Source organism: Sphingobium trunci, from assembly GCF_022664535.1.
Lineage (GTDB): Bacteria > Pseudomonadota > Alphaproteobacteria > Sphingomonadales > Sphingomonadaceae > Sphingobium.
Genome location: NZ_JAKUJY010000017.1, coordinates 56,049 through 106,689, shown reverse-complemented (window position 1 = coordinate 106,689; position 50,641 = coordinate 56,049). Strand labels below are relative to the sequence as shown.

At 65.3% G+C, this 50,641-nt stretch carries 49 protein-coding genes (1 of these 49 running past the window's edge); 23 read left to right on the top strand and 26 right to left on the bottom strand.

Going from position 1 to position 50,641, the window contains the following annotated elements; all coding sequences use genetic code 11:
* Nucleotides 1–355 (top strand): ParB-like protein (locus MJ601_RS15240; RefSeq protein ID WP_281061343.1); only part of this gene is annotated, 355 nt, incomplete at its 5' end.
* A gap of 90 nt (nt 356–445) precedes the next feature.
* Here MJ601_RS15240 and putA read toward each other — a convergent pair.
* Nucleotides 446–4,054: a trifunctional transcriptional regulator/proline dehydrogenase/L-glutamate gamma-semialdehyde dehydrogenase gene (putA, locus tag MJ601_RS15235; protein WP_242127906.1), complete on the bottom strand. Its 3,609-nt coding sequence runs from the start codon at nt 4,052–4,054 to the stop codon at nt 446–448.
* Nucleotides 4,055–4,152: 98 nt separating this feature from the next.
* On the opposite strand from putA, the gene MJ601_RS15230 reads away from it, so the two are divergent.
* Complete coding sequence (locus MJ601_RS15230) at nt 4,153–4,647, top strand: Lrp/AsnC family transcriptional regulator (protein ID WP_242127904.1); 495 nt, start codon at nt 4,153–4,155, stop codon at nt 4,645–4,647.
* A gap of 70 nt (nt 4,648–4,717) precedes the next feature.
* Entirely contained in the window at nt 4,718–5,764 is a 1,047-nt protein-coding gene (locus MJ601_RS15225) for a LacI family DNA-binding transcriptional regulator (protein WP_242127902.1), read from the top strand.
* Nucleotides 5,765–5,888: 124 nt separating this feature from the next.
* Here MJ601_RS15225 and purB read toward each other — a convergent pair whose 3' ends face one another.
* Entirely contained in the window at nt 5,889–7,202 is a 1,314-nt protein-coding gene (gene purB, locus MJ601_RS15220) for an adenylosuccinate lyase (RefSeq protein WP_242127900.1), read from the bottom strand.
* A 261-nt stretch (nt 7,203–7,463) separates the two neighbouring features.
* On the opposite strand from purB, the gene MJ601_RS15215 reads away from it, so the two are divergent.
* Nucleotides 7,464–7,847, top strand: a complete 384-nt coding sequence (locus MJ601_RS15215) for an EF-hand domain-containing protein (protein ID WP_242127898.1) — start codon at nt 7,464–7,466, stop codon at nt 7,845–7,847.
* A 106-nt stretch (nt 7,848–7,953) separates the two neighbouring features.
* Here the strand turns inward: MJ601_RS15215 and MJ601_RS15210 are convergent, their stop codons facing one another.
* The 3 genes from MJ601_RS15210 to ku all read right to left on the bottom strand — a co-directional run bounded on the left by MJ601_RS15210 (nt 7,954) and on the right by ku (nt 11,563).
* Nucleotides 7,954–8,139 (bottom strand): hypothetical protein, encoded by a 186-nt coding sequence (locus tag MJ601_RS15210; RefSeq protein WP_242127896.1) that lies wholly within the window; start codon nt 8,137–8,139, stop codon nt 7,954–7,956.
* A gap of 64 nt (nt 8,140–8,203) precedes the next feature.
* Nucleotides 8,204–10,696: a DNA ligase D gene (ligD, locus tag MJ601_RS15205; protein ID WP_242127895.1), complete on the bottom strand. Its 2,493-nt coding sequence runs from the start codon at nt 10,694–10,696 to the stop codon at nt 8,204–8,206.
* A gap of 3 nt (nt 10,697–10,699) precedes the next feature.
* A complete protein-coding gene (ku, locus tag MJ601_RS15200; RefSeq protein WP_242127892.1) occupies nt 10,700–11,563 on the bottom strand; it encodes a non-homologous end joining protein Ku in 864 nt (287 codons plus the stop codon).
* A gap of 141 nt (nt 11,564–11,704) precedes the next feature.
* Between ku and MJ601_RS15195 the strand changes: the two genes are divergently transcribed.
* The 7 genes from MJ601_RS15195 to pyrF are packed head-to-tail and all read left to right on the top strand — an operon-like array spanning nt 11,705 to nt 17,835.
* A complete protein-coding gene (locus tag MJ601_RS15195; protein ID WP_242127890.1) occupies nt 11,705–12,850 on the top strand; it encodes a fumarylacetoacetate hydrolase family protein in 1,146 nt (381 codons plus the stop codon).
* A complete protein-coding gene (xylB, locus tag MJ601_RS15190; protein ID WP_242127888.1) occupies nt 12,847–13,605 on the top strand; it encodes a D-xylose 1-dehydrogenase in 759 nt (252 codons plus the stop codon). Before MJ601_RS15195 ends, xylB begins: the two co-directional genes overlap by 4 nt.
* On the top strand, nt 13,589–14,479 hold the full coding sequence (locus tag MJ601_RS15185) for an SMP-30/gluconolactonase/LRE family protein (RefSeq protein WP_242127886.1): 891 nt from the start codon (nt 13,589–13,591) through the stop codon (nt 14,477–14,479). The genes xylB and MJ601_RS15185 overlap by 17 nt, the downstream gene beginning before the upstream one ends.
* Before the next feature lie 24 nt (nt 14,480–14,503).
* Complete coding sequence (locus tag MJ601_RS15180; protein ID WP_242127884.1) at nt 14,504–15,916, top strand: sugar porter family MFS transporter; 1,413 nt, start codon at nt 14,504–14,506, stop codon at nt 15,914–15,916.
* Complete coding sequence (locus tag MJ601_RS15175) at nt 15,913–16,803, top strand: aldose 1-epimerase (RefSeq protein WP_245405811.1); 891 nt, start codon at nt 15,913–15,915, stop codon at nt 16,801–16,803. The genes MJ601_RS15180 and MJ601_RS15175 overlap by 4 nt, the downstream gene beginning before the upstream one ends.
* Before the next feature lie 31 nt (nt 16,804–16,834).
* Complete coding sequence (locus tag MJ601_RS15170) at nt 16,835–17,164, top strand: hypothetical protein (RefSeq protein ID WP_242127880.1); 330 nt, start codon at nt 16,835–16,837, stop codon at nt 17,162–17,164.
* A complete protein-coding gene (pyrF, locus tag MJ601_RS15165; protein WP_242127878.1) occupies nt 17,161–17,835 on the top strand; it encodes an orotidine-5'-phosphate decarboxylase in 675 nt (224 codons plus the stop codon). The genes MJ601_RS15170 and pyrF overlap by 4 nt, the downstream gene beginning before the upstream one ends.
* A 260-nt stretch (nt 17,836–18,095) precedes the next feature.
* On the opposite strand, the gene MJ601_RS15160 is transcribed toward pyrF, so the two are convergent.
* The 7 genes from MJ601_RS15160 to MJ601_RS15130 form a co-directional block, all read right to left on the bottom strand.
* Complete coding sequence (locus tag MJ601_RS15160; RefSeq protein ID WP_242127876.1) at nt 18,096–18,515, bottom strand: acyl-CoA thioesterase; 420 nt, start codon at nt 18,513–18,515, stop codon at nt 18,096–18,098.
* Between the two features lie 91 nt (nt 18,516–18,606).
* Nucleotides 18,607–19,260, bottom strand: a complete 654-nt coding sequence (locus MJ601_RS15155) for an outer membrane protein (RefSeq protein ID WP_242127874.1) — start codon at nt 19,258–19,260, stop codon at nt 18,607–18,609.
* A gap of 168 nt (nt 19,261–19,428) precedes the next feature.
* Nucleotides 19,429–20,823: an L-serine ammonia-lyase gene (locus MJ601_RS15150; RefSeq protein ID WP_242127872.1), complete on the bottom strand. Its 1,395-nt coding sequence runs from the start codon at nt 20,821–20,823 to the stop codon at nt 19,429–19,431.
* Nucleotides 20,824–20,825: 2 nt separating this feature from the next.
* Nucleotides 20,826–25,016 carry a translocation/assembly module TamB domain-containing protein gene (locus MJ601_RS15145; RefSeq protein ID WP_242127870.1) on the bottom strand — a complete coding sequence of 1,397 codons (4,191 nt, stop codon included), beginning with the start codon at nt 25,014–25,016 and terminating at the stop codon, nt 20,826–20,828.
* Complete coding sequence (locus MJ601_RS15140) at nt 25,016–27,097, bottom strand: autotransporter assembly complex protein TamA (RefSeq protein ID WP_242127868.1); 2,082 nt, start codon at nt 27,095–27,097, stop codon at nt 25,016–25,018. The genes MJ601_RS15145 and MJ601_RS15140 overlap by 1 nt, the downstream gene beginning before the upstream one ends.
* 165 nt (nt 27,098–27,262) lie before the next feature.
* The gene (locus tag MJ601_RS15135) at nt 27,263–27,733 is read right to left on the bottom strand and encodes a DUF1465 family protein (protein ID WP_242127866.1); all 471 of its coding nucleotides are present in this window, start codon (nt 27,731–27,733) and stop codon (nt 27,263–27,265) included.
* Nucleotides 27,734–27,899: 166 nt separating this feature from the next.
* Nucleotides 27,900–28,079 (bottom strand): YdcH family protein, encoded by a 180-nt coding sequence (locus MJ601_RS15130; RefSeq protein ID WP_242127863.1) that lies wholly within the window; start codon nt 28,077–28,079, stop codon nt 27,900–27,902.
* A 191-nt stretch (nt 28,080–28,270) separates the two neighbouring features.
* Here MJ601_RS15130 and MJ601_RS15125 point away from each other — a divergent pair, with 191 nt between their 5' ends.
* Nucleotides 28,271–28,429 carry a YdcH family protein gene (locus tag MJ601_RS15125; RefSeq protein WP_007684009.1) on the top strand — a complete coding sequence of 53 codons (159 nt, stop codon included), beginning with the start codon at nt 28,271–28,273 and terminating at the stop codon, nt 28,427–28,429.
* A 149-nt stretch (nt 28,430–28,578) separates the two neighbouring features.
* Here the strand turns inward: MJ601_RS15125 and MJ601_RS15120 are convergent, their stop codons facing one another.
* From MJ601_RS15120 to MJ601_RS15105, 4 genes are all read right to left on the bottom strand, one after another.
* Nucleotides 28,579–28,944, bottom strand: coding sequence for a PilZ domain-containing protein (locus MJ601_RS15120; RefSeq protein WP_242127861.1), 366 nt, complete (start codon nt 28,942–28,944; stop codon nt 28,579–28,581).
* Between the two features lie 65 nt (nt 28,945–29,009).
* Nucleotides 29,010–29,471, bottom strand: coding sequence for an RNA polymerase-binding protein DksA (dksA, locus tag MJ601_RS15115; RefSeq protein ID WP_192666515.1), 462 nt, complete (start codon nt 29,469–29,471; stop codon nt 29,010–29,012).
* A gap of 577 nt (nt 29,472–30,048) precedes the next feature.
* Nucleotides 30,049–30,654 carry a hypothetical protein gene (locus MJ601_RS15110; protein WP_242127859.1) on the bottom strand — a complete coding sequence of 202 codons (606 nt, stop codon included), beginning with the start codon at nt 30,652–30,654 and terminating at the stop codon, nt 30,049–30,051.
* Nucleotides 30,655–30,908: 254 nt separating this feature from the next.
* Complete coding sequence (locus MJ601_RS15105; protein ID WP_242127857.1) at nt 30,909–31,349, bottom strand: host attachment family protein; 441 nt, start codon at nt 31,347–31,349, stop codon at nt 30,909–30,911.
* A gap of 94 nt (nt 31,350–31,443) precedes the next feature.
* On the opposite strand from MJ601_RS15105, the gene serS reads away from it, so the two are divergent.
* The 4 genes from serS (at nt 31,444) to rimO (ending at nt 36,361) form a co-directional block, all read left to right on the top strand.
* Nucleotides 31,444–32,721, top strand: a complete 1,278-nt coding sequence (gene serS / locus MJ601_RS15100; protein WP_242127855.1) for a serine--tRNA ligase — start codon at nt 31,444–31,446, stop codon at nt 32,719–32,721.
* A gap of 137 nt (nt 32,722–32,858) precedes the next feature.
* Nucleotides 32,859–33,875 (top strand): M23 family metallopeptidase, encoded by a 1,017-nt coding sequence (locus tag MJ601_RS15095; protein ID WP_242127853.1) that lies wholly within the window; start codon nt 32,859–32,861, stop codon nt 33,873–33,875.
* Nucleotides 33,872–34,930, top strand: a complete 1,059-nt coding sequence (locus MJ601_RS15090; protein WP_242127851.1) for a potassium channel family protein — start codon at nt 33,872–33,874, stop codon at nt 34,928–34,930. Before MJ601_RS15095 ends, MJ601_RS15090 begins: the two co-directional genes overlap by 4 nt.
* A gap of 48 nt (nt 34,931–34,978) precedes the next feature.
* Nucleotides 34,979–36,361 (top strand): 30S ribosomal protein S12 methylthiotransferase RimO, encoded by a 1,383-nt coding sequence (gene rimO / locus MJ601_RS15085; protein WP_242127910.1) that lies wholly within the window; start codon nt 34,979–34,981, stop codon nt 36,359–36,361.
* A 6-nt stretch (nt 36,362–36,367) separates the two neighbouring features.
* On the opposite strand, the gene MJ601_RS15080 is transcribed toward rimO, so the two are convergent.
* Complete coding sequence (locus MJ601_RS15080) at nt 36,368–37,213, bottom strand: DUF4163 domain-containing protein (protein ID WP_242127849.1); 846 nt, start codon at nt 37,211–37,213, stop codon at nt 36,368–36,370.
* Entirely contained in the window at nt 37,213–37,416 is a 204-nt protein-coding gene (locus tag MJ601_RS15075; RefSeq protein ID WP_242127847.1) for a hypothetical protein, read from the bottom strand. The genes MJ601_RS15080 and MJ601_RS15075 overlap by 1 nt, the downstream gene beginning before the upstream one ends.
* Before the next feature lie 141 nt (nt 37,417–37,557).
* On the opposite strand from MJ601_RS15075, the gene MJ601_RS15070 reads away from it, so the two are divergent.
* The 4 genes from MJ601_RS15070 (at nt 37,558) to argC (ending at nt 41,234) form a co-directional block, all read left to right on the top strand.
* On the top strand, nt 37,558–38,955 hold the full coding sequence (locus tag MJ601_RS15070; RefSeq protein WP_242127845.1) for a leucyl aminopeptidase family protein: 1,398 nt from the start codon (nt 37,558–37,560) through the stop codon (nt 38,953–38,955).
* Between the two features lie 62 nt (nt 38,956–39,017).
* The gene (locus MJ601_RS15065; protein WP_242127842.1) at nt 39,018–39,425 is read left to right on the top strand and encodes a MarR family winged helix-turn-helix transcriptional regulator; all 408 of its coding nucleotides are present in this window, start codon (nt 39,018–39,020) and stop codon (nt 39,423–39,425) included.
* Nucleotides 39,385–40,293 (top strand): C40 family peptidase, encoded by a 909-nt coding sequence (locus tag MJ601_RS15060; RefSeq protein ID WP_242127840.1) that lies wholly within the window; start codon nt 39,385–39,387, stop codon nt 40,291–40,293. The genes MJ601_RS15065 and MJ601_RS15060 overlap by 41 nt, the downstream gene beginning before the upstream one ends.
* Nucleotides 40,290–41,234, top strand: a complete 945-nt coding sequence (gene argC, locus MJ601_RS15055) for an N-acetyl-gamma-glutamyl-phosphate reductase (protein WP_242127838.1) — start codon at nt 40,290–40,292, stop codon at nt 41,232–41,234. Before MJ601_RS15060 ends, argC begins: the two co-directional genes overlap by 4 nt.
* A gap of 32 nt (nt 41,235–41,266) precedes the next feature.
* On the opposite strand, the gene MJ601_RS15050 is transcribed toward argC, so the two are convergent.
* Nucleotides 41,267–41,476, bottom strand: coding sequence for a hypothetical protein (locus tag MJ601_RS15050; RefSeq protein WP_242127835.1), 210 nt, complete (start codon nt 41,474–41,476; stop codon nt 41,267–41,269).
* Nucleotides 41,477–41,694: 218 nt separating this feature from the next.
* Between MJ601_RS15050 and MJ601_RS15045 the strand changes: the two genes are divergently transcribed.
* Both MJ601_RS15045 and MJ601_RS15040 read left to right on the top strand, forming a co-directional pair.
* Nucleotides 41,695–41,865, top strand: coding sequence for a hypothetical protein (locus MJ601_RS15045; RefSeq protein WP_242127833.1), 171 nt, complete (start codon nt 41,695–41,697; stop codon nt 41,863–41,865).
* 60 nt (nt 41,866–41,925) lie between these two features.
* On the top strand, nt 41,926–43,254 hold the full coding sequence (locus tag MJ601_RS15040) for a PQQ-dependent sugar dehydrogenase (protein ID WP_242127831.1): 1,329 nt from the start codon (nt 41,926–41,928) through the stop codon (nt 43,252–43,254).
* 38 nt (nt 43,255–43,292) lie between these two features.
* Here MJ601_RS15040 and MJ601_RS15035 read toward each other — a convergent pair whose 3' ends face one another.
* Nucleotides 43,293–44,111 carry an ATP-binding protein gene (locus tag MJ601_RS15035; protein WP_242127828.1) on the bottom strand — a complete coding sequence of 273 codons (819 nt, stop codon included), beginning with the start codon at nt 44,109–44,111 and terminating at the stop codon, nt 43,293–43,295.
* Between the two features lie 109 nt (nt 44,112–44,220).
* Between MJ601_RS15035 and MJ601_RS15030 the strand changes: the two genes are divergently transcribed.
* On the top strand, nt 44,221–45,177 hold the full coding sequence (locus tag MJ601_RS15030) for an L-threonylcarbamoyladenylate synthase (RefSeq protein WP_242127827.1): 957 nt from the start codon (nt 44,221–44,223) through the stop codon (nt 45,175–45,177).
* Nucleotides 45,178–45,198: 21 nt separating this feature from the next.
* Here the strand turns inward: MJ601_RS15030 and MJ601_RS15025 are convergent, their stop codons facing one another.
* From MJ601_RS15025 to MJ601_RS15000, 6 genes are all read right to left on the bottom strand, one after another.
* Complete coding sequence (locus MJ601_RS15025; RefSeq protein ID WP_242127825.1) at nt 45,199–45,465, bottom strand: hypothetical protein; 267 nt, start codon at nt 45,463–45,465, stop codon at nt 45,199–45,201.
* A gap of 190 nt (nt 45,466–45,655) precedes the next feature.
* Nucleotides 45,656–46,189, bottom strand: coding sequence for a peptide-methionine (S)-S-oxide reductase MsrA (gene msrA / locus MJ601_RS15020; RefSeq protein WP_242127823.1), 534 nt, complete (start codon nt 46,187–46,189; stop codon nt 45,656–45,658).
* A 42-nt stretch (nt 46,190–46,231) separates the two neighbouring features.
* Nucleotides 46,232–47,938 carry a long-chain-fatty-acid--CoA ligase gene (locus tag MJ601_RS15015; RefSeq protein ID WP_242127821.1) on the bottom strand — a complete coding sequence of 569 codons (1,707 nt, stop codon included), beginning with the start codon at nt 47,936–47,938 and terminating at the stop codon, nt 46,232–46,234.
* A gap of 137 nt (nt 47,939–48,075) precedes the next feature.
* Nucleotides 48,076–48,759 (bottom strand): DUF1013 domain-containing protein, encoded by a 684-nt coding sequence (locus MJ601_RS15010; protein ID WP_242127908.1) that lies wholly within the window; start codon nt 48,757–48,759, stop codon nt 48,076–48,078.
* Between the two features lie 114 nt (nt 48,760–48,873).
* Entirely contained in the window at nt 48,874–49,902 is a 1,029-nt protein-coding gene (locus MJ601_RS15005; protein WP_242127819.1) for a glycosyltransferase family 4 protein, read from the bottom strand.
* Between the two features lie 4 nt (nt 49,903–49,906).
* A protein-coding gene (locus tag MJ601_RS15000) for a UDP-2,3-diacylglucosamine diphosphatase (RefSeq protein WP_242127817.1) crosses the window boundary here: on the bottom strand, nt 49,907–50,641 show its 3' portion. Its footprint extends 141 nt past the window's final position; only the last 735 of its 876 coding nucleotides appear in the window; the start codon falls outside the window, past its right edge; its stop codon occupies nt 49,907–49,909.

Genomic DNA, 50,641 nt, shown 5'->3' with positions numbered 1-50,641 from the left:
CCATCTCAACCGGCGGGCCTTCCTCACCTATATGGACAACCGCAACTGGCTGCATCCCTTTGACGAGGAGGGGCGGCGGCAGGATTATGACGCGCTGCCCAAACATATCGGCAAGCTCAGGGACGATCCCTACCGGTCCCTGGCCGGAGAGCTGCGGCGAGCGGGCGGCTATGCCAAGGCCGACATTCTCTACGCCGAGTTTCTCTGGGCCAATTTCCTTCGCCAGCGGATCAGGATCACCCGCCTGCTCGACGATTTCGACGGCTGCCTCCGGAAGGCACTGGTTTTGGCCCGTTCCCCCGAAGCGGCGCATCTTCCCGGCTGGGCCGGACCCAGCGAAAAGATCCTCGCGTGAATGCACGTCGCCAAGGAGCCGCCATCGACGGGACAATCGCCCTTCGCGGGGATTTTCCTGAAATCGTGCCAAAACGGCACAATTCCGGCTTCAGCCGATCATCATCAGGCTCGCATTGCCGCCCGCCGCCGTCGTGTTGATGGAGGTCGACACTTCCTCCAGCAGCCAGTCGAGATAATAGCCCCCGCCAGCCCCCTCCCGCAGCGCATGGACACTGACGATCGGCCCATCCATCGCGGCCGCCGCTTCCATGACCGCCCTGATCCGGCCCTCATCCCCCTCGACCAGCGCGGCGGCAAAGGGGCCGTCAGGCTCCTTCGGAAAGGCGGCCGCGATGCTGGCGGGCAGGCCTGAAGGCAAGGCCATGCCCGTCAGCACGCCGCGATTTCCCGTCGCCAGCACCGCCGCCATCTGCTGAAACAGCCCCATTCGCGTCGCAGGCTGCATCCAGATCAGCCCCCGCGGATGCAGCGCATAAAGGTTGCGTTCCCCCACCGGCCCCGGCAGCACCAGTTCCACGCCCAGCGCCGACGCATCGCCATGGCGCCGCGCCATCGCCGCCGCTTCGCCCTCCCCCTGCCCGTCCAGCCAGTCGGCAAAGTCGCCCAGCGGCGATTGCAGATGCCCGGCCCGCTCTGCGAAGACCGGCGGCGTCGCCACCAGCCGCCCCAGATAGAGCGGCCCGCCCGCCTTCGGCCCCGTCCCCGACAGGCCCCGCCCGCCAAAGGGCTGCACCCCGACGATCGCGCCGATCACATTGCGGTTCACATAGAGATTGCCCGCCCTCACCCGCGCCGTGACATGGGCGATGGTGTCGTCCAGCCGCGTATGCAGGCCAAAGGTCAGCCCATAGCCGGTCGCATTGATCGCATCGATCAACGGCCCCAGCCCGTCGCGGCGGTATCGGATCACGTGCAGCACCGGCCCGAACACCTCGCGCTTCAACCGGGCGATGTCGTCGATCTCGATGATGGTCGGCGGCACGAAGCTGCCATGCGCGGCCTCTTCCGGCAAAGCCTGCTGCTCCACCTGCAGGCCCAACGCGCGCATCGCCTCGATATGCGCCTCGATCCCGGCCTTCGCCTCGTCGGTGATGACCGGGCCGATATCGACCGCCAGCCGGTCCGTCCGGCCGATCCGCAATTCCCTCAGCGCGCCCCTCAGCATCGCCAGCGTCCGGTCGGCAATATCCTCCTGCAGGCAGAGGATACGCAGCGCCGAACAACGCTGCCCCGCACTATCGAAGGCGGAGGCGATGACATCGCCCACCACCTGCTCGGCCAGCGCGGAACTGTCGACGATCATCGCATTCTGGCCGCCCGTCTCGGCGATCAGCGGGATGGGCCTGCCCGCCGCCGAAAGCCGCGAAGCGAGTTGCCGCTGGATCAGCCGCGCCACTTCGGTCGATCCGGTGAACAGCACGCCCGCAATCTGCGGCGCACCCACCAGCGCCGCGCCCATCTCTCCCCCGCCGGGGATCAGTTGCAGCGCATCGCCCGGCACGCCTGCCTCATGCAGCAACCGCACCGCTTCGGCCGCGATCAGCGGCGTCTCTTCGGCGGGCTTGGCCAGCACCGGATTGCCCGCCACCAGCGCGGCGGCGACCTGTCCGGTGAAGATCGCCAGCGGAAAATTCCACGGGCTGATGCACAGCATCGGTCCCAGAGCCTGCTGCGCCGGACCGAAGGCCGATCGCGCCTGCGCCGCATAATAGCGCAGGAAATCGATCGCCTCCCGCACTTCGGCGATGGCATTGGGCAGCGACTTGCCCGCCTCCCGTACGATCAGCCCCAGCAGGACCGGCATGCGCGCCTGCATGGCTTCGGCCGCCTGCTCCAGCATGGCGGCCCGCTCCGCCACCGGAACCTGCCCCCATGCGCTGGCCTCCGCCCGGATGGCGGCGGCGCGGGCATGGCTGGGCGGCGCCTCCACCACCGTCCCGACCACGTCCCGGCGATCCGCCGGATTGAGCACGGGCCGCGCCTGCCCCTCGTTGCCTTCCGCCGCCGCCGTCCACACCATCGCCGCACTGGCCTGAAGCGCCTGCGTCAGATCCGCCAGCGCCATCTCATCGCTCAGGTCCAGCCCGTCCGAATTGCGCCGGTCGGGGTAAAGCGCCGAAGGCAGGGCAATATCGGGATGCCGCTCACCCGGCTGCGGCATCGCCCGCACCCGCTCGACCGGATCGGCGATCATCTCCTCGACCGGCACGGCCGGATCGGCGATGCGATGGACGAAGGAACTGTTGGCCCCATTTTCCAGCAGGCGCCGCACCAGATAGGCGAGCAAGGTCTCATGCGTCCCGACCGGCGCATAGATGCGGCAGGGCCGGTCGAGATGGCCCCGGCCCACCACCTGCTCGTAAAGCGGCTCGCCCATGCCGTGCAGGCACTGAAACTCATAGTCCCCGACCATGAAATCCGGCCCGGCCAGATGATGGAGGGTCGCCAGCGTCTGCGCATTATGCGTGGCGAATTGCGGGAACACATGGTCCCTCGCCGCCAGCAGCTTCCTCGCGCAGGCGATATACGCGACGTCCGTATGCAGCTTGCGGGTATAGACCGGGAAATCGGCCAGCCCGTCGACCTGCGCCCGCTTGATCTCCGCATCCCAATAGGCACCCTTGACCAGCCGCACCATGATCCGCCGCCCGGCCCGCCCGGCCAGATCGACGATCCAGTCGATGACGAAGGGACAGCGCTTGCCATAGGCCTGCACCACGAAGCCAAACCCGTTCCACCCCGCCAGTTCCGGATCGAGCGCCAGCCTCTCCAGCAGGTCCAGCGACAATTCCAGCCGGTCGGCCTCCTCCGCGTCGATATTGAGGCCGATGTCATAGGATTTGGCCAGCAGCGCCAGTTCCCGCACGCGGGGCAGCAACTCCCCCATCACCCGGTCGGCCTGGGCCCGCGAATAACGCGGATGAAGGGCGGACAGCTTGATCGAAATGCCCGGCCCTTCATAAACGCCGCGCCCGGCCGAAGCCCGGCCGATCGCATGAATGGCGCGCTCATAATCGGCATGATAACGCGCCGCGTCGGCAGCGGTCGTCGCCGCCTCCCCCAGCATGTCATAGCTATATTGGAAGCCCTTGGCCTCCTGCGCCTTCGCGCGCTTCAGCGCCTCCGCTATGGTTTCGCCGGTGACGAACTGCTCGCCCATCAGCCGCATGGCAAGGTCGACGCCGCGTCGGATCACCGGCTCCCCGACCCGCGCCACCAGCCGCGTCAGCGCCGCGCCCAGCCCGCGATCGTCGACGCTGCCGACCAGCTTGCCGGTCACCACCAGCCCCCAGGTCGCGGCATTGACGAACAGCGACTTGCCCCCGCCCAGATGCCCGCCCCAATCGCCGTCGGCGATCTTGTCGCGGATCAGGGCGTCGCGGGTGGCGTCGTCGGGAATGCGCAGCAGCGCTTCGGCCAGGCACATCAGCGCCACGCCTTCCTGGCTGGAGAGCGAATATTCCTGCACCAGCGCCTCGACCCCGCTGCCCTTGCCATGGGCGCGTAGCGCCGTCACCAGCCTGCGCGCCGTATCGCGAACCGGCCCCCTCAGCGCATCGGGCAAGGCGGCTGCTTCCAGCAGGGGCGCCATGCACAGGGCCTCGTCGCGGCGATAGGCGGCTGTAATGGCCCGGCGGAGCGGCGACTGCTCGCTGATGGCGGGGGCGAAGGCGGCAAAAGGCGTGGGGCTCGTCATGGCCCGATGATAAGCGAAGCGTGCCGTGCAATCCGACTTAAGATGGTCATTTTTCTGGCCATGATGACTTATTTCACGGCTCATGCTAGGAAAAACATATGCCAAACGCTTCCATTTCAGTCGATCTGGACGAATTCGACCGCAGGATCATCGCCGCCCTGGTCGAGGATGGCCGCATGACGGTCACCGATCTCGCCCAGACGGTCGGCCTGTCCAAGACACCCTGCCAGCAACGGATGCGGCGGCTGATCGAACTGGGCGTGATCCGGGGCTTCCGCGCCATTGTCGATCCGGCCAAGCTGGGCATGGACCATGTCGCCTTTGCCGAAGTGAAGCTGTCCGACACGCGGGAAAAGGCGCTCAATGAATTCAACGCCGCCGTCCGCCGCATTCCGGAGGTCGAGGAATGCCATATGATCGCCAGCAGCTTCGACTATCTGCTGAAGGTCAGGACGGCGGACATCCGCCGCTATCGCGCCGTGCTGGGCGAAAAGATCTCCAGCCTGCCCCATGTCGCCAGCACCTCCACCTACGTCGCGATGGAAACCGTGCTGGACGCCAGCGGCCATGCGCGCAGGGGAACGAAAGGGTAGAAGCCGGGCTTTAGCGCCGCCCAACGATATTTCACTTAGTATCTCGCGATGTTCCCGCTACCATCCCTGCATGGAAGCCAGAAGCTCGCGGCGGCAGCGCAATGCCCCCACCATCAACGACGTCGCCCAGCATGCGGGCGTGTCCCCCATGACCGTCTCGCGCGTCATCAACGGCGAACAGATCGTCCGTCCCGAAACGAAGGAAAAGGTCGAACAGGCGATCGCCGCGCTCAACTATTCGCCCAGTGCCGCCGCGCGCAGCCTGGCGGGCGGTGAGGAAATTCGGGTCGGCCTGCTCTACAGCAACCCGTCCGCCAACTATCTCAGCGAATTTCTGGTCGGCAGCCTGGACCAGGCCAGCCGCAGCGGCATCGACCTGATGGTCGAGAAGTGGGACGAGGAAAGCGCCGTCGATGCGGTGGTCGATCATCTGCTGCGCGGCCGGATCAACGGCGTCGTCCTCCCTCCGCCGCTCTGCGACCATCAGGGCGTGAAGGACGCCTTGGCCGCCGCGGGGATCACCGCCGTCGCGGTGGCGACGGGCGAAGCGCCGGACGACATGTCCGCCGTCCGCATCGACGACCATGCCGCCGCGCTGGCCATGACCCGCCACCTGATCGCGCTCGGCCACCGGCGCATCGGCTTCATCAAGGGGCATCCCAATCTCAGCGCCAGCGAACGCCGGCTGGAAGGCTATCGCGACGCCCTGGCCGAGGCGGGGATCGAACCGGACGAGACGCTGGTGGCGCAGGGCTATTTCACCTATCGCTCCGGGCTGGAGGCGGCGGAGACGATCCTGGCGCTGCCCCAGCCGCCCACGGCCATCTTCGCCAGCAATGACGACATGGCGGCGGCAACCGTGGCGATCGCGCATCGCGGCGGGCTGGACGTGCCGCGCGACCTCACTGTCTGCGGCTTCGACGACACTTCGCTCGCGACCACCATCTGGCCGGAACTGACGACGATCCGCCAGCCGATCAGCGCCATGTCGCGCGCGGCGGTGGAATTGCTGGTCCGGCAGATCAAGGCGCGCAAGGGCAAGGGCGCGGAAAAACCCGCCCATCTGCTGCTCGACTATGAACTGATCCGCCGCCAGTCCGACGCCCCGCCGCAATGACGATTTTGCTGTCCTACAGCATCGGAAGAGGATTAGGTTGGGGCCGGCTTTTTGAACTGTACGAAAATCAACCAAAAAGGGCGCATTTCTGCGCCCTTATCGTGTCACCTATGTCACCCTGATCCTATTCCCCGAACACGCGGGCGAAAATGGTGTCGACCTGCCTGAAGTGATAATCGAGGTTGAACTTCTCCTCGATCTGCTCGGCGGTCAGCGCGGCGGCGACATCCGGATCGGCCTTCAGCAATTCCATCAGGGAGAGCTGGCCGTCGGATTCCCAGACCTTCATCGCATTGCGCTGAACATAGCGATAGCTGTCCTCGCGGCTCACCCCCGCCTGGGTCAGCGCCAGCAGCACCCGCTGCGAATGGACAAGGCCGCCCATCTTGTCGAGATTCTTCATCATCCGCTCGGGATAGACCAGCAGCTTGTCGATCACCCCGGTCAGACGGCCCAGCGCGAAGTCGAGCGTGATGGTCGCGTCCGGACCGATATAGCGTTCAACCGAACTGTGCGAGATGTCGCGCTCATGCCAGAGCGCCACATTCTCCATCGCCGGCAGCGCATAGCTGCGCACCATGCGGGCGAGGCCGGTCAGATTCTCGGTCAGCACCGGATTGCGCTTGTGCGGCATGGCGCTGCTGCCCTTCTGGCCGGGCGAGAAATATTCCTCGGCCTCCAGCACTTCGGTGCGTTGAAGGTGGCGGACCTCGACGGCCAGGCGCTCGATCGAGGAAGCGATGACGCCCAGGGTCGCGAAGAACATGGCATGGCGATCGCGCGGAATGACCTGGGTGGAGACCGGTTCGACGGCGAGGCCCAGCTTCTCCGCGACATGCTCCTCGACGCGCGGGTCGATATTGGCGAAGGTGCCGACCGCGCCGGAAATGGCGCAGGTGGCGACCTCCTCGCGCGCCGCCACCAGACGGGCACGGCAACGGCTGAACTCGGCATAGGCTTCCGCCATCTTGAGGCCGAAGGTCACCGGCTCGGCATGGATGCCGTGGCTGCGCCCGATGGTCGGGGTCAGCTTATGCTCATAGGCGCGGCGCTTGATAACCTCGAGCAGCTTGTCGAGATCCTCGATCAGAATGTCGGCGGCGCGGCTCAACTGCACCGCAAGGCAGGTGTCCAGGACGTCGGAACTGGTCATGCCCTGATGCATGAAACGCGCTTCGTCACCGACCTGTTCGGCCACCCAGGTCAGGAAGGCGATGACGTCATGCTTGGTGACGGCCTCGATCGCATCGATGGCGGGCACGTCGATCGCCGGATGGGTGGCCCACCAGTCCCACAGCGCCTTGGCGGCGGACGGGGGCACCACGCCCAGTTCGCCCAGTTTCTCGGTCGCATGCGCCTCGATCTCGAACCAGATCTTGAACCGGGCCTCCGGTTCCCAAAGGGCGGTCATCTGCGGGCGGGCGTAACGGGGGACCATCGGGCGAATCCTGAATCTGATTGAATGGAATGTCGCTGCGCCCCCTAACAGTCCCGCCTTTCGGGGGCAAATCCGGGCGTGAAGAAGCAGAATAATTCCGGTTTTTCCGCCATTTCGTCCGATTATTCGCAGGTTGACGCGGCGAATCGAGCCAATTCCCCGGACGAATGGATCAGGATGAACGGATATTCAGGAACCAACGGAAAAACTTGGCTATTATGACAGGGTAATTTAGCAGCACGCCGTATTCCGGAGACTGAAATGATCCGCGCCCTTCTCTTGATCGCGGCCTTGGCGGTGACGCCATCCGCGCTCGCGCAGGCAGGAGCAGCCCCGCAGCAGCCCCCCCCCGGCGCGCAAGATGAAGGAGCCAAGCCCGCCACCTCCGGCGATGGAGTGGCATCCATCGTGGACAGCGAATTTCCCGTCTATGACCAGAATCATGACGGCCAACTCGACAAGGCTGAATTTTCGCGCTGGATGGTGGCGCTGAAAGATCAGGAGATGAAGGCGACGGGCAAGACGATGGCCCCGGCCGAAGTCGCCGCCTGGGCCGATGGCGCCTTCGCCACGGCCGATACGGACAAGAGCATGACCGTCAGCAAGCCTGAACTGATCAGCTATTTGAGTGGCGGCGGAGGATAAAAAGCAGATCCCCGCCCGAAGGCGGGTGACAACACCCACGACGGGTCGCAATTTGAGGCGGCATGGAGCGAAGGCCATGTCGCCTCTTTTTTTGCGGTAAAGGCTGTCAGCCGCGCTTCTTGTTGGCGTAAAGCAGCGCCGCGACGATGGCTGCTGAACCGATCCCCACCGCGGTGCCCATCCACACCGCCTTGCCCGCGGATCTGCGCGCGGCGTTGGCCATGTCGGTCTTTTCGTCGGGAACCGGGGCGGCGGCGCCCGTTGCGGACGCTTCTTCGTTAGGCTTGGTCATGGTGACTCACGCTATGCAACAAAGCGAGCGCTCGGAAAAGACGGATGCGGTAAAATCCACCCCCCTAAATCGAAACCGGCAAATTCTGGCGTGCTTCGCCCCAGCCGCGCAAGGATCGTGAACCCGCCCGGTCAAGCAGGGTCGCAACGTCCTTCACGGTGAAAGTCCCGGCGCGGTCGATCTTCTCCAGTTCGTCCCAGCTGACCGGCGCTGCAACGGGTGCTCCCGCACGCGCACGCGCCACATAGGGCAGCACTGCCGTCGAGCCTCGCTGGTTGCGCAGCCAGTCCACGAAAATCCGCCCCTTGCGCTTGGCCTTGCTCATCGTCGCGGTGAAACGGTCCGGTTCCGACGCAGCGAGCGCGCGGGCGAAACGATCGGCGAAATCCTTGACCTGCGGCCATTCCGCTTCCGGCGTCAACGGCACGACGACATGGATGCCCTTGCCGCCCGAGAGCATCGGAAAACTGACAAGACCAATATCCTCCAGCGTGCGGCGAATATCGCGGGCCGCCCTTTTGACATCGTCGAAATCCAGCCCTTCATCGGGATCGAGGTCGAAGATCATGCGATCGGGCCTTTCCACATTCCCGACCAGCGAACCCCAGCCGTGAAATTCGATCGCCCCCATCTGAACGCAGGCGAGCAGGCCGTCCACATCCTCGATGTAGAGATAATCCTCCTCCCCACCGCTCTTCTCACGGATGGAAACATGCTTCACATGGTCGCCGAAGCTGCCGCTGTCATGCTTCTGGAAGAAGCACTTCTTCGCCCTCCCCTGCGGACAGCGCACCAGGCTGATCGGCCGATGAACGATCCAGGGCAGCATGGCCGCGCCGATGGCGGCATAATAATCGGCCAGTTGGCCCTTGCTGATGTTCGCCTCTGGAAAGATCAGCCGATCGGGGTGACTGATCCTGACGTCGCTCTCGGCTTTGGGTACGGGCATGGCTTTCTCGCGTCGGACGGCCTGCGCGGGCTTGTCTTCGCGCAGGCCCAGAAAACTGGCATGGCGGACGACATTGTCGGCGGTGAATTCGGCAAAGGCGATTTCCGCGACAAGGTCGGGGCGGACCCACTGCACGCCACGCGCTTCGGATCGAGGAACGGCAACCGGCGCGGTCTTGCGGCTGCGGCTTCGCAGGGCCCGCAGTAATGGCTCGCCGTTGGCCATGTTGAAGCCGGTGCCGACCTTGCCCGCATAGACCAGCGCCTTGCCGTCATGCTGTCCCAACAGCAAATTCCGGATCGATCGGCCACCAGCGCTGCTGGGCGTCCAGCCGATGATGACGAACTCCTCCCGGCGGGTGCATTTCACCTTCAGCCAGTTCTTCGTGCGGGCGCCGCGATAGGGCGCGTCCGCCCGCTTGCAGATGATCCCTTCCTGTCCCGCCCCGCACATCGCGTCGAAGAGTTTTTCACCCCCGCCGATGATGTGATCGGCAACATGGATATGCGCGGACCCTTCGCCCAGCAGGGCAGCGAGCTTTTCTTTGCGGCTGATATTGGGATGTGGGGCAAGGTCCTCGCCGTCGAGCCGAAGCAAGTCGAAAGCGAAAAGATGCAGCGCAGCGTCCCCATCGCCTTTCAGCGCGCGCTGCAATGTCGAGAAATCGGGATTGCCTCGGCTATCGAACGCGACAATCTCTCCATCGATCAGCGCGGCCGTCAGTTGCATCCCCGCCGCCTCGGCCGCGATGGAGGCGAAGCGATCGGTCCAGTCGAGGCCACTGCGAGTAAAGATGCGGACCTTCTCCCCCGCCGCTGACAGCAAACAACGGTAGCCGTCATATTTGATCTCATGCATCCAGCCGTGGCCGGTCGGAACCGCGTCGACCAGCGTGGCGAGCTGAAGGGGCTGGAAAGCAGGCGGCTTGCCGATCGCGCCTCTGCTGCGGAGCCGCGCCGGTGGCGCCTTCTCCGCCTTCTGCATCGCCGCGTCGAAAGCCTTGCCCTTCTTGCCTTTCAGCGAGATGGCAGGCGCATCGGCGGCGATCTCGCCCATGGTCCGGCCGCTCCTGACGCTGGTGAGTTCGCGCGCGACGAGTTGGTCGGCGCTCCCCGCATGGGCATCGTCGATCTTGCGCAACAACCAGTTTTCCCGCTTTTCGTCGCCGCGCGGCTTTAGCCGGATCAACAGCCATTCGCCCCACATCCTCTGCCCGTGCAGTATGAAATGGAGATGGCCTTTCTCCAGATCCTTTGCGCTCTTCCCGGGGACGGGCTCCCATGTCCCCTCGTCCCACAGCATCACCGTGCCGCCGCCATATTCGCCCTTGGGAATGGAGCCTTCGAAACCGGCATAGGACAGGGGATGATCCTCGGTCCGGACGGCCAGCCGCTTGTCATCGGGATCCAGGCTGGGGCCACGCGTCACGGCCCAGCTCTTGAGGACGCCGTCCATTTCGAGACGGAAATCATAATGCAGGCGCGTGGCGTCATGCTTCTGCACGATGAAGCCGTTGCCTCCCCCAGGTCCGCGCTTGCCCGCAGGCTCCTTCGTCCGGGTGAAATCACGCTTGCGATTGTAGACGCTCAGGGAATGGGCCTGCACCATGGCTCAGGCCCGTTTGCGGGATGGGGTCTTGGTGGAACTTCTGGCAGCAGGCGCCTTCTTCGCGGGCGGCTTGCGCGCACCGCTGTCGACCGATTTCTTGAGCGCCGCCATCAGGTCGATGACATTGCTGCCCTTCCGGACAGGAGTGTCGTCCTTGTCCTCGATGATATGGCGGCCCTTGGATTTCTTCTTTTTCTCGATCAGTCGCTCAAGAGCGTCCACATAGCGGTCGTGGAAGCCGTCCGGCTTGAACGGCGCGGTCTTTTTCTCGATCAGCGTTTCGGCAAGGTCTAGAAGTTCGGCGTCGGGCTTCGCATCCTCGATGTCGCGGAAATAACTCTGGGCGCGGTTGACTTCATCGGCATAGCGTAAGGTTTCCAGCACCATGCCCCGGCCACAGGGCTTCAGCGACACGATATATTCGCGCCCGCGCATGGCCAGTTGCCCCAGCCCAACCTTCTTGGTGCGGCGGAGCGCTTCGCGCAGGACGATGAACGCCTCTTCGGCCAGATCGTCGGCCGGAACCACATAATAGGGCCGCTCATAATAGAGAACGTCGATTTCGCTGGAGTCGACAAATTGCGTGAGTTCCAGCGTCTTCTTGCTCTCCAGCTTGACCGCCTCGATTTCATCGGGTTGCAGCAGGACATAGTCGCCCTTGGCAATTTCATAACCCTTGACGATGTCTTCCGGCTTCACCGGACCAAGGCCGGGAACGGTCTTTTCGTACCGCACACGCTTGCCGCTGGGCTGATGGATTTGATGGAAGGCGATCTGCGCGCCGGATTTGGTGGCGGCATAGATTTCCACCGGGATCGAAACCAGCGCCAGGCGTATCTGGCCCTGCCAATATGCGCGTGCGGCCATGAACGTGCAGCCTCCTTCCTGCGATGAGGAAAATGCGCAGGCGATAAGAGCGGTTCCGGCCTGATCGACGCAGAGGACTTGACTTCACCCGCCAGCCGTGTTGGTAGCGCTATCAATTACGCCAGATTTTAGGAGTCGATGATGCCGAGCGCCCCCTCATTGCGCGATTGCCTTCCAGCTGACTGGCGGTCCGGTCTGTTCCTCGGCCGTGTTGAGACGGCCGCGGGCCCCAGCCCCATCCTGGTTCAGGACGGCATCGCCTACGACATGAGCCGCGTGGCCCCGACTGCGGCGCAGCTGGTAGAGATGTTGCCCGTCGCACCGGAAAAGGGCGAACGGCTGGGCGACCTGGATGCGCTCGATCTGCCCCTGCTCAGTCCGATCGACCTGCAATGCGTCAAGGCCTGCGGCGTCACCTTCGCCCTTTCGGCCATCGAACGCGTGATCGAGGAACGGGCGCGCGGCGACGCGAACGCCGCCGCCGACATCCGAGCCCGGCTGGAGGAACGGGTGGGCGGATCGATCCGCGCCGTCATTCCCGGATCGGAGCAGGCGGCGGCGCTCAAGCAGGCGCTGATCGAGGATGGCGTCTGGTCCCAATATCTGGAGGTCGCCATCGGCCCGGATGCGGAGGTATTCACCAAGTCCCCCGTGCTCTCGACCGTGGGCGCGGGAGCCGAAATAGGCATCCGGTCGGATTCCACCTGGAACAATCCGGAGCCGGAAGTCGTGCTGGTCGTCAACGCAGCGGGCAAGACGGTGGGTGCGACGCTGGGCAACGACGTCAATCTGCGGGATTTCGAGGGGCGATCCGCGCTTCTGCTCGGCAAGGCGAAGGACAATAACGCGTCCTGCTCGGTGGGTCCGCTGGTCCGGCTGTTCGACGGCGACTTCACCATCGACGACGTGCGCAATGCCGAGGTGGAACTGACCATCGATGGGCCGGAAGGATACCGGCTGGAAGGCACCAGCAGCATGAACCAGATCAGCCGCGATCCGCTGGAACTGGTGCGCCAGACGTTGAGCGAGCATCATTATCCCGACGGTTTCGTGCTGTTCCTGGGCACCTTGTTCGCCCCGGTGCAGGATCGTGACGAACCAGGCCGCGGCTTCACCCATAAGGTGGGCGATGTCGTCGCCATCTCCACCCCGCGCCTGGGGAAGCTGGTGAATCCGGTCGTGACGTCGAAGGACGCGGCGCCATGGACCTATGGCCTGACCGCGCTGATGACCAATCTCGCCGGGCGCGGTCTGCTTTCCACCCAATCGGAGGAACTGACTGCATGAACCGCGCCATCTATCCGAGTTTGAACGGCAAGCGCGTGTTCATCAGCGGCGGTGGCAGCGGAATCGGCGAAGGACTGGTCGAGGCCTTTGCCGCGCAGGGTGCGAAGGTCGCCTTTTGCGACATCGCCGACGCCGAAAGCCAGGCTCTGGTCGCGCGGCTGAAGGACGGGCCGTCGATGCCCTCCTTCCATCATTGCGATTTGCGGGACATCGCAGCCGTTCAGGCGATGATCCGAACCGTCGAGGCGGAAATGGGCGGCATCGATATTCTGATCAACAACGCCGCCAATGACGACCGGCACGCCATCGACGATGTCACGCCCGCCTATTGGGACGAACGAATGGCGGTGAACCTGCGTCACCTGTTCTTCGCGGCGCAGGCCGTGGTTCCGGCCATGAAGCGCGCAGGCGGCGGTGTGATCCTGAATTTCGGGTCGATCAGCTGGCATCTCGCACTGCCCGACCTGGTACTCTACCAGACCGCCAAGGCCGCGATCGAGGGCCTGACCCGCAGCCTGGCGCGCGATCTTGGCCGCGACAATATCCGCGTGAACACCATCATTCCCGGCAATGTGAAGACGTTGCGCCAGGAAAAATGGTACACGCCGGAAGGCGAGGCGGAAATCGTCGCGGCGCAGTGCCTGGACGGGCGTATCCTGCCCGCCGATGTGGCGGCGCTGGTGATGTTCCTGGCTTCCGACGATGCGCGCATGTGCACCGCACATGATTATTTCATCGATGCGGGTTGGCGCTGAGATCGTGACGGAACCGCGCAGCGTCCTGAGCGTGGGAGCAACCCTGGGCGAAGGCCCCATATGGGTAGCGCATGACGAGGCCCTGTGGTTCGTCGATATCAAGGAAAGACGCATCCGTCGTTTCGATCCTGTCGCGGCGCTTGCCCATCAATGGGAGGCTCCGGCGCAGGTGGGATGGATATTGCCCACCGCCGATGGCCTGTTCGCGGTCGGACTGCAAAGCGGTATCCACCGCTTCAATCCGGCCACCGGCGGCTTCTCCCTGCTTCATGCCCCCGAGAGGGATCAACCGGGCAACCGGCTCAACGACGCCACCGTCGACCCGGCGGGCGGATTGTGGTTCGGGTCGATGGATGACGCGGAGACCGCCGACAGCGGCCGCTTCTACCGCCTGCACAAGGGCACGATGACCGAAAGCGGTCTGCCTCCGGTATCCATCACGAACGGGCCCGCCCTCTCCCCCGATGGAACCCTGCTTTATCATACCGACACATTGGGCAAGAGGATCTGGCGCACGCGCATTGGTGCCGATGGAGCCTTGAGCGACACATGCCTGTTCGTCGAGATCGAGGATGGAGCCGGCTATCCCGACGGTCCGGCCGTGGATGCCGACGGTTGCCTGTGGACCGGCTTGTTCGGCGGCTGGGCCGCGCGGCGCTATGACCCCTCGGGCAAGCTGATGGCAGAGGTTCGCTTTCCCGTCGCGAACGTGACCAAGATCGCTTTCGGCGGACCCGATCTGACGGTCGCCTATGCGACCACTGCGCGCAAAGGGTTGACGGACCAGCAACTTGTCGAGCAGCCACTGGCGGGTGATCTTTTTGCTTTCGATCCCGGCGTGCGCGGGCAAGCGGGGCACATAGCGGCCATATAGAAGCATAAGCGGAAAGGATAGGGAATGTCCGAAGGGAGTGCCGAGAAGGTCAACATGGCCTTCATCGCCGCGATCGTCGCCGTCGCGACAATCGGCGGATTCATGTTCGGCTATGACAGCGGCGTCATCAACGGCACGCAAAAGGGGCTGGAAAGCGCCTTCGATCTCGGCAAGCTGGGGATCGGCGTAAATGTCGGCGCGATCCTGGTGGGATCGTCCATCGGCGCCTTCATCGCCGGGCGCATGGCCGACCTGATCGGGCGGCGCGGCGTGATGATGCTGGCCGCGGTCCTGTTTCTGGTAAGCGCCCTGCTGGCCGGGGCAGCGGGGTCTTCCGCCATCTTCATCTTTGCCCGTATCGTCGGCGGGCTGGGGGTCGGCGCGGCCAGCGTGATTTCGCCCGTCTATATTTCCGAAGTCACCCCGGCAGCGGTACGTGGGCGCCTTTCCAGCGTGCAGCAGGTGATGATCATATCCGGTCTGACCGGCGCCTTCGTCGCGAATTTCGTGCTGGCGCGCTACGCAGGCGGATCGACGGCTCAACTGTGGCTGGGCTTCCCGGCTTGGCGGTGGATGTTCTGGCTGCAGGCGCTTCCGGCGGCGATCTATTTCCTTGCCCTTCTCGTGATCCCGGAAAGCCCCCGCTACCTCGTCGCGCGCGGCCAGGAAGAACGGGCGCATGCCGTCCTGACCCGTCTGTTCGGCGAAGAGACGGCGACCCGCAAGGTCACGGAAATCCGCGACAGCCTTGCCGCCGACCATCACCGTCCGAAACTCAGCGATCTGGTCGACAAGGCCAGCGGCAAGATCCGGCCGATCGTCTGGACCGGCATTGGCCTGGCGGTGTTCCAGCAGCTCGTCGGCATCAATGTCGTCTTCTATTATGGCGCGACCCTGTGGGAGGCCGTCGGCTTTTCCGAGGATAATGCGCTTCAGATCAATATCCTTTCGGGCGCCCTTTCCATCGGCGCCTGCCTGGGCACGATCGCGCTGGTCGATAGGATCGGCCGCAAGCCGCTGCTGCTGATCGGATCGGCGGGCATGGCGGTCACGCTGGCGACCGTCGCCTATGCCTTTTCCACGGCCGTGACGGGGGCCAGCGGTGGCGTCGAGCTGCCGGGCCATAATGGCCTGATCGCGCTGATTGCGGCCAATCTCTACGTGATCTTCTTCAACATGAGCTGGGGTCCGATCATGTGGGTGATGTTGGGCGAGATGTTCCCCAACCAGATCCGCGGATCAGGCCTGGCCGTGTCGGGCTTTGCCCAGTGGATCGCCAACGCGGCGATTTCGGTGAGCTTCCCGGCGCTGGCCGTGTCACCTGGCCTCGCGATCACCTATACCGGCTACGCCGTCTTCGCAGCGATCTCCTTCTTCTTCGTGCGCGCTCTTGTGCATGAGACCAAGGGGCGCGAGCTTGAGGACATGGTCGGCTGAGCGATATCGTCATCCTGAAGGCGGGCGCGGTGGAAGCCGCGCTCGCCCCGGCGGCCGGCGGATCGCTCGCTGCCCTGCGCCTGGACGGCGTGGAACTTCTGCGTTCCGCACCGGCGGGAAGCATCGACCCTTTGTCGATGGCGAGCTTCCCGCTGGTTCCCTATGCCAACCGGATTGCCCTGGGACAGTTCCGCTTCGGCGGGCGCGATGTCCAGCTACCGCTCAATTTCGGCGACCATCCGCACAGCATTCACGGCCTGGGCTGGAGCACGGCCTGGGCGCTCGAAGAAGTGACGGACGCGGCCGCGCTTCTGGTCCATCGGCATGAGGGCGGGCCGGGATGGCCCTGGGCTTATCAGGCCGAACAGCGGATCGCCGTCATGGCCGATGCGGTCGAAATGCTGCTGACCGTTCGCAATGCCGGCGATGAAGCCATGCCGGCGGGACTGGGTTTCCACCCCTATTTTCTGGCCGATGAGAAGACGAGGTTGCAGTTCGACGCGACCGGTCTCTGGCTTTCCACGCCCGACATGCTGCCCGAACGGGAAGTCACGGCCGATGCGCTGGGGAACTGGTCGGCGGGCGGCCCCGTGATGGACGACTGGCTGATCGACAATGTCTATTCCGGATGGAGCGGTTCAGCCATGGTGTCGCGCGGCGACGGGATTCGACTGGTGCTGACGGCCGGCGGCGCGCCCTGGCTGCATGTCTACCGGCCGGCCCATTCCCATGCCTTCTGCCTCGAACCCGTCAGCCATATGCCGGACGCCATCAACCGTCCGGCAGGCATGGATCGGATCGAGCCCGGCGGCACAAAGACACTTTCCATGCGCATCGCCATCGACAAATCCGATCAGACGCTTCCGAAGCCATGTAAAATCGCCTAAGCTGCATCATTCAACAGCCATAGGAGCGTTGATGCAATTTCTGCGGACTGCCTGGTGGGTCGTCATCGCCGTTGCCGCCGCCTTGTTCTTCAAGGCGAACAACCGGCCGGTTGATATCAAGATCTGGGGCGACATCATCTGGAGCACCAAGATCTGGTTTCCGATGCTGCTCGCCTATCTGCTGGGTGCGCTTCCCTTCTGGATCATGGCGCGAGCGACTCGCTGGCGGATGAAGCGCAAGCTGGAAAACACCGAACGGGCGCTGGTCGCAGCCACCGCCGCGCCTGCCGTTCCGTCCCCCTCCATTCCCGCCGCCGACAGTCCGGCGGCCCCTTCCCTCTCCACCGCAGGACCAGCATGACCAGTCCCATCTACGTTGCCATCGACACGCCCGATCTGAGCAAGGCCCAGGATCTTGCCCAACAGGTCCGGCATCATGTCGGCGGGCTGAAGCTGGGTCTCGAATTTTTCTGCGCCCATGGTCATCATGGCGTGCATGAGATGATGAAGTTCGGGCTGCCGATCTTCCTGGACCTAAAGCTCCACGACATCCCCAATACGGTCGCCAAGGCGGTGCAGGCGCTTCATGTGCTGGAACCGGCGATCCTGACCGTCCATGCGGCGGGCGGGCGCGCCATGCTGGAGGATGCGAAGGCGGCGGCGGGCGTCCATACCAAGGTCGTTGCCGTGACAGTGCTGACCAGCCTGGACGATGGCGACCTGCTGGACATCGGCGTGGGCGGCAGGGCCGAGGATCAGGTGGCGCGGCTGGCCGATCTGGCGCGCAGCGCGGGGCTGGACGGGATCGTCTGTTCCGGCGAGGAAGTGGGGCTGGCGAAACAGGCCTGGCCCGACGGCTTCTTCGTCGTGCCGGGGGTGCGGCCCGTCGGCGGGACGATGGGCGACCAGAAGCGGGCGGTGACGCCGCGCGAGGCGCTGGATCGCGGCGCTTCCATCCTGGTGGTCGGACGGCCGATCAGCCTGGCGGAAAAGCCGGAGATCGCCGCGCGCGAGATCGAGGCGACGCTTTGATCGCATAGGATCCGGGTGACATAGGTGACACGATAAGGGCGCTGCGAAAGCGCCCTTTTCCGTTGTTTTCCGGCAAGGTCAAAGAGCCGCGCCTTCATAGCTTTTGTCCCGGCCTGTAGGACAGAAGAAAATCCGCAGGGCTGTTCCTGTTCGGCATTCGAGGGGCCTAGCCTTCGCCCTGCGGGCGCTCCCCTCCACCAGGCTTGGCTTGAGTTCCCCTTCCCAGGCTTCGCTGAGGGAGTATTTTGCCGACCGGGCCGTCAGACCGGCTTTTCGTCCTGATCGGTTGCGAAGAAATTCTGGATGACCTCACGGGCGAGGCGCGCGGGGCGAAGGGTGGACGCATCCAGGCAGCACCAGCTCGACCGGACCTCCGCCAGCACGTCCTCCCCCCTGCGGATCACCGTTTCGTAAAAGGCGCGGGCGCCCTGCACCTTTTCCAGCAGGACGGTGGCGATCACGTCATCGTTCAGGAAAGTGGGCTTGCGATAGGTGATCTCATGCTTGAGCGCGACCCAGAGATGCTGCGCCACCGCCTCCGTCGGCGCGAGCGCGCGCCAATGATCCAGTACCGCCGCCTGCACCCATTTCAGATAGCTGGCATTGTTGACATGACCCATGAAGTCGATGTCGTCCGGTTCGATGCCGACCGGATAGCTGTGGGGAATCGCGTTGCTCACTCCATCACGATAACAGGTCAGCACGGCCGCAGACAGGGGCGTGCGACAGGCCGTGAAACCGGGGGGCCGGCCGTGGCCGGCCCCGCCCCGGTCAGAAGCGCCAGCCCAGGCTGGCCACCACCTGATGCCGGTCGGTGTCGATGCCGAATTCGTCGCTGGTCGTGCCGTTGGCGAAATCGATATGCGCATCCTCATATTTGGAATAGCGATATTCGATCTTGGCGAAGGTGTTGGCGTTGATCGCCCGTTCCACACCCGCGCCGATGCGCCAGCCGTCCAGCTTGAAATTGGTGTCGGTTTCCTGATTGGTGTCGCCCGCCAGCACGTCGAGCTTCGTATTGGTGTAGCCGCCCTTCACATAGACCAGCGTGGAGGGGTTGGCGAGAATGCCCGCACGGGCGCCGACATAGAGGTCGCGGCCCTGCTTGACCCGGCCGAAGCCGAACTGGTCGGTGAAATCGGTGCGGCTGCTCTTCGCGGTGGAATCGGTGAACTCGCCTTCGACGCCGACCACCGCGCTGCCGAGATTGACATCATAGCCCGCGCCGACGCCGTAGAGCAGGCCGTCGATCGACTGGTCGTCGCGATTATTGTCATTGTCGACGCTGCTGCCGGCGCCGGTATGGTCATAGCCGAGGATCGCCTCGACACGCGGGCCGGTGAAGGTCGGCGCGGCATCCTGCGCCCAGGCCGGGCCTGCAACTGCGCTGCCCGCCAGGAGGGTTGCGACCATGATCTTGCGCATTTTATGGAACTCCCATTTCTTCCGTCTTCCCCGACATGGGGGAAGTGGCAGAAGTCATGAGCGGCGCGCCGGTTTCATGAACGTCAGATAAACGATTGATATTGTGGCATGAATGTCACGTTATGGCTCGGCGCGACCGGCTTTCGAGTGCTGGGCGGGACGAACCGATCAACATTCCACCACATTGACGGCCAGACCGCCGAGCGAGGTCTCCTTGTACCGGCTGGCCATGTCCTCGCCGGTCTGGCGCATGGTTTCGATGACCGCATCGAGGCTGACGATATGGCGGCCGTCGCCCTGCAGGGCGAGATAGGCGGCGTTGATCGCCTTCACCGCGCCCATCGTGTTGCGCTCGATACAGGGTATCTGGACGAGGCCCCCGATCGGATCGCAGGTCAGGCCGAGATTATGCTCCATGCCGATCTCGGCGGCATTTTCGACCTGCTGGTTGGTGCCGCCAAGGACGGCGGCCAGCCCGGCAGCGGCCATCGAACAGGCGACGCCGACTTCGCCCTGGCAGCCCATTTCGGCGGCGGAGATGGAGGCGCGCTTCTTGTAGAGGAAGCCGATCGCGGCGGCGGTCAGCAGGAAGCGGCGCTCCCCGTCCCGGTCGGCGCCGGGCACGAAGCGGCGATAATAATGCAGCACCGCCGGGATGACGCCCGCCGCGCCGTTGGTAGGTGCGGTGACGACGCGGCCGCCCGCTGCATTCTCCTCATTCACGGCGAGGGCGAAGAGGCTGACCCATTCGAAAATCTGTGCCGGACCCAAAGCATTTTGCTGAAGAACCAGGCGGTTATGAATGGTGCGGGCGCGGCGGCGCACCTTGAGACCACCGGGAAGCAGCCCCTCTTCCTTGAGACCGCGATCGATGGAGCTGCTCATCGCGTCGATCACGCTGTCGAGAAAGGCCTCCGTCTCCGGCTGGGACCGCCAGGCCCCTTCGTTGCGCAGGACGAGCGTGGCGATGCTGAGACCCGTCGCCTCGCCCAGCGCCAGCATTTCCGCGCCCGACGAAAAAGGATGCGGCTGCACGACATTATGGCCGAGCGGCAGGTCGTCGGCGACCCCGAGCGTCGCAGGCAGCACAGCCCCGCCGCCGATGGAATAATAGTCGCGGGTCAGCGGCTCATCCTGCCCGTCGAACCAGGCGGTGAAGCGCATGCCGTTGCTGTGCGCCTCCAGAAACTCACCCATGCGGAAGATCAGGTCGGTGGCTTCGGCAAAGGGGATGAAAAGGTCCACCGCGCTGCCCGCGCGGATGCGGCCCTCGCTGCGGATCGCGTCGAGGATCGCGGGAATGGCGTCGGGATCGACGCTCTCGGGACGATGGCCGGACAGGCCGAGCAGGATCGCCGTGTCGGTGGCATGCCCCCTGCCGGTCAGCGCCAGCGAGCCGAAAAGCTCGCATTGCACGCGCGCCGGAGTGGCGGGCAGCGAATCCATGAACAGGAGCGCCGCGCGCATCGGGCCGACGGTGTGCGAGCTGGACGGGCCGATGCCGATGGTGAACAGGTCCAGGACGCTGATCGCGGCCGCCGCATCGATACGGGAACGGGTCATGTTCAATAATCCTTCGATACGCGGACGTTGGCACTTTCGCGGCCAAGGGTCGAGATGGCGCCCAGCAGCGAGAGCCAGCGCGTGACCTGATATTCGATGTGGGTCGCGGAATAGCCCTGCCCGTCGGTGATCAGTTCCACATAGGTCTTGCGCGTCAGATATTTGCCGGCCGCGATCGAGGTTCCCTGCCCCTGGGTGGGGTCGGCGGCGATGATGCGCAGCCGGTCGAGGCCGGCCGCCTTGCGCACGGCGTTGATCGGGTCGAGCCCGCCCTGGCCCTGGAGCGAGCCGACCGCCGAGGCGAGTTGCAGCGCTTCGGGCGCCGACAGGTTGGTGATCGAGGTGCCGAAGAGGATGCGCGAGAGCAGTTCGTCCTGCGGCAGCGCCGGGATGCTGGTAAAGCTGATGACGGGTTTGAGGCCGGTGCCGCCGACATGGATGGTGGCGGTCAGGTTGCTGACATCCGCCTCGGCATCGATGTCCAGCATCGGGTTGACCGGGGTGCGGCCGTCGAACTGGATCTTGCCCTCCTTGAGATCGAAACGGCGGCCCGCAAAATCATAGGTGCCGCGCACGAGGTCGGCGGTGCCGGAAATCGCCGGATTGGTGACGGTGCCGCCGATGTCGAGGTTGGCGCGCCATTCGCTTTCGATGCCAAGGCCGGTCACGGTCAGCCGGTTGCGGGCGCGGGCCTTGATCGCCAGCGCCCAGGGCGTGCTGGTGCGGGGCCGCTCGATCTCGTCGCCGCGGCGGTTGATCTCGATCACCTTGAGTTCGGGGATCTGCGCGACGGCGGCGGCGCGGCCCATGGTGAAGCGGCTTTTGTTGAGGACGAGATCGCCGCCGATCGTGCCGCCGATGCCGGTCGAGGTCAGGGTAACGGGGCCGGTGACGGTGGCGGCTATGTCGTCCCGCTCCAGCAGCGCGGCATTGTCGGCCTGGAAGCGCAGGTCCATGCCGACGCCCGCTATGCCGTTGAAGGTGAAGCTGCCGGTGCCGGTCACGCTGCCGCCATTTTGCGCGGTGGCGCTGAAGCTGGACATGACGAGCTGCGCGCCCGAGAAGCGGCCGCGCGCCTTGACGCCGTGAAGGCGCATGCCGGTGACGGCGCTGTTGAGCGCGGCATTGTCCGTGGCCAGCGAACCGCTGATGACCGGATCGCCCAGCGTGCCGCGCGCGTCGGCGGTGACGCCGACAGGGCCGGAAATGTCGACGATCTCCACGCCGGTGAGGCGCCAGAGCGTGTCGGCGGTGCCATTGTAGCGGAGTTGCGCGAACAGGGGCGCATGGTTGAGGCGCTCGACCAGATTGCCTTCCGTGCCGAGCGGGGTCAGCAGCGCCTGCGCCTGGCCGATGGTCTGGCCGTCGGCGACGAAGACCATGCGGGTGGCCAGCCGGTCATGGGTCAGGACGGCGTTGACGCCCGCATCGACCGGACGGGAACTCAGGGACAGGCCGGAGCGCGAGAGGCCGCGCACCCGCAGTTCCGCCTTGCCGGTGGGCATGTCGCCGCGCGTGTGGACATAGCTGAGGGAACCGGTGGCCGTGCCGCCCAGGCCCAGATTGTCATAGGCGATGTCGAGCAGGGCGAGCGGCAGCTTTTGCAGCCGGGCCTCTATGCTGGTGGTCTGGCCGCTGAGTTCGCCACCCAGTTGCAGCGATCCGCCCGCATAGCTGATCGTCGCCGGGTCCATGCGCCAGCCATCTTCGGTCCGGGTGAAGATGGCGGCGCGCGTGAGCTTGATCGGGCGCTTGTCGATGGTGCCGCCGGCCTGGACGCGGATGCGCTCCGGCGTCACCTGCGCCTCCCCCTGGAGGTCGAAGAGGCGGCCGCGCTGGCCGGACAGGCTGGCCTTGACGGTGCCGCTGCCGTCGACCAGCTCCGCATTGGCGGCGAGGCGGCCGAGCAGAAGGCCGCCGACCCGCAGGCCGCGCGCCTGCGCCGTCGCGTTGATCGAGGCGCCCGAGGGGTTGAGCAGGATCGTCGCGTCGAGCTTGCCCCGGCGCATGGCGATCACGGTCGGGCCGTCGAAGCTGGCATCGGTGGCGTCGAGTTTGAGGATCAGTTGCTGCACGCCATCGACGGGCGCGAAGGCGATGGTGCCGGCGACCGGACCGCTGACAGTGAGCGTGCCGTCAAGGCCGCCGGTGACCGGGCGCAGGTCGCCGCTCGCCATCACGCCGGATGCGGTGACGCGGGCGATGCGGACCACCGCCTGGCCGCCCGGCGGCAGCAGGATGGCCCCGTTGCCGGTGAAGGCACCCAGCGTCGATTCTCCCTCCGCCGTGAAGCCGTAGCCGCCCCCGTCGGGCGTCAGATGCGCGTGCAGGTTGGAGACGCCCAGCGCCTTGAGCGGGCTTTGCAGGACAAGATCGACGGTCGGCCGTTCGATCTGGCCGTCGAGCGTCAGCCGCAGCGGCCCGTAGCTTTTATGCTGGCCGCTGCCCTCGAAATGGAAGGTCCGGTCGGTGCGGCGATAGCCCTTCGCGACCAGCGTCAGCAGCGGCGCTTCAAGGCGGAGATTGGTGAACTGGAGCTGGCCGTCGCCGCCCAGCGACAGGCCGCTGCGCACGGTCGGGAGGCCGCCGCCCAGCGATCGCAGGAAGCTGTTGTCGAGCCTGCGCATCCGCGCCATCGCATGGCCGCTGAGGGTGAAGGCGCCCTTGGGACCGGGGATGGCGCGCAGTTTCGACGTCAGGTCGACAATGCCCAGGCCACGGATGGCTAGCCCGCTGATCTGGCCGTCCAGGCCGATGTCGTAACGGCCGGATTGGAGATCGGCGAGGAGGATCAGCCTGCCGCGCAGCTTGTCGGAACGGACCGTCATCGGGTTGCTGACGATCTGCTGGCCCTTGAGCTGCAACACGCCGTCGAGCAGGAAATTGCGGATGATGCCCTCGACCAGTTCACCCTGCCCGTCGAGGCGGCGGGCGCGCAGGTGAACCGGGATCAGCGCCGGGCCGCCGCTGGCCTTGCGCCCCTTGCCGTCGGCGCGGACGTCGTGGATCACCGTCTTGCCGAAGGCCAGTTGTTTCGCGGTGAGCAGATATTCATAGCCGAAGCCCGCCAGGGGACCGTCCAGCCGGACGCGCGCGGCGATGTCGCGGCCGCCCATGGTCTTGAGCAAGGCCTGGGGGCGGGCGAGCTTCACGTCGACCAGCAGATTGTCGAGCGCATTGTTGCGCAGGTCGATGCCGCCATCGGCGCTGAGATCGATGGCGGCGGAGCGCAGCGAGAGCTTGCCGTCGACGACGCGGTTCGTCATCGATCCGCTGGCCCGGATCGCGAGGCGGGGCGCGGACAGGCGCTGGAACAGGCCCTGCCCCGCCATGGCACCGCCCTCGATCGTGCCGGTGGCGGTATAGTGGCCGCTGCGGGCATTGAGCTTCAGGTCGATGGCGGGCGCGCTATCGAGCGTGCCTGCCAGCCGGCCGTCCCATCGGGTCCAGCTTCCCTGGCCGTCGATGCGGAGATTGGCATCCTGCTTCAGCCCCGCCATGGCGGCGAGCACGCCGCCCCTGGGTGCGTTGACGGTGACGTCGAGGTCGAACCGGTCGTCGTCCGGGCGGCTGTCTAGCGCGATGTTGAGCGCATCTTCCCCGTTCAGCACGCGGGCGGAAAGGTCGATGATCGCGCGGCCGCCGCGAATGTCCGCATCGCCCGACAGCGTCGCCTGCTGAACCCTGCCGGTGATGGCGCGGTCGATGGTCAGGCGGCCGACCGAAAATTGCATCAGGCGGATGTCGAATCCGGGCAGGATCGGCCCCTGCCGCTCGCTGGGGTTCAGTTTCGGCAGCTTGTGCAGGGTCGCCTGCGGGATGTCGAGCCGGTCGATGTCGAGCCGGTTGGACAGCCAGGCGAAGGGCCACCAGTCCAGTTCGACCCGTGGCGCATCGAGGAAGGCGCCCCTGGGATCGGAAAGGGTGAGACCGTGGAGAACCGCCTTGCGGTAGATGCTGCCGTCGATCCGGTCGACATGGATGCGCAGGCCCGACGGCGGGCTGATCCGGGCGATGCGCGACACGAGGAAGCGGTGGCCTGGCGCAGTGTCGAGCCAGGCCAATGTGCCCGCGACGATCAGCAGCAGGGTGACCAGCAGGCCGAAGACCCAGCGCTGCCAGCGGCCGTCCCAGGCGCGGCGGCGGCGGGGCGGCGGCGGATCGGCGACGGGTTGGGACAGGTCGTCGGCCATCAGAAGGCCTGCCCCAGCGAGACATAGACCGCGACCTTGGGATCACCCGATTGCGGATTGAGCGGCGTACCCACGTCGATGCGGATCGGGCCGAAGCTGCTGTAATAGCGCACGCCCATGCCCGCGCCGATGCGCAGGTCGCGGAAGCGCGGCAGGAAACTGGTCGAGATATTGCCGGCATCGACGAACGGAACGACGCCGAAATTGCCGAAGCGGATGCGCGATTCCAGCGAAAATTCCGCAAGGCTCTTGCCGCCGACCGGCTCGTCATTGGGGCCGTAGCGCGGCCCGATCGCCTGATAGCCATAGCCGCGCACCGACGCGCCGCCGCCTGCGTAGAAACGCCGCGAAGGCGCGATCTGGTCGACGGTTGAGCCAAGGATCGTTCCGAAGCGGGTGCGGGCGGCCACCACGATGCGGTCGCTCAACGGCTGATAGGCGCTGCCGTCAAGCTGTATCCGGGCATAGCCGAAAGTGCTGTTCTGGAAGGACAATTCAGGACTGAGCCGGCCGCCCAGGCGGAAGCCCCTGGTCGGGTTCAGCAGATCGTCGCTGCCGTCATAGGTCAGGCTCAGCGGAATGGCGCCGATGAAGAAGGTGCGGCGGTTGCCGTTGCTGAAGGCGTCGGCTTCGTCCGATGCGATCAGTTCGCCGCCGACGCGCCACACCCATTTCTTCTGGAACAATATGGTGGTCTGCCGCTCCAGCGAACCCGAAAAAGTGAGGGTGCGCGCATCATAGGCGTCGCGCTTGATATTGCTGATCGAAACAAGCCCGGTCAGCACATTGTCGCGGCGGCGGAAATTGTTGCGGCGATAGGTGAAGGAGGCCGTCTGCTCCTGCGTCCCCAGCACGCCGCGCAACGTGACCGAGCCTTCGGGCGGGAAGAAATTGCGATGCGCCCAGCTCACTTCCGCGCGATAGCCTTCACCCGTGCCATAGCCCAGTTCGCCCGCGATGGTCCGCAGCGGGGCCGGCTTGGCGTCGATGGCGAGATCGACATGCTCGCCGTCGCCCGCATCCCTGGGCGTCATGGTGAGGGAGGAGACAAGGCCGGTCGCGACCAGCGCCTGGCGCAGATCCTCGACATCCGACGCCATATAGGTGTCGCCGGGATGGAAACGGGCGATGCGCTGGACGTGGCGGGCGCTGAACAGGCTTTCGTCCGCCATGACGATCCGGCCGAAAGTGCGGTAGGCGCCGGGGTTGACGACGATGTCCAGGTCGCCCTTGCGCTCCTCATGGTCGATGCGGACTTCGGGTTCGTCGACCTTGCCGAAGGGGAAGCCGTTTTCGGCCAGCGCGACCGTCAGCGATGCCTGTCCGGCCAGAATGGCGTCGGCATCGACCGGGTCGCCAGGCTTGGGCGGGAAGGCGGCACGCAGTTTGGGTTCGCGTTCGCCGGTGGTTTCCAGGCCTTTTACATCGACCGAGGACAGCAGATAGCGATTGCCCGGCACGATGCGAAAGGTGACGGCCAGCCGGTCGCTGCCCGGCGGCGGCGCGGCCACCGATCCGCGGACCCGCGCGGCATAATAGCCCTTGGCGCGCAGCAACCGGTCGAGCAGGTCGCTGTCTTCCTTGATACGCCGATTGATCTGGGCGAGGTTGGCGGGCTTCCCCTCCCCCAGATGCAGCACCGAAAGCTCGTTGAAGCGCGCGTTGAACTGGGCATCCGCAATGTCATCGACGCCGGTCAGGGTGACGGTGTAGCGCCGCTCCTCCCCCGCGTCGGCGAAGGTCGTCGCCTCCTCCGCAGGTTCATCTGCCGTTTCCGGAGCCGCAAGCTGAACGGGCGGTTCGGCGGTGGCGGACGGCGTGCCCGTCTGCGGAACCTCGACCATCAGGGTCACGCTGTCGGGCTGACCCATGTCGGGCCAGGCCACGCCGATATCGGGCATGGGCGCGAGTTGGGGATCGAGCTGAACATCGGGCGGCTGGTCCTGCGCGCCCTGGGCGCCAGGCTGCGCCGCCGTCTGCGCATGAGCGACGGGCGCGAGCAGCAGCAGCGGCGGGAGGATCAGCCGGGCAGCGTGCGGAAGGCCTGAAATGCGGCGGCAGGTCCGCAAACCGGTGTTCATCGCGCTATCTAGAGCAATATCCAGGGGAAATGCCAGCCCCGAAGATGGCGCAGGACGGACGCGTCAGAGCATCGTGCGCAAAAGTGGAAACCGGTTTGCGCTTAAAACGATGCGAAAACAAAAAGCTAGAGCGCGCGACCTGCGTCTGATTTAACGCGGCGCGCTCTAGAAGGCGGTGTTGAGCCGTTCCATCAGGGCGCGGGCCGGGCTGGGTTCGACCTGAGCACGCGGGCGCGCCATGCGGTCCTGCAATCGGGCGACCCGCTCGTACAGATCCTGGCTCGCCTCGATCAGGGCACGGGCGGCGAAGGGGAAGGTCGCGGCCACGGCCGGATCGGTTCCGGCGGCATGGCCGAGGCGATATTTCTCGTCCTGCATTTCCGCGTCGTCGAGTTCGCCGCGCTGCCAGGCGCGCTGACTGAGCAGCCAGGCGATGATGTGCATCAGGCGCGTCGTGACCTTCAGCGATTCACAGGCAAGGGCGACGCGGCGGAGGGGATCATCCTCCTCCGCGCGACTGCCTTCGCGCATGTCGAAATAGGCCCGCGCTTCGTCGGCCATCACCATGGCCTCGACATAGAGTCCATCGACCAGGCGCCGGTGCAGGCCCCGGTCCAGAGAAGCAGCGAGATACATGGCCGATATGTGACATAAGCGGTGCGCTTTGTCAGGCCTGATGGCGCCCGTTAACCCCGAATTGTCTCATTCAGGGCCGGTTGACGGCGCGTTAACCACAAACCGCCGGCGGGATTTTCAGAGCCTGTTCGAAAATGCGCGAAAGAGCGCATTTCCAAACAGGCTTTCAGGCGATGATGTCGGGCACGAGCTGATCCTCCAGCAACGCCATCTCGTCGCGCAGGCGCAGCTTGCGCTTCTTGAGGCGGGCGATCTGCATCTGGTCGCCCGAACCGGAATCGACGAGCGCCGAGATGGCGCCATCCAGATCGCGATGCTCGATTCGCAGCAGTTCCAGCCGACGCATGATGTCTTCCCGGCTCACCGCACACCTACTTTCACAATCAATGCCGTCCCATCCCCATTTGATAGCCCGGCTGACCGAAACGGACCATCGCAAATTTAAATGCGACCCGTCGCAAAGAGCGAATCACCCAAAGACAAAGCCTGCGAATCATGATCTACTCAATCATCCATCACCCTCGTAAGGAGAATGTCATGGAAAATAGCCACATTTCAGCTCTTTCGGCCAAGCATGCAGGGCTTGAGGCACGTATCAAGGCGGAGACGAGTCGTCCCATGCCCGATGCCATCCTTGTCGCCTCGCTCAAGAAGCAGAAGCTTCGCCTGAAGGAGGAAATGGAGGCGCAGCACTGACAGCCAGTGACGCCTGATCGAAGGCATGGATCAGCGGTCCCTTGCCGCTGATCCAGCCCTTCATCAGTCCGGAACCAAGTCCGTCACGGCATGAGGAAAAGCCCCGGAGCCACAAAGGCAGCGGGGCTGTTTTTTTGGCAAAGACAGGATCAGCGGGTGAAGCGCCGCGCGCGCAGATAGTCAGGGATGGGGCCGCGCGCCTTGCTGCCCGATACGGGCCGCCGTGCCATCTGAGGATCGATTTCCACGTCGAAGGCGATGCCGATCCGGTCCTCCTGCGACCAGATGACCGATCCATGGACCTGACCGATGCCGCGCAGGTCGAAGCGGACGCGGATGCCCGCGGGAACGACGCGCTCGCAATCCGCCATCAGGCCTGTCGCCGACAGGTTTCGAACCCTGGCGCGGCCCAGCGGCGTACCCTCGACGGAACTCAGATTGGTCAGCAGGAACAAGCTGTCGCGCGGCCCTGAACGTGCCGGGCCACGGCCGACATTCTCCTGATTCTCATCCATGAACAACGCCCTGCCATGTCACCCCGTTATGGGGCCGACATTGCCATGGGCGCATGGACAAAAGGTTAATCGTCGCGAGAGACTTTTTCCTGCCGCTCGTGCCTTTCCTGGGCTTCGACCGTCATGGTCGCGATCGGCCGGGCTTCCAGGCGGCCCAGCGAAATGGGTTCGCCGGTGACTTCGCAATAGCCATATTCGCCATCGTCGATGCGACGCAGCGCCGCGTCGATCTTCGAGATGAGCTTGCGCTGGCGGTCGCGGGTTCGCAGTTCGATCGACCAGTCGGTCTCGCTGGATGCGCGGTCGTTGAGGTCGGGTTCGCGCAGCGGTTCATTCTGGAGGACGGCCAGCGTGCCTTCGGCTTCGGCCAGTATCTGCTTCTTCCAGTCCCACAGCTTTTGCCGGAAATATTCCAGCTGAAGAGGGTTCATAAACTCTTCGTCTGCCGAGGGACGATAGTCGGGGGGGAGTGTTACAGCCGATTTGGGCGGGTTATGGCCGTTATCGGAATTCAGGACCGATGCCATCTGGCTCTCCGACTCGCGGGATTCCCCGATGCTGAAAGTGCCGGGGTATCCGTGACTTGTGATTGACGGCGCGTAATAGCCAGCAGCAAGGGCTGAGACAAGCGGGCAATCTGTGTTCCGGCGCATGGATCGCGCGGCGTACCGCCCCCCATCCGCGGAAACCCAACGAGTCCGGAGAACGGGCTTGCTCCGAAATAAATAAGGCAAGCCGCGTTTACCGGGCGACCGGGCGCTGTGTCACTGTGGGACGTTAACCATATGAGTTCATGATTTATTAGAATTTATCTCGACTTGCCGGCGATATTCAGAGTTAACGGCGTTGAAATTAACCGTTTGTTTTGCGTTCTTGAACATATGGATCGGCCCGGATTTGGTTATTGCATGATTTCAGTAACGGGACTGGGCACGACAAGATAAAAAGAGTGGAACCTATGTCGGTACGGATGGCATTGGCTAAATTATGCGCTTGCGCCGCGGGGGGTGCGATCATCGGCGGTGGCGCGGTCCATGTGGCCGAGAGCGCCCGTCCGGCTGTGGTCCACAGCACGAAAGGCATGAAGGCGGCGCCGCGCCGCCACTATGCCGTCCGCACGGTGAAGCGGGTCCGCACGGTAACGTCCTGCGCGCCGCAGACCGTCACGGTCACCAGCCAGGCCGCACCCATTCCCCTTCCCCCCGCTCCGGCGGAAATGCCGGTCATGTCGGGTGGCGGCGGGCCTGCGCCGATCGTGATGGCGGGCGGTCCGGGCTTCGGCGGGGGCGGTTTCATCGGCGGCTTCTTTGGCGGCAGCGGCGGTTCCAGCGGCGGATCGGTGGTGATTTCCTCCACCAGCAGCTCGACCGGCGGCATCACCAGCTCGACCAGCTCCACCACTGGCGGCGTATCGACCTCCACCGGGGGCGTTTCGACTTCCACAGGCGGGGTTTCGACTTCCACGGGCGGGGTTTCGACCTCTACCGGCGGCGTCTCCACCTCGACCTCTTCCGGTAACGTCTCCACCTCTTCGGGCAATGTCTCGACGTCCAGCGGCAATGTCAGCAGCAGTTCGTCCTCGTCCAGCTCAAGCTCATCCAGCTCGAGTTCCAGCTCCTCTTCCTCGTCGAGTTCGAGCGGCGGCCATGCCAGCTCGACCGGATCGAGCGGCTCCAGCTCGTCCTCTTCCTCCGGCGGCTCGTCGAGCACCAGTTCGGGCGCGACCAGCTCCTCGTCGAGCAGCTCCAGCTCATCCTCTTCTTCCTCTTCCAGCTCGTCGGGCGGCGACCATCATCCGCCGCCGCCGACCGACGTTCCGGCGCCGCCGATGGTGCTGCTGTTCGGCGCGGGCGCCGCTGCCCTGCTCGCGCGCAGGCATTTCGCCCGGCGACAGGTTTCGGAGGGCTGACAGCGGGGCGATCCGGCCGGACCGCTTCGGGGGAGGCGCCGGCCGGATAAGCCATTCAGCTCGCGACGATGATGCGCTCTATTTCCGGCACGGGATGGTTGGACAGATCCTTGGCGATCTCCCCCACCAGGCGGCTCTGCACTTCCTTGTGATAATGTTTGCGCATTTCGCCCAGGGCTGCGGGGGGCGCGACGACGATTAGCTTGGCATAATCCTGCGCCAGCGCGCGGCGGTTCAGCATATGCGCCGCCTCCACGGCAAAGCGGGCCTCTTCCAGTTCGTGAAAGTCCGTCTGCTCCATGGAACTGCGGTGGCTGCCCACCGAGTTGAACGCCCGGCCCGGCGCGTCGGATGCCTGATCCCGGTCATAGGGATTGTCCTGCACCTTCACCGCTTCGGCCTCCAGATTCGGCGCTAGGCGATCGCCCCTGTTGCGGAAGAACAGCATCTTGCGGCCGTCCGCCACAAGCACCATCGCGTCATGATCGATCAGCATGATCCCGGCTCCTTGTTCTGACATGCTTTTACCACGAACGGGCGGCGGCGTGCAGGGTTGCGCGGTTCGTCGCGGAACGGCATAGGGCTGGCCCATGCATGACATTCGTTTGCTTCGCGAAAATCCCGCCGCTTTCGACGCTGGCCTTGCCCGGCGTGGCCTCGAACCCCTGAGCGCCGGGCTGCTGGCGCTGGACGAGCGGAGTCGCGCGATCAAGACCGAACTGCAACAGGGCCAGGCGCGCCGCAATGAGGCGAGCAAGGCGATCGGCCAGGCCATGGCGCAGAAGGACATGGAAAAGGCCGAGGCACTGAAGGCCGAGGTGGCGGCGCTGAAGGACCGCCTGCCCGCGCTGGAAGCGGAGGATCGTGAAGTTGGCGACGCGCTGACGGCAAAGCTGGCGGCCATCCCGAACCTGCCCGCGGACGATGTGCCGCTGGGCGAGGATGAAGCGCAGAATGTCGAGGTTTCGCGCTGGGGCACGCCGCGCAACTTCACTTTCACGCCACAGGATCATGCGGATTTCGGACCGGCTCTGGGCCTGGATTTCGAGGGCGGCGCGGCCCTTTCCGGCGCGCGCTTCACGGCTTTGCGCGGACAGATGGCGCGGCTGCACCGGGCGTTGGCGCAATATATGCTGGATCGCCAGTCGGGCGAGAATGGCTATGAGGAGGTCAACCCGCCACTGCTGGTGCGCGACGAGGCATTGTTCGGGACCGGGCAGTTGCCGAAATTCGCCGAGGACCTGTTCCAGACCACCGATGGCCGCTGGCTGATTCCGACGGCCGAGGTTTCGCTGACCAATCTGGTGCGTGAACAGATCGTGCCGGTGGAGAGCCTGCCGCTGCGGCTGACGGCGCTGACCCCCTGTTTCCGGTCGGAGGCGGGATCGGCGGGGCGCGACACGCGGGGCTTCATCCGCCAGCATCAGTTCGAGAAGGTCGAACTGGTCGCCATCTGCAAGCCGGAGGAATCCGAAGCCGAGCATGAGCGCATGTGCGCGGCGGCGGAGGGCATATTGCAGGCGCTGGGGCTGCCCTATCGCAAGATGCTGCTGTGCACCGGCGACATGGGCTTCGGGGCGCGCAAGACCTGGGATCTGGAGGTCTGGCTGCCGAGCCAGCAGACCTATCGCGAGATCAGCTCCGTCTCCAACTGCGGCGATTTCCAGGCGCGGCGGATGAATGCGCGCTACAAGCCCGAAGGCGAGAAGCAGACGCGCTTCCTGCATACGCTGAACGGGTCCGGGCTGGCCGTCGGGCGCACCCTGGTCGCCGTGCTGGAAAATTACCAGCAGGAGGACGGCAGCGTGATCGTGCCGGAGGTGCTGGCGCCCTATATGGGCGGCCTGACCCGGTTGCGGCCGCTGTAAGACCCGCTCACCGTTCGGCCGGGGCCAAGCCTCCTCCCCTTGCGAGAAGGGACAGGGCCTCGAACAGCCGAAACACGGCCTGCATCGTTGCGTGATGCCCTAGCCACGCCTCATGGAGGCAGCTAGGACGGGCGCTCATGTCCCGTCCCTGCCTTTCCCTCATCATCATCGCTTTCTCTCCTCTCCTGCTGGCCGCCAGGGACGCGCCCCGGTCCACTCGGGGCCTGGTCCTGCCCGGGGTCGTCGAGGAGCAGCCGGTCTGGGCGGCCCAGCAGGTGGTGGCCCATGCGCAGGTGGTCGCCGCCTCGACCTATGTCGTCAAGCCGGGCGAGACGCTGCTCGGCGTCAGCAATCGCACTGGCGCGGGGGCGCAGATCATTGCGCAGGCCAACGGGCTGCAACCGCCCTATGCGCTGCGGGAAGGACAGAAGCTGCGCATCCCCGCCGGACGCTATCATCAGGTGGCGGAGGGCGAGACGGGGATCGCCATCGCCGCCGCCTATGGCGTCCCATGGAGCCGCATCGTCGAGATCAACCGGCTGGGCGAGCCCTTTGTCCTGCACAAGGGGCGGCGCCTGCTGCTGCCCGACGATGCGCCGCGCCGGGCGCCGACCATGGAAGAACGCGCGGCCGCATTCCATATCGACATTGACGACGTGCTGACCGGCGGCCAGCCAGCCACGCCCGCCGGCAAGCCGACCCCAGCACCGTCGCGCGTGCCGAGGCCCCTGCCGGCCAATGTGCCGATCGCGACGCCCGGAGCGTTCTCAGGCGCCTTCGCCTGGCCGGTGCGCGGACCGCTGCTGGCATCCTTCGGCCCCGGCGCGGGCGGCGTGCGGAACAATGGCATCGACATCGCCGTTCCTGCCGGATCGCCGATCCATGCGGCCGCCGATGGCGTGGTCGCCTATGCGGGTGACAAGGTGGCGGTGTTCGGCGGCCTGGTGCTGATCAACCATGGCGGCGGCTGGGTGAGCGTCTATGGTCATGCCAGCCGGGTCGACGTGGTCAGGGGGCAGAAGGTGGCAAAGGGGCAGATCATCGGGCTTTCGGGCGACAGCGGCTATGCCAGCCGCCCCAAGCTGCATTTCGAACTGCGCAAGGACCGGGTGCCGGTCGATCCCGTGCGCCAGTTGCCCGCCCGCCTCCGGTGAGAATCGTTCCGGTCCGGCCCCCGTCCAGCGCGACGGGCTTCCTGCGGCGGCGCTCCTCGCTGCCGGTATGGGCCGATCTGGCCTGCCGGGTGGCGCTGGTGTTCGGGCTGATCGCGCTGGTGCTGCTGATCCACTGGCTGGGGCGCGACGGGCTGAGGGACAATCTCGACGACCATATCAGCTTCGTCGACGTCCTCTATTTCACCACCGTGACCGTGACGACGGTGGGCTATGGCGACATCGTACCGGTCAGCCCGGAAGCCCGGCTGTTCGAAGCGCTGCTGGTGACGCCGATCCGGCTGTTCGTCTGGCTGATCTTCCTCGGCACGGCCTATAATCTCTTCTTCCGCAACATCCTCTACAGGTGGCGCATGGCTCGCATTCAGGCCGATCTGCACAATCATATCGTCGTCACCGGCTTTGGCACCAGCGGCAGCGAGGCGGTGCGCGAATTGCTGGCGCGGGGCGTCGATCCGCGCGAGATCGTGGTGGTCGATCCGGTCGAAAAGGCGCTGGGCGAGGCGGAGGCGCTGGGCTGCAACGTCCTGTGCGGCGATTCGACGCGGGACAGGACGCTCACCGACGTGGCGATCCACCGGGCGCGGACGCTGATCGTATCGGCGGGGCGCGACGACACCTCCATCCTCATCACCCTGACGGCGCGGCATCTGGCCCCTCGCCTGCCGATCAGCATCGTCGTGCGCAACGAGGATAATGAACTGCCCGCGCGGCAGGCGGGTGCGACCACGGTGATCAATCCGGTGAGCTTTGCCGGGCTGCTGCTGGCGGGCAGCACCGACGGCAAGCATATTGCCGATTATATGGCCGATCTGGCCGCGTCGGGCGGGCGCGTGAAGCTGAACGAGCGCTTTGTGCGGCCGGAAGAGATTGGCGGGCCGCTGTCCGCCATCACCACCGGCCTTGGCGTACGCATCTATCGCGAGGACCGGGCGATCGGCTTCTGGGAGGTGGGCGCGGGCCGATTGCAGACCGGCGACCTGATCATCGAGATCGTCGAGGGCGAAGGGGCTGGAAAGGCGCGCGATCCGGCGTGAATGTCGGGGCCTTTGCGGCCCCCCGTGACAATCGGCGCAAAAATCCCTATGTGCGCGCCGATCATGGCAACCAAAATTCCCGAAGCGCCGAAGGTCGGCATGGTGTCGCTGGGCTGTCCCAAGGCACTGGTCGACAGCGAGCGCATCCTGACCAAGCTGCGTTCCGACGGCTATCAGATGTCCGCCGACTATGCCGGCGCCGACGTCGTGCTGGTCAATACCTGCGGATTTCTCGATTCGGCCAAGGAAGAGTCGCTGGAGGCGATCGGCGAGGCGATCGCGGAAAATGGCCGTGTCATCGTCACCGGCTGCATGGGCAATGAGGCGGAACTGATCCGCGCCAAATTCCCGCAGGTGCTGGCCGTGACCGGCGCCCATCAATATGAGGCGGTGGTGAATGCGGTGCATGATGCCTCGCCGCCGGTACCCAATGCGTTCGTGGATCTGGTGCCGGAGGGCGGCCTCAAACTGACGCCGCGCCATTACAGCTACCTCAAGATTTCCGAAGGCTGCAACCATCGCTGCTCTTTCTGCATCATCCCGTCGTTGCGCGGCGATCTGGTGAGCCGCCGCGTCGATGCGGTGCTGCGCGAAGCGGAAAAGCTGGTGCACGCAGGAACGAAGGAACTGCTGATCATCAGCCAGGACACATCGGCCTATGGCCTCGACACAAGGCACGAGACGCGCCAGTGGAAGGGCCGCGACGTCCGCGCGCACATGACCGATCTGGCGCGCGAACTGGGCCAGCTTCGGACGGCCGAGGGCAGGCCGCCCTGGGTGCGGCTGCACTATGTCTATCCCTATCCGCATGTGGATCATGTGATCCCGCTGATGGCCGAGGGGCTGCTGACGCCCTATCTCGACATTCCGTTCCAGCATGCCGCGCCGTCCGTGCTGAAGGCGATGAAGCGGCCCGCCAATGAAGCCAAGGTGCTGGACCGCATCCGCAAATGGCGGGACATCTGCCCGGACATCGCGATCCGGTCCTCCTTCGTGGTCGGCTTTCCCGGCGAGACGGAAGCGGATTTCCAATATCTGCTCGACTGGCTGGACGAGGCGCAGCTCGACCGGGTCGGCGCCTTCCGCTTCGAGCCGGTCGAGGGCGCGAGCGCCAACGACCTGCCGGACGCCGTGCCCGAAGAGGTCAAGGAAGAACGCTATCAGCGGATCATGGAGAAGACCGCGGCGATCAGCGCCGCCAAGCTTCAGGCCAAGGTCGGCCGCGTGCTGTCCGTCATCATCGACGAGGTCGGCGAGCAGGACGAGGGTGGCTCCATCGGCGCGACCGCGCGCAGCCAGGCCGACGCGCCCGAAATCGACGGCAATGTCTTCCTGCGCGATGTGAGCGAAGGGGTGAAGACCGGCGACATCCTCTCCGTCCTGATCGAGGATGCCGACGATCACGATCTTTACGGGGTGCCGCAGGCCTGAATATATCTATCGCGGGTCGATGAACGCGTTCTGATATTCGGTCTTGATCGCCTTGCGCATGGCCGCGTCGACGGGCAGCGCAATATCATAGCTGCCCTCGGCATAGGGACCGGCGCTGTACGGACCGATGATGACCGTCACCCTGTCGATCAGCTTGCCGTCCCTGGAGGTGGGCACCAGCACCTGCTGCATCGGGTCGATGCATTTGGTGAAATCATCGTCATTGCTGCGCTTGACCGGGGCGCCCCGCTTTTCCGCCCGCGCCCTGTCGAGCGCCTCGCAGAAACGGTCGCGAATGGCGGCGGCAAAGGCGGCGCGCGAGGTCATGGTCGCCCCGAACGCGGTTTCGCGCTTGCGTTCCTTGTCCCAGAGCAGCGCGTCATAGCCGGTCATGCCGTGCGCCCCGCCCGTATAGACATAGCTTTCCGATTTGAGCGCCAGGAAGCGCGGCGTGTCGGCGGCAACGGTCCAATGGGTCTCCAGGCTGTGCGCATGGAAGGGAAAATCGGCCGCCTTGGCCGCCTTCTGGTCCTCGCGCGCCATTTTGAGCGCATCGGCCTTCGACACCGTCAACTGCTTGTCGAATTTCTCCACCAGGGCCGGGATCTGCGCCGCCTGCGCAGGATAGCTGAAGGCGAATTCAAGGAGATCGGTCTTTTCCTTCCGCGCGAAGGGCCTGGCGGGAGGCTGCGGCTCGGGCTGCCCCGCCATCCGGTTGACGAAGCTGGTCGCCGCCGCGTCATGATTGCCATCATCGGCCGCATCGGGCTGGCTGTCAGCCGAACAGGCGCCAAGCAGCAGGACCGCCATGATGAGCGGTCCCGCCTGCCCCCTCCCCTTGCGCAGGTGCATCAATGGGCCTTTGCCGCCGCCATGCACCGTTCGTTGACCGCCTTGCGCGTATAACTGCTCTGGAGCGCCGCACCCGCATTGGGCCAGCCCTCCGCGATCAGCGCCTGCTCCACCGCATGCGCTCCGTCGAAACGCCCGGTTTCCGCCAGTGCATAGGCGCGGGCGCGAAGGGCCTGGAGGCGGCCGTCATCGGTGTGCATCATGGTGACTCTCCTTCCTTATCACTGGATAAAATCTATGCCTTCGCGCCGGGATGCGCAAATGCTCTCAGGGCCGGTCGAGCCGCAGGGGCGACGAAAAAATGCGCTTTTCATCCGCCCTGCCTTTGTTCAAACATTCGCGCCATGACCGATTTTTCCGACCTGCTCAAAGCCGACAACAATCAACCGGCCCGTTCGATCCAGATCATCGATGCTCCGGGACTGGAAGCCTGGCTGGCTGGGCAGCCGGAGCGGGTCAGGACATTGCTTGCCGCGCAGAAATTCAAGGCGAAGGGGCATGAACATGCGATCGTGCCGGGCGATGGTCCGGCGGACTGGTCGGTGGTGGCCGGTGTCGCCTCCCGCGAGAAGCTGGGGCCATGGTGCCTTGCGAAACTGGCCGAGACGCTGCCGGAGGGGACCTATCGATTGGCCGGGGACATGGCGGGCGCGGCGATGCTGGGCTGGCTGACCGGACAATATCGTTTCGACCGCTATCGCAGGGATGAGGCAAGCACAGGCGCGCGCGTGTTGCTGACCGGCGAGGTCGCGCGAATCGAGCCGGCAATCCGGCTCGCCGAGGCTGTGGCGCTGGTCCGCGATCTGGTCAACACGCCCGCCGCAGACATGGGACCGGGTGAACTGGAGGCCGCCGTGCGCAAGGTCGCCACGCATTTCGATGCCGAATGCAAGGTGACGAAGGGCGACGCACTGGAACAGGGCTTTCCGATGATCCATGCGGTCGGCAAGGCGGCGGACAAGAGCTTTGCCCCGCGCCTGATCGAACTGCACTGGGGCGACCCCAAGCATCCCCGGATCGCCATCGTGGGCAAGGGCATCTGTTTCGACAGCGGCGGGCTGGACATCAAGCCGTCTTCGGCGATGCGGCTGATGAAGAAGGACATGGGCGGGGCTGCCCATGCGCTGGCGCTGGCGCAGCTCATCATGGGCGCGCGGCTGCCCGTGCGGTTGCATCTGCTGATCCCGGCGGCGGAAAATGCGATCGCGGGCAATGCCTTTCGGCCCGGCGACATCCTCCAGTCGCGCAAGGGGCTGACCGTCGAGATCGGCAACACCGATGCCGAAGGGCGGCTGGTGCTGGGCGACGCGCTGACGCTGGCGGGCGAGGAGAAGCCCGAACTGATCGTCGATTATGCGACGCTGACCGGCGCGGCGCGGGTGGCGGTGGGACCGGACCTTCCCGCCCTTTTCACCAATGACGACGCCCTCGCCACCGAGATGGAGGCGGCAGGCGGCGAGATCGACGATCCGACATGGCGCCTGCCATTGTGGGATGGCTATGCCGACATGCTGAAATCCGACGTCGCCGATATCAACAATGCGGGCGAAGGCGGCTTTGCCGGGGCGATCACGGCAGCCTTGTTTCTCAAGCGCTTCGTGCCGGACGGCGCGAAATGGATTCATCTGGATACTTTTGCCTGGCGCCCTTCTTCCCGGCCGGGGCGGCCCAAGGGGGGAGAGGCATTGGGTCTGCGCGCCGTCTTCCACCTGCTGCAAAAACGCTATGGTCATAAAAAGTAAAAAGAAAGCGGATTTGGGCGGCCGTTACGCAACCGGATTGGCCATCGTGCGTTACGACCGGCATGGATGCCCACTCTGCACAGGATCAGGCCGCAGAGCTTGATCGCCCCGGCCTGAAGCCCCTTGGCCAATGGATGCGCACATTGGTGGACTATGTGCGTTCCGGCAAGCCTGATCTGACCAACCGGCAGATGGCGCTGATGCTGACCGTCTATATCGGCGCGGGGCCGCATACGGTGCGGGGACTCGCGGAGGCGCTGAACGTGTCGAAGCCGGTCATTACCCGGGCGCTGAACAAATTATCGGCGCTCGGTTATCTGCGGCGGGAGCGGGACTCCACCGACAGGCGCAATATTTTCATCACCCGGACCCCCAAAGGGGCGGAATTTCTTGACGCCTTTCACCATTTCATCGCAGGAACCGGCCGCGATGAACGCCTCAACCTCTCCCACGCGGAACGCACCGCCTGAACGTATCCGATTCAAGCTGGATGGCCGGTCGGTCAAGCTGGACACGCGGGTCCATGCCGCGCGCGGCGACCTGGCTGACCTGGCGCTCGCCGGTGTGCTGTTTTCGGCCCATTATGCGCGCGCGGTCGAACTGACCTGCGTGGCGGCGGGCGCGCCGGTCCTGCTTGACGACACGCCCAAGGCGCAGGCCGTCAGCGAATTGCTGCGCGGAGAGAGTTTCCACGCGCTGGACGTGACGGCGGAATGGGCCTGGGGCTTTTGCGGGCATGACGGCTATGTCGGCTATGTCCGGCGCGAGGCGCTGGATGTGCGCGAAACGGCGAACAGCCGGATCATCACCGGCACCGCCCCCCTGTTCAGCGCGCCCGACATCAAGTCGCGCATCGCCGATTACTGGCCGCGCGGGGCGCTGTTCGCCGCTGAGGCGAAGGGGGATTTCTTCGCCTGCGCCGAAGGCTATGTGCACCAGCGCCATGTCGCATCGCTCGACGCTCTGGAGAGCGACTGGGTCGCGACGGCGGAACATTATCTCGGCCAGCCCTATGTCTGGGGCGGGCGCGGGCATCGCGGCATCGACTGTTCCGGCCTGGTGCAGGTCGCGCTCGGCCAATGCGGCATCAAGGTGCCGCGCGACACCGATCTGCAACGCGAGGGGATCGGTTCGCCGATCGCACCCGACGCGCCGCTCCGACGAGGGGACTTCGTCTTCTTTCCGGGCCATGTCGGCATCATGACCGACGGCGACCATCTGTTGCACGCCAACGCGCACTGGATGAGCGTGGTGATCGAGCCTTTGGCCGATGTCGTCGGCCGGCTGGCGGCGGACCATGCGGACCCCATCATCGCGCGGCGAAGGATCAGCGCATGACACAGCATATTTTCATCGACGGCGGCGTCGGGACTACAGGACTTGAAATCAACGAGCGGCTGGCGGGCCGTCCGGAATTGTCGATCATCACGCTGGACGAGGACCGGCGCAAGGATGCGGAGGCGCGCAGGGATGCGTTGAATGCCGCGGATATCGTCATCCTCTGCCTGCCCGACGATGCGGCGCGCGAAGCCGTCTCCCTGATCGGCAACAACCGCACGCGGGTGATCGACGCGTCGACCGCGCACCGGGTCGCGGACGGCTGGACCTATGGCTTTGCCGAACTGGAACCGGGCCATCGGGAAAAGCTGGCCGATGCGCGCTTCGTCGCCAATCCGGGCTGCTGGCCGACCGGCTTCCTGGCGCTGGTGCGGCCGCTGGTGCTGGCCGGGCTGCTGCCCACCGACTGGCCGGTGACGGTATCGGGCGCCTCCGGCTATTCGGGCGGCGGCAAGTCGATGATCGCGGAATATGAGAGCGCCGACGGCGCGCCGAGCGCGTTCAGGCCCTATGGTCTCACGCTGGCGCACAAGCATGGGCCGGAAATGCTGCATTATTCGGGTTTGCGGCATCCGCCCCTGTTCGCGCCCGCCGTCGCCAATGCCTATCGCGGCATGATCGTCGAGGTGCCGTTGCAGCTGCGCGCCATGCCCGGCGCGCCCTCGGTCGCGGATGTCCACGGCGCGCTGGCGGCCGCCTATGCCGGATCGCCGATCGTCAGCGTGGCGTCGCTGGAGGACAGCGCGGCGATGGCGCAGGTACGTCTGGAGCATGTCGGCGCGACCGACCGGCTGGCGCTGTTCGTCTTTGGCAATGAGGCGACAGGCCAGGCGCGGCTGGTCGCGGCGCTCGACAATCTGGGCAAGGGTGCGGCAGGCGCCGCGGTGCAGAATCTCAATATCCTCGCCGGGCTGCCCGAAACCGCCGGGCTGCGGCTTTAAAGGCGGGCGCCCTGACGGGCGCCCCTTCCCTGTCAATGAATTGTGCCGAGCGGCCCGTCATGCGTGAGCAGGACGATCATTCGCTCGATCTGCCGCCAGTGGCAGAAATGGATGAAATTGCCCCGGTCGCGGCTGCGATCCGCGCGAGCCGCCGCCTCATAGCCTGCGTTGTCGCCAAAGAGCGCGATCAGTTCCGCCGCATCGTCATAGCTTTTGCGATTGGACAGATATGGTATGTTCATCGCTAACCCCCCAAAGATATCCCGGCCCGCAGAGGAGGGTTCAATCCCCGTGCCAGTTTCACCCTTTGGCGGCATGGGGCGGCTTGCAAGGGTGAACGGCCGGTTAGCCAAGTCCCACAGTGATACAGCCGTGCCAGGACGGGACCGCGCTCGTCCCGAAACGGTGCAGGCGGGAAAGCCGCTGGTCATGATCGCCGGTGCGTGGCAAGGGGTGGCCGATGAGCATGAAGAAGAATCCGACCGGCGCGGGCGCCATCCTGGCCCTGACGATCCTGGGGGGAACGATCCTGGGCGGGCTGATGGGGCAGCCGAGCATCGGCCTGCTGACCGGCACGGCGGTCGGCATTGTCATCGCCCTGCTGCTGTGGCTGCGCGAGCGGGAGAAATAGCCTCATTTCCTGTCCTTGCCCGCCTTGCCGGGCGGAGCGTCGCAGCATAAACGTGGTGCCATGAAGAAGCATCTGATTGCGCTCACCCTGGTGGTGCTGGTCCTGCTGGGCGGCGCCTTCCTCTATTTTTCGCAGGGCGACACCGCCCAGCTGCCGGACGGCGCGGATGTCGGCAAGGAGCCGGTGTTCACCGCCCCGCGCAGCGAGATGATCCCGACGATGAACGTCGCCGCGGCTGTGCCGTGGAAAGCCGCGGAAAAGCCGACCGCCGCCAAGGGGCTTCGCGTCGAACGCTTTGCCGATGGCCTCGACCATCCGCGCTCGCTGCTGCGCCTGCCCAACGGGGACGTGCTGGTGGCGGAGACCAACAGCCCGACACGGCCGACCGGCGGCATCGTCAACCGGGTCATGAACTATCTGATGGACAGGGCGGGCGCGGGCGTGCCGTCGGCCAACCGCATCACCCTGCTGCGCGACGCCGATGGCGACGGCAAGGCGGAGACGAAGACGGCCTTCCTGACCGGCCTCCACTCCCCCTATGGCATGGCCCTGATCGGCGACACGCTGTACGTCGCCAACACCGATGCGCTGATGGCCTTCCCCTACAAGGCAGGCGAAACGAAGATCGTGGCGAAGGGCCGGAAGATCCTGAACCTGCCCGCGCAGGCGCCCAACATGCACTGGACGCGCAGCCTGGTCGCCAGTCCGCAGGGGCTGCTTTATGTCGGCGTCGGATCGAACAGCAATATCGGCGAAAACGACCTGGAGACGGAAGCCAATCGCGCCGCCGTGCTGGAGGTCAATCCCAGGACCGGCGATTACCGCATCTTCGCGTCCGGTCTACGCAATCCGGTGGGCCTCGCTTTCGAGCCGAAGAGCGGCGCGCTATGGGGCGTCGTGAACGAACGCGACATGCTGGGCAGCGATCTGGTGCCGGACTATCTGACGCGGGTGGAATTCGGTGCCTTCTATGGCTGGCCGTGGAATTACTGGGGCGGCTATGAGGATCGCAGGGTCCAGCCGCAGCGGCCGGAAATCCGCGAATATACCAAGCGGCCCGACTATGCGCTGGGCAACCATGTGGCGGCGCTGGGCCTCAGCTTCGCGGACAAGGTGACGCTGGGCGCGCCCTTCACCAACGGCGCCTTCGTGGGGCTGCACGGCAGTTGGAACCGCAAGCCGGCGTCGGGATACAAGGTCGTGTTCATACCCTTTGCCGACAATGGCGAAGCGGGCAAGGCCAAGCCGATCGACGTGCTGACGGGCTTCCTGGACAGCAAGGGCGAAGCGCATGGCCGCCCGGTGGACGTGACCGCCGACGCCAAGGGCGCGCTGCTGGTCAGCGACGACGTAGGCAATATCGTCTGGCGGGTGACGGCGGCGAAATAAGGAGGGGCGCTCCCGCCAGGGCGGGAGCCCCATCCCCTTCAGATCTTCAGGCCGTTCCGTCCGGCTAGTTCCACCACATATTGCCAGGCCACCCGGCCCGAACGGCTGCCACGTTGGGTGGCCCACTGGATCGCGTCGAGCGGCTCGAAGCTCACCCCCAGCTTGGCCGCATAGCCGCTGACGATCGCGACATAGGCGTCCTGATCGATGGCGTGGAAGCCAAGGCTGAGGCCGAAGCGGTCGGACAGCGCCATCTTGTCGTCCACCACGTCGCGCGGATTGACGGGATCGTCCTGCTCCGACAGGTGGCGCGGCACGATATGGCGGCGGTTCGAGGTGACATAGAGCCGGACATTGGCCGGACGCGCCGCCGTGCCGCCCTGAAGCAGGGAGCGCAGCGACCGCGCGTCACCTCCGCCATTTTCATCGAAGCCAAGATCGTCGAGGAACAGGATGAAGGGCCGCTGCGTGTCGCACAGGATCGTGAAAAGCTGCGGCAGGCTGGCCAGTTCGTCGATCGCGCATTGCAGCAGGGCGATATCCTGCCCTTCAGCCTGCAGCTTGGCGACGACCGCAGCCACGACGGCGGACTTGCCCGTGCCGCGCGCGCCCCAGAGCAGCACGTCATGCGCGGCATGGCCGGCGGCATGGCGGCGGCTATTGTCCAGCAAGGCGGTCTTCTGCGCGTCGATGCCGGTCAGCAGTTCATAATCCACCGGAGCAAAGGCCTCTACCGGCCGGATCGAAGCACCGTTCCACACATAGGCTGGCGCGGCGGCAAGATCGGCGGAAGAAGCGGGTGGCGGCGCGATCCGTTCCAGCGCTTCGGCAATGCGGGTGAGAAGAGCCTCGTTCATATGCCCGCGCTTACCCTCAGCATAAGGCGGGGGCAAGCGCGCGGGCGATGTCATTCTTCTGTAGCAATGGCCTTTTACTTGCACCTTGCGAAGTTTATATCGCGGGGCCGTGACCATCCCAAATCCAGTCCTTTCCACCCGAATTTGCCGCTATGGCAGCGAAGCGCTGCGCGAGGCGGCACTGCTGATCCGTGCAGGCGAGCCGGTCGCCGTGCCGACGGAAACGGTGTATGGGCTGGCCGCCGACGCCACGGATTCCAACGCGGTCGCGGCGATCTACAGCGCCAAGGGACGGCCCAGCTTCAATCCGTTGATCGTGCATGTCGCGGACCGCGAGATGGCGGCGCGGCTGGCGGAATTTTCCCCAGTGGCGGAAAGGATCGCGGCGCATTTCTGGCCCGGCGCATTGACCATGGTGCTGCCGGTGCGGGCCGACAGCGGCCTTTCGCCCCTGGTGACGGCAGGGCTGCCGACCGTCGCGCTTCGCCTGCCTGCCCATCCGGCGATGCGGGCCCTTATCCGGGAGAGCGGGCGGCCGCTGGCGGCGCCGTCGGCCAATCGCAGCGGGTCGATCAGCCCGACGCGCGCGGAACATGTGCTCTCCAGCCTCAACGGCAAGATCCGCATGATCCTGGACGAAGGACCAACCAGCGAGGGCGTGGAATCGACCATCGCCGCGCCGGAGGAGGATCGCATCCGTCTGCTGCGGCCCGGCCCCGTGACGGCGGCGATGCTGGAGGACGCCACCGGCCTGCCGGTCGTGACGGGCGGGGATAACGCCAAAATAGAGGCGCCGGGGCAGCTTGAAAGCCATTATGCGCCGTCCAAGCCGGTGCGGTTGAACGTACTGAAGGCGGACAAGGACGAATATCTGATCGGCTTCGGGCTGATGCCCTGTCACATCAACCTCAGCCCCGACGCCGACGTGCGCGAAGCGGCGGCCAACCTGTTCGCCGCCCTGCATATCGCCGATGCCAGCGCGGCGGAACGGATCGCGGTGGCGCCCATTCCCCATGAGGGGATCGGCGTCGCGATCAACGACCGGTTGCGGCGGGCGGCAGCCTGAAATAGCTACGGAAAGAACCGCTTACCCGCAATTGTCATAGCCCGCCCGGCGGCATTCGCGGCGCTGTTCTGCTTCTTCCTTCTTGCGCTCACGGGCTTCGCGCGCTTCCTGCTTGCGCATCTTGCGGCCGTAATTGCGGTCGGCCTCTTCCTGGCTGGTGGTCGTCCAGTCGACGACCTGTCCGCCCGCGCGAACCGGCAATGTCACGATGTCCGCCGCCGTCCTGGCGATACAGCCGGGCAGAATCAGCAGCAGCGCAGGCGTAACCAGCAATAACGTCCGTCTCATTCATATTCCCCGGCGTGCCGTTAGAGCATCGTGCGCAAGAATGGGAACCGATCTTGCGCTGAAAGCGATGCGAACAAAGAACCGGAGCCCGCGACTTGCGTCAGATCGAACGCGACGCTCCAGGGTACAAGCTAAAGACGCTGACGGCGGGAGCAAGCCGTTGGCGACGAAGCGTTCCGGTTCCGGTCGTTCAGGCGTCGATGCGTTCGGCAAAGCCCTTGCGCAGCTTGGCGAGCTTGGGTGGGATCACCGCCATGCAATAGGGGTTCCGGTCCCCTACCCGCTCCCAATATTTCTGGTGATAATCCTCCGCCGGATACCAGGGGGCGTCGGGTTCGATCGCAGTAACGATCGGCTGCGCCTGATCGGACTGCGCGCGGACGATTCCGGCCCTGGCTTCCACCTCCTGCTCCGCCGAATGGGGGAAGATGGCCGAACGATATTGGGTGCCGATGTCGTTGCCCTGCCGGTTCAGCGTCGTCGGATCATGGGTGGCGAAGAAAATATCCAGCAGGTCGCCATAGGAAATGACCGCCGGGTCATAGGCGATACGGATCGCCTCGGCATGGCCGGTCGCGCCGGAGCAGACCTGTTCATAGGTCGGGTCGGGCACGGAGCCGCCGATATAGCCGCTTTCCACGGCCTTCACGCCCTTGAGGTTCTGATAGACCGCCTCGGTACACCAGAAGCATCCGCCAGCGAGGGTTGCGATCTCTTCGGCCATTTTCGCGTCCTTATCCTGTGTCGGCCGCACAGATAGGAAGGATCAGCCCGCTGTTCCAGTCTGCAGCTGCGCGGCCTCCGCCCTGGCGCGTTCCTCGGCCACCAGTTCCTTGCGGGAAAGCTTGCCGACCAGCGTCTTGGGAAGGTTCAGCCGGACCTCCACCTCACAGACCTTCTCATGCTTGCCCAGTTGCGGGTTGAGCCAGTCCTTGAGGCCCGGCCCGTCGATGTCGCTCCCCTCCTGAAGCGTGACGAAGGCCTTGGGGCATTCGCCGCGATAGCGGTCGGGGATGCCGATCACCAGCGCCTCCTTGACCGCCGGATGATGGTACAGGATCTTTTCCACCTCGCTGGGGAAAACCTTGAACCCGCCGACCGCGATCATGTCCTTGAGGCGGTCGACGATCTTTACATAGCCGTCCTCGTCGATCAGGCCGACGTCGCCGGTGCGCAGCCAGCCGTCGACGAACACCTCCGCGTCGGCGTCGGGGCGCTGCCAATAGCCCTTCATGATCTGCGGGCCGGAAAAGACCAGCTCGCCCGGTTCGCCCTCAGGGGCTGCCCTGGTCGGGTCCTCCCGGTCGACCAGCTTGACGCGGGTGCCTGGGACGGGCTGGCCGACGGTGCCCGCCTTGTTCAGCCCCTCATAGGGATTGGAGCAGACGACCGGACTGGTTTCGGTCAGGCCATAGCCCTCCACCAGCTTGGAACCGGTCATCGCCTCGAACCGCTGCTTGACCTCCAGCGGTAGCGGCGCACCGCCGGAGATGCAGAGGCGCAGGGAGGAGAAATCGATGTTGGGCGTGGCCGGATGGTCCAGCAGCGCCTGATACATGGTGGGGACGCCGGGAAGCGAGGTCGCCTTGGTGCGCTGCAGCGCGGCCAGCACCTGCGTCCCGTCGAAGCGGGGCAGCATCACCATCTCGCCGCCGTTCAGCACCGTCCGGTTGAGGACGCAGGTGTTGGCGAAGACATGGAAGAAGGGCAGCACCGCCAGGATGCGGTCAGGCGCTTCGGGATGCGGATCGATCAGGCGGACCTGCCGGGCGTTGGCGGTCAGATTCTGGTGGGTGAGCATCGCGCCCTTGGGCCGGCCGGTGGTCCCCCCCGTATATTGCAGCAGGGCGACGTCCTTCACCGGATCGATGCTGACCGGCTTTGGATCCTCCCCATGGCGCAGCAGGTCGACATAGTTGGTGATGCGCGGGTCGTGCGGGACCGGCGCGGTTTCCTTGCGCTTGAAGATACGGAAGAGGACCGACTTGGCCGGGGGCAGCACTTCGGCCACGCAGCCGACGACCAGCCGTTCCAGGCTGCTGTTGTCCAGCACCTCCAGCGCGGTGGGCAACAGCGCCTTGGCCGACAGGGTGAAGAGGATTTTCGTGCCGCTGTCCTCGACCTGATGCTCCAGTTCGGTGGCGGTGTAGAGGGGAGAGAAGTTGACGACCGCAGCCCCGGCCATCATCGCCCCATAATAGGCCGCGACATAATGCGGCACGTTGGGCAGGTAGAGGCCCACCCGGTCGCCCTGCCTCACACCCAGATCCTGCAAGCCCTTGGCCACGCGCCGGATGATCTGGAGCATGTCGCCATAGCTGGTCCTGCGGCCCATGAAATCGATCATCACCGCATCGGGATTGGCCGTGGCGCTGCCCACCAGCATGTCGACCATCGACAGAGGCGGGAAGTCCTGGTCCCAGGATGAGGGGTGATTATAGCGGGTTTTCCAGATGTTTTCGCTGCTCTCCATTTATACAGGTGTAAGTCAGGCCTTACCTTTACGCAAGCGTCAAGCACGACAAAAAGGGCCGCGCCCCGGATAAGGCACGGCCCTTGTGGATGGGTTCACGGCCGTCACTCCGCGCTGAGCGAAGTGACGTTACGGCTTCATACGTGGCCCTGATTGTCGCTGAACGGATCCAGGATCTTGGCGGCGTCCGAAATCAGGTTGGATTCAGCCTTCAATGCTTCTTCCGCGCGGCGGGTGGCGTCCTCGCGCTCACGGCGCAGTTCGTTGATGAGCGCCTCCCGGTCGCCATCCAGACGCGAATCGGTGGGGGCTTCGATGCCCGCCTTCTTCGCGGCCTTGGCCACCAGGGCGTCCAGTTCCCGCTGCGAGCAGAGACCGAGCGTCACCGGATCCTTGGGCACGATGTTGGAGATGTTCCAATGGGTGCGGTCGCGGATCGCGGCGATGGTGGTGCGGGTGGTGCCGATCAGCTTGCCGATGGCGCCGTCCGAAATCTCCGGATGGTTGCGCAGGATCCAGGCGATGCCGTCGGGCTTGTCCTGGCGCTTGCTGACCGGGGTGTAGCGCGGCCCCTTGGTGCGGCGGACCGGTTCCGGCCCCTTCAGCATCTTGAGGCGGTAATCCGGGTTGCTTTCGCCCTTGTGGATTTCCTCCATGGTGATTTCATGAGCGCGGACCGGATCGCGGCCGGTATATTTGATGCCTGCGGTATCGTCGGCGATCGCCTGGACTTCCAGGATATGCAGCCCGCAAAATTCCGCGATCTGATCGAAGCTCAACGCGGTGTTATCGACCAGCCAGCTGGCAGTCGCATGGGGCATGAGAGGCTGGGACACGGGAATTCTCCGCACTTAAAAACGACAAGGGCCGCCCAAGCAGGGCGGCCACGCCCGACCTGAGATAGTGCATCCCGCCCCCAACGGCAAGGAAAAGCGTCAGGCCGCGTTGTCCAGCAGTTCCGGGTCGATATTGTGCAGGCCGTTCAGAAATTCCCGCGCGCTGCGTTCCCAGCTGAAGCTCTGGCCATAGGCGGCACAGGCCCGGCGATCGCAGGTCAGCGCAACGGCGATGGCATCCCCCAGCCGGTCGGACAGGGCGCCGGTCTGAGGGGTCACGATATCGATGGGGCCAGTGACGGGATAGGCGGCCACGGGCGTGCCGCAGGCCAGCGCCTCTATCATCACCAGACCGAACGTATCGGTGCGGCTGGGGAAGACGAACACGTCGGCGCCGGCATAGGCGCCAGCGAGGTCAGCACCGAACAGCGCGCCCAGGAAACGGGCCTGCGGATAGGCCTTTTCCAGCATGGCGCGGGCGGGGCCGTCACCGACGACGACCTTGGTGCCGGGATGATCGCTGGCCAGGAAGGCTTCGAGATTCTTCTCGACCGCGACGCGCCCGACATAGAGCTGGATCGGGCGCGGCAAACCGGCATAGGCTGTTGGCGGCGGCGCTTGCGGGGTGAAGGCGGCAAGGTCCACGCCCCTGCCCCAGGCGCGGACCTGCGCCAGGCCATGGGCGCGCAATTGCTGCCGCACCGAGCGGGTCGATACCAGCACCGCCTCGGCCGGGCCGTGAAACCAGCGGATATAGCGCCAGAACCAGGATGCGGGCAGACCGGTGCGCTGCGCCACATAGTCCGGGAAATGGGTATGATAGGCAGTGGTAAAGCGAATGCCGCTGCGCAGGCACCAGCGCCGCGCGGCCAGGCAGAGCGGACCTTCGGTGGCGAGGTGGATCGCATCGGGGCGGAAGGCCGCGATCATCTGGCCCACCACGGTCGATCGCGCGAAGGCGAGCCGGATCTCGGGATAGGTCGGGCACGGAATCGAACCGAACAGGTCGGGTGAGATCACCTTTACCTGATGCCCCATCCGCTCCAGTTCCGCCTGCATGGTCTGAAGCGTGCGGACGACGCCGTTGACCTGCGGGCTCCAGGCATCGGTGACGATAGCGACGCGCATCGTGTCAGGCCGCTATGCGTGCGGGTTCGTCGGCGGCGCGCTGGGCGATTTCGTCGGCCCAGTGCAGCACCTCCATCCGGCCGTCGAAATGCTCGACCAGCGCGGTGCAGCCTTCGACCCAGTCGCCGTCATTATAATATTGAACGCCCGCTATCTCGCGGATCTCGGCATTGTGGATATGGCCGCAGACCACGCCGTCGACGCCGCGCGAACCGGCTTCATGCGCCACCACCTCCTCGAAGCGGGAGATGAACTCCACGGCGTTCTTGACCTTGTGCTTGGCCATTTTGCTGAGCGACCAATAGGGCAGGCCCATGCGCTGGCGCACCGCATTCACGACGATGTTGACGCGCATCAGCATGGTGTAGGCAGCGTCGCCGATGAAGGCGAGCCAGCGATGGGCGAGCATGATCGTGTCGAACTCGTCGCCGTGCAGCACCAGCAGCTTGCGGCCGTCAGCGGTTTCATGGATCGCCTTGCGCCGGATTTCCACGCCGCCGAAGCTGAGGCCGGTGAACTGGCGGAACATCTCGTCATGATTGCCGGGAATATAGACGACGCGGGTGCCACGCTTGGCGCGCTTCATGACGCGCCACACCACGTCATTATGCGCGGCGGGCCAGTAGAAGCGCTTCTTCAGCCGCCAGCCGTCGATGATGTCGCCCACCAGATACATGGTGTCGCTGTCGACACTGTCGAGAAAGTCGATCAGCATCTTCGCATTGCAGCCGCGCGTGCC

Bases quoted from the DNA above. Each gene is read 5' to 3' on its own strand.
- MJ601_RS15210 (WP_242127896.1), bottom strand. From the start codon at position 8,139: ATGACCAAGCCTAACGAAGAAGCGTCCGCAACGGGCGCCGCCGCCCCG.
- MJ601_RS15005 (WP_242127819.1), bottom strand. From the start codon at position 49,902: ATGCGCGTCGCTATCGTCACCGATGCCTGGAGCCCGCAGGTCAACGGC.
- MJ601_RS15040 (WP_242127831.1), top strand. From the start codon at position 41,926: ATGAAGAAGCATCTGATTGCGCTCACCCTGGTGGTGCTGGTCCTGCTG.
- MJ601_RS15155 (WP_242127874.1), bottom strand. From the start codon at position 19,260: ATGCGCAAGATCATGGTCGCAACCCTCCTGGCGGGCAGCGCAGTTGCA.
- MJ601_RS15215 (WP_242127898.1), top strand. From the start codon at position 7,464: ATGATCCGCGCCCTTCTCTTGATCGCGGCCTTGGCGGTGACGCCATCC.
- MJ601_RS15150 (WP_242127872.1), bottom strand. From the start codon at position 20,823: ATGACCCGTTCCCGTATCGATGCGGCGGCCGCGATCAGCGTCCTGGAC.
- MJ601_RS15060 (WP_242127840.1), top strand. From the start codon at position 39,385: ATGAACGCCTCAACCTCTCCCACGCGGAACGCACCGCCTGAACGTATC.
- purB (WP_242127900.1), bottom strand. From the start codon at position 7,202: ATGGTCCCCCGTTACGCCCGCCCGCAGATGACCGCCCTTTGGGAACCG.
- MJ601_RS15195 (WP_242127890.1), top strand. From the start codon at position 11,705: ATGCCGAGCGCCCCCTCATTGCGCGATTGCCTTCCAGCTGACTGGCGG.
- MJ601_RS15180 (WP_242127884.1), top strand. From the start codon at position 14,504: ATGTCCGAAGGGAGTGCCGAGAAGGTCAACATGGCCTTCATCGCCGCG.
- MJ601_RS15025 (WP_242127825.1), bottom strand. From the start codon at position 45,465: ATGAGACGGACGTTATTGCTGGTTACGCCTGCGCTGCTGCTGATTCTG.
- MJ601_RS15135 (WP_242127866.1), bottom strand. From the start codon at position 27,733: ATGTATCTCGCTGCTTCTCTGGACCGGGGCCTGCACCGGCGCCTGGTC.
- MJ601_RS15065 (WP_242127842.1), top strand. From the start codon at position 39,018: ATGGATGCCCACTCTGCACAGGATCAGGCCGCAGAGCTTGATCGCCCC.
- MJ601_RS15230 (WP_242127904.1), top strand. From the start codon at position 4,153: ATGCCAAACGCTTCCATTTCAGTCGATCTGGACGAATTCGACCGCAGG.
- MJ601_RS15130 (WP_242127863.1), bottom strand. From the start codon at position 28,079: ATGCGTCGGCTGGAACTGCTGCGAATCGAGCATCGCGATCTGGATGGC.
- serS (WP_242127855.1), top strand. From the start codon at position 31,444: ATGCATGACATTCGTTTGCTTCGCGAAAATCCCGCCGCTTTCGACGCT.
- msrA (WP_242127823.1), bottom strand. From the start codon at position 46,189: ATGGCCGAAGAGATCGCAACCCTCGCTGGCGGATGCTTCTGGTGTACC.
- ligD (WP_242127895.1), bottom strand. From the start codon at position 10,696: ATGGTGCAGGCCCATTCCCTGAGCGTCTACAATCGCAAGCGTGATTTC.
- MJ601_RS15120 (WP_242127861.1), bottom strand. From the start codon at position 28,944: ATGGATGAGAATCAGGAGAATGTCGGCCGTGGCCCGGCACGTTCAGGG.
- rimO (WP_242127910.1), top strand. From the start codon at position 34,979: ATGTGCGCGCCGATCATGGCAACCAAAATTCCCGAAGCGCCGAAGGTC.
- xylB (WP_242127888.1), top strand. From the start codon at position 12,847: ATGAACCGCGCCATCTATCCGAGTTTGAACGGCAAGCGCGTGTTCATC.
- MJ601_RS15050 (WP_242127835.1), bottom strand. From the start codon at position 41,476: ATGAACATACCATATCTGTCCAATCGCAAAAGCTATGACGATGCGGCG.
- MJ601_RS15075 (WP_242127847.1), bottom strand. From the start codon at position 37,416: ATGATGCACACCGATGACGGCCGCCTCCAGGCCCTTCGCGCCCGCGCC.
- MJ601_RS15140 (WP_242127868.1), bottom strand. From the start codon at position 27,097: ATGAACACCGGTTTGCGGACCTGCCGCCGCATTTCAGGCCTTCCGCAC.
- MJ601_RS15145 (WP_242127870.1), bottom strand. From the start codon at position 25,016: ATGGCCGACGACCTGTCCCAACCCGTCGCCGATCCGCCGCCGCCCCGC.
- MJ601_RS15070 (WP_242127845.1), top strand. From the start codon at position 37,558: ATGACCGATTTTTCCGACCTGCTCAAAGCCGACAACAATCAACCGGCC.
- MJ601_RS15170 (WP_242127880.1), top strand. From the start codon at position 16,835: ATGCAATTTCTGCGGACTGCCTGGTGGGTCGTCATCGCCGTTGCCGCC.
- MJ601_RS15035 (WP_242127828.1), bottom strand. From the start codon at position 44,111: ATGAACGAGGCTCTTCTCACCCGCATTGCCGAAGCGCTGGAACGGATC.
- dksA (WP_192666515.1), bottom strand. From the start codon at position 29,471: ATGGCATCGGTCCTGAATTCCGATAACGGCCATAACCCGCCCAAATCG.
- MJ601_RS15015 (WP_242127821.1), bottom strand. From the start codon at position 47,938: ATGGAGAGCAGCGAAAACATCTGGAAAACCCGCTATAATCACCCCTCA.
- putA (WP_242127906.1), bottom strand. From the start codon at position 4,054: ATGACGAGCCCCACGCCTTTTGCCGCCTTCGCCCCCGCCATCAGCGAG.
- argC (WP_242127838.1), top strand. From the start codon at position 40,290: ATGACACAGCATATTTTCATCGACGGCGGCGTCGGGACTACAGGACTT.
- MJ601_RS15125 (WP_007684009.1), top strand. From the start codon at position 28,271: ATGGAAAATAGCCACATTTCAGCTCTTTCGGCCAAGCATGCAGGGCTT.
- MJ601_RS15225 (WP_242127902.1), top strand. From the start codon at position 4,718: ATGGAAGCCAGAAGCTCGCGGCGGCAGCGCAATGCCCCCACCATCAAC.
- MJ601_RS15185 (WP_242127886.1), top strand. From the start codon at position 13,589: ATGCGGGTTGGCGCTGAGATCGTGACGGAACCGCGCAGCGTCCTGAGC.
- ku (WP_242127892.1), bottom strand. From the start codon at position 11,563: ATGGCCGCACGCGCATATTGGCAGGGCCAGATACGCCTGGCGCTGGTT.
- MJ601_RS15045 (WP_242127833.1), top strand. From the start codon at position 41,695: ATGAGCATGAAGAAGAATCCGACCGGCGCGGGCGCCATCCTGGCCCTG.
- MJ601_RS15010 (WP_242127908.1), bottom strand. From the start codon at position 48,759: ATGCCCCATGCGACTGCCAGCTGGCTGGTCGATAACACCGCGTTGAGC.
- MJ601_RS15095 (WP_242127853.1), top strand. From the start codon at position 32,859: ATGTCCCGTCCCTGCCTTTCCCTCATCATCATCGCTTTCTCTCCTCTC.
- pyrF (WP_242127878.1), top strand. From the start codon at position 17,161: ATGACCAGTCCCATCTACGTTGCCATCGACACGCCCGATCTGAGCAAG.
- MJ601_RS15105 (WP_242127857.1), bottom strand. From the start codon at position 31,349: ATGCTGATCGATCATGACGCGATGGTGCTTGTGGCGGACGGCCGCAAG.
- MJ601_RS15080 (WP_242127849.1), bottom strand. From the start codon at position 37,213: ATGCACCTGCGCAAGGGGAGGGGGCAGGCGGGACCGCTCATCATGGCG.